Annotated in this window: 54 protein-coding genes and 1 tRNA gene (2 of these 55 cut by a window edge); 32 read left to right on the forward strand and 23 right to left on the reverse strand. The window is 50.9% G+C overall.

Going from position 1 to position 57,671, the window contains the following annotated elements; all coding sequences use genetic code 11:
• From B0D95_RS17260 to B0D95_RS17290, 7 genes are all read left to right on the forward strand, one after another.
• Positions 1-265: the 3' end of an amidase gene (locus tag B0D95_RS17260; RefSeq protein ID WP_078045058.1), read on the forward strand. Its footprint begins 917 nt before the window's first position; 265 of the gene's 1,182 nt are visible here — the last part of the coding sequence; the start codon falls outside the window, past its left edge; it ends in the stop codon at positions 263-265.
• Positions 262-1,872 (forward strand): gamma-glutamyltransferase family protein, encoded by a 1,611-nt coding sequence (locus B0D95_RS17265; RefSeq protein ID WP_078045059.1) that lies wholly within the window; start codon positions 262-264, stop codon positions 1,870-1,872. The genes B0D95_RS17260 and B0D95_RS17265 overlap by 4 nt, the downstream gene beginning before the upstream one ends.
• Complete coding sequence (locus tag B0D95_RS17270; protein WP_078045060.1) at positions 1,869-2,693, forward strand: sulfite exporter TauE/SafE family protein; 825 nt, start codon at positions 1,869-1,871, stop codon at positions 2,691-2,693. Before B0D95_RS17265 ends, B0D95_RS17270 begins: the two co-directional genes overlap by 4 nt.
• Positions 2,694-2,758: 65 nt before the next feature.
• Positions 2,759-4,015 (forward strand): alanine--glyoxylate aminotransferase family protein, encoded by a 1,257-nt coding sequence (locus tag B0D95_RS17275; protein ID WP_078045061.1) that lies wholly within the window; start codon positions 2,759-2,761, stop codon positions 4,013-4,015.
• Positions 4,016-4,042: 27 nt separating this feature from the next.
• A complete protein-coding gene (locus tag B0D95_RS17280) occupies positions 4,043-5,110 on the forward strand; it encodes an adenosine deaminase (protein WP_078045062.1) in 1,068 nt (355 codons plus the stop codon).
• 158 nt (positions 5,111-5,268) lie between these two features.
• Entirely contained in the window at positions 5,269-6,504 is a 1,236-nt protein-coding gene (locus B0D95_RS17285; protein ID WP_246841646.1) for an allantoate amidohydrolase, read from the forward strand.
• A gap of 61 nt (positions 6,505-6,565) precedes the next feature.
• A complete protein-coding gene (locus tag B0D95_RS17290) occupies positions 6,566-7,150 on the forward strand; it encodes a phosphoribosyltransferase (protein WP_078045063.1) in 585 nt (194 codons plus the stop codon).
• Here B0D95_RS17290 and B0D95_RS17295 read toward each other — a convergent pair.
• From B0D95_RS17295 to add, 6 genes are all read right to left on the reverse strand, one after another.
• Positions 7,147-8,100, reverse strand: coding sequence for a sensor domain-containing diguanylate cyclase (locus B0D95_RS17295; RefSeq protein WP_078045064.1), 954 nt, complete (start codon positions 8,098-8,100; stop codon positions 7,147-7,149). The two genes, B0D95_RS17290 and B0D95_RS17295, sit on opposite strands and share 4 nt — an antisense overlap.
• A gap of 94 nt (positions 8,101-8,194) precedes the next feature.
• Entirely contained in the window at positions 8,195-9,280 is a 1,086-nt protein-coding gene (locus tag B0D95_RS17300) for a nucleoside hydrolase (protein ID WP_168172475.1), read from the reverse strand.
• A 54-nt stretch (positions 9,281-9,334) separates the two neighbouring features.
• A complete protein-coding gene (locus tag B0D95_RS17305; RefSeq protein WP_078045066.1) occupies positions 9,335-10,420 on the reverse strand; it encodes a purine nucleoside permease in 1,086 nt (361 codons plus the stop codon).
• A gap of 142 nt (positions 10,421-10,562) precedes the next feature.
• Positions 10,563-11,606 carry a hypothetical protein gene (locus tag B0D95_RS17310; protein WP_078045067.1) on the reverse strand — a complete coding sequence of 348 codons (1,044 nt, stop codon included), beginning with the start codon at positions 11,604-11,606 and terminating at the stop codon, positions 10,563-10,565.
• 100 nt (positions 11,607-11,706) lie between these two features.
• Positions 11,707-12,552: a 5'-methylthioadenosine/S-adenosylhomocysteine nucleosidase gene (gene mtnN, locus B0D95_RS17315; protein ID WP_078045068.1), complete on the reverse strand. Its 846-nt coding sequence runs from the start codon at positions 12,550-12,552 to the stop codon at positions 11,707-11,709.
• A gap of 15 nt (positions 12,553-12,567) precedes the next feature.
• Positions 12,568-13,581, reverse strand: a complete 1,014-nt coding sequence (gene add, locus B0D95_RS17320) for an adenosine deaminase (RefSeq protein ID WP_078045069.1) — start codon at positions 13,579-13,581, stop codon at positions 12,568-12,570.
• A 463-nt stretch (positions 13,582-14,044) separates the two neighbouring features.
• On the opposite strand from add, the gene B0D95_RS17330 reads away from it, so the two are divergent.
• The 4 genes from B0D95_RS17330 (at position 14,045) to B0D95_RS17345 (ending at position 16,505) form a co-directional block, all read left to right on the forward strand.
• Positions 14,045-14,120, forward strand: a tRNA-Phe gene (locus tag B0D95_RS17330).
• 91 nt (positions 14,121-14,211) lie between these two features.
• Positions 14,212-14,700, forward strand: coding sequence for a DUF1456 family protein (locus tag B0D95_RS17335; protein WP_078045071.1), 489 nt, complete (start codon positions 14,212-14,214; stop codon positions 14,698-14,700).
• 53 nt (positions 14,701-14,753) lie between these two features.
• Positions 14,754-15,983 (forward strand): DUF418 domain-containing protein, encoded by a 1,230-nt coding sequence (locus B0D95_RS17340; protein WP_078045072.1) that lies wholly within the window; start codon positions 14,754-14,756, stop codon positions 15,981-15,983.
• Positions 15,984-16,088: 105 nt separating this feature from the next.
• On the forward strand, positions 16,089-16,505 hold the full coding sequence (locus B0D95_RS17345) for a PilZ domain-containing protein (RefSeq protein ID WP_078045073.1): 417 nt from the start codon (positions 16,089-16,091) through the stop codon (positions 16,503-16,505).
• A 76-nt stretch (positions 16,506-16,581) separates the two neighbouring features.
• Here the strand turns inward: B0D95_RS17345 and B0D95_RS17350 are convergent, their stop codons facing one another.
• The 3 genes from B0D95_RS17350 to B0D95_RS17360 form a co-directional block, all read right to left on the reverse strand.
• The gene (locus B0D95_RS17350; RefSeq protein ID WP_078045074.1) at positions 16,582-17,877 is read right to left on the reverse strand and encodes an MFS transporter; all 1,296 of its coding nucleotides are present in this window, start codon (positions 17,875-17,877) and stop codon (positions 16,582-16,584) included.
• Positions 17,878-18,141: 264 nt separating this feature from the next.
• The gene (gene ppa / locus B0D95_RS17355) at positions 18,142-18,672 is read right to left on the reverse strand and encodes an inorganic diphosphatase (protein ID WP_078045075.1); all 531 of its coding nucleotides are present in this window, start codon (positions 18,670-18,672) and stop codon (positions 18,142-18,144) included.
• Between the two features lie 75 nt (positions 18,673-18,747).
• The gene (locus B0D95_RS17360) at positions 18,748-19,575 is read right to left on the reverse strand and encodes an FHA domain-containing protein (protein ID WP_078045076.1); all 828 of its coding nucleotides are present in this window, start codon (positions 19,573-19,575) and stop codon (positions 18,748-18,750) included.
• Between the two features lie 137 nt (positions 19,576-19,712).
• On the opposite strand from B0D95_RS17360, the gene B0D95_RS17365 reads away from it, so the two are divergent.
• Both B0D95_RS17365 and B0D95_RS17370 read left to right on the forward strand, forming a co-directional pair.
• Positions 19,713-20,042: a SelT/SelW/SelH family protein gene (locus tag B0D95_RS17365; protein WP_078045077.1), complete on the forward strand. Its 330-nt coding sequence runs from the start codon at positions 19,713-19,715 to the stop codon at positions 20,040-20,042.
• A gap of 147 nt (positions 20,043-20,189) precedes the next feature.
• Complete coding sequence (locus tag B0D95_RS17370; RefSeq protein WP_078045815.1) at positions 20,190-22,772, forward strand: RND family transporter; 2,583 nt, start codon at positions 20,190-20,192, stop codon at positions 22,770-22,772.
• A gap of 108 nt (positions 22,773-22,880) precedes the next feature.
• Here B0D95_RS17370 and axe2C read toward each other — a convergent pair whose 3' ends face one another.
• The 5 genes from axe2C to leuS form a co-directional block, all read right to left on the reverse strand.
• The gene (gene axe2C, locus B0D95_RS17375) at positions 22,881-23,981 is read right to left on the reverse strand and encodes a bifunctional acetylxylan esterase/glucomannan deacetylase AxeC2 (RefSeq protein WP_078045078.1); all 1,101 of its coding nucleotides are present in this window, start codon (positions 23,979-23,981) and stop codon (positions 22,881-22,883) included.
• A 78-nt stretch (positions 23,982-24,059) separates the two neighbouring features.
• Positions 24,060-24,809, reverse strand: a complete 750-nt coding sequence (locus tag B0D95_RS17380; RefSeq protein ID WP_246841648.1) for a GDSL-type esterase/lipase family protein — start codon at positions 24,807-24,809, stop codon at positions 24,060-24,062.
• A 161-nt stretch (positions 24,810-24,970) separates the two neighbouring features.
• Positions 24,971-26,020, reverse strand: coding sequence for a DNA polymerase III subunit delta (gene holA, locus B0D95_RS17385; protein ID WP_078045079.1), 1,050 nt, complete (start codon positions 26,018-26,020; stop codon positions 24,971-24,973).
• A 2-nt stretch (positions 26,021-26,022) separates the two neighbouring features.
• Positions 26,023-26,559 (reverse strand): LPS assembly lipoprotein LptE, encoded by a 537-nt coding sequence (lptE, locus tag B0D95_RS17390; protein WP_078045080.1) that lies wholly within the window; start codon positions 26,557-26,559, stop codon positions 26,023-26,025.
• 70 nt (positions 26,560-26,629) lie between these two features.
• Positions 26,630-29,092: a leucine--tRNA ligase gene (gene leuS / locus B0D95_RS17395; RefSeq protein ID WP_078045081.1), complete on the reverse strand. Its 2,463-nt coding sequence runs from the start codon at positions 29,090-29,092 to the stop codon at positions 26,630-26,632.
• Positions 29,093-29,355: 263 nt separating this feature from the next.
• Here leuS and B0D95_RS17400 point away from each other — a divergent pair, with 263 nt between their 5' ends.
• The 7 genes from B0D95_RS17400 (at position 29,356) to proB (ending at position 36,380) form a co-directional block, all read left to right on the forward strand.
• A complete protein-coding gene (locus tag B0D95_RS17400) occupies positions 29,356-29,706 on the forward strand; it encodes a hypothetical protein (RefSeq protein ID WP_078045082.1) in 351 nt (116 codons plus the stop codon).
• A 159-nt stretch (positions 29,707-29,865) separates the two neighbouring features.
• On the forward strand, positions 29,866-30,804 hold the full coding sequence (locus B0D95_RS17405; RefSeq protein ID WP_078045083.1) for an alpha/beta hydrolase: 939 nt from the start codon (positions 29,866-29,868) through the stop codon (positions 30,802-30,804).
• A gap of 93 nt (positions 30,805-30,897) precedes the next feature.
• On the forward strand, positions 30,898-32,916 hold the full coding sequence (locus tag B0D95_RS17410) for a bifunctional diguanylate cyclase/phosphodiesterase (RefSeq protein ID WP_078045084.1): 2,019 nt from the start codon (positions 30,898-30,900) through the stop codon (positions 32,914-32,916).
• Between the two features lie 225 nt (positions 32,917-33,141).
• On the forward strand, positions 33,142-33,459 hold the full coding sequence (gene rplU, locus B0D95_RS17415) for a 50S ribosomal protein L21 (RefSeq protein WP_078045085.1): 318 nt from the start codon (positions 33,142-33,144) through the stop codon (positions 33,457-33,459).
• A gap of 16 nt (positions 33,460-33,475) precedes the next feature.
• The gene (gene rpmA / locus B0D95_RS17420) at positions 33,476-33,736 is read left to right on the forward strand and encodes a 50S ribosomal protein L27 (RefSeq protein WP_007640051.1); all 261 of its coding nucleotides are present in this window, start codon (positions 33,476-33,478) and stop codon (positions 33,734-33,736) included.
• Between the two features lie 172 nt (positions 33,737-33,908).
• On the forward strand, positions 33,909-35,111 hold the full coding sequence (cgtA, locus tag B0D95_RS17425; RefSeq protein ID WP_078045086.1) for an Obg family GTPase CgtA: 1,203 nt from the start codon (positions 33,909-33,911) through the stop codon (positions 35,109-35,111).
• Between the two features lie 144 nt (positions 35,112-35,255).
• The gene (gene proB / locus B0D95_RS17430; protein WP_078045087.1) at positions 35,256-36,380 is read left to right on the forward strand and encodes a glutamate 5-kinase; all 1,125 of its coding nucleotides are present in this window, start codon (positions 35,256-35,258) and stop codon (positions 36,378-36,380) included.
• Positions 36,381-36,459: 79 nt separating this feature from the next.
• On the opposite strand, the gene B0D95_RS17435 is transcribed toward proB, so the two are convergent.
• The 3 genes from B0D95_RS17435 to B0D95_RS17445 form a co-directional block, all read right to left on the reverse strand.
• A complete protein-coding gene (locus B0D95_RS17435; RefSeq protein WP_078045088.1) occupies positions 36,460-37,056 on the reverse strand; it encodes a cohesin domain-containing protein in 597 nt (198 codons plus the stop codon).
• Positions 37,057-37,119: 63 nt separating this feature from the next.
• On the reverse strand, positions 37,120-39,636 hold the full coding sequence (locus B0D95_RS17440) for an ExeM/NucH family extracellular endonuclease (RefSeq protein ID WP_078045089.1): 2,517 nt from the start codon (positions 39,634-39,636) through the stop codon (positions 37,120-37,122).
• A gap of 109 nt (positions 39,637-39,745) precedes the next feature.
• Positions 39,746-40,264 carry a MarR family winged helix-turn-helix transcriptional regulator gene (locus B0D95_RS17445; RefSeq protein WP_078045817.1) on the reverse strand — a complete coding sequence of 173 codons (519 nt, stop codon included), beginning with the start codon at positions 40,262-40,264 and terminating at the stop codon, positions 39,746-39,748.
• A gap of 352 nt (positions 40,265-40,616) precedes the next feature.
• Here B0D95_RS17445 and ectA point away from each other — a divergent pair, with 352 nt between their 5' ends.
• From ectA to B0D95_RS17505, 12 genes are all read left to right on the forward strand, one after another.
• On the forward strand, positions 40,617-41,207 hold the full coding sequence (ectA, locus tag B0D95_RS17450) for a diaminobutyrate acetyltransferase (protein WP_078045090.1): 591 nt from the start codon (positions 40,617-40,619) through the stop codon (positions 41,205-41,207).
• Positions 41,208-41,380: 173 nt separating this feature from the next.
• A complete protein-coding gene (ectB, locus tag B0D95_RS17455; RefSeq protein WP_078045091.1) occupies positions 41,381-42,655 on the forward strand; it encodes a diaminobutyrate--2-oxoglutarate transaminase in 1,275 nt (424 codons plus the stop codon).
• 43 nt (positions 42,656-42,698) lie between these two features.
• The gene (locus B0D95_RS17460) at positions 42,699-43,094 is read left to right on the forward strand and encodes an ectoine synthase (RefSeq protein WP_078045092.1); all 396 of its coding nucleotides are present in this window, start codon (positions 42,699-42,701) and stop codon (positions 43,092-43,094) included.
• A complete protein-coding gene (locus B0D95_RS17465; protein WP_078045093.1) occupies positions 43,091-44,032 on the forward strand; it encodes a CDC27 family protein in 942 nt (313 codons plus the stop codon). The genes B0D95_RS17460 and B0D95_RS17465 overlap by 4 nt, the downstream gene beginning before the upstream one ends.
• Positions 44,033-44,064: 32 nt before the next feature.
• Positions 44,065-45,474 carry a sodium/proline symporter gene (locus B0D95_RS17470; protein WP_078045094.1) on the forward strand — a complete coding sequence of 470 codons (1,410 nt, stop codon included), beginning with the start codon at positions 44,065-44,067 and terminating at the stop codon, positions 45,472-45,474.
• Positions 45,475-45,563: 89 nt separating this feature from the next.
• A complete protein-coding gene (locus B0D95_RS17475; RefSeq protein WP_078045818.1) occupies positions 45,564-47,879 on the forward strand; it encodes a TonB-dependent receptor in 2,316 nt (771 codons plus the stop codon).
• Between the two features lie 4 nt (positions 47,880-47,883).
• Positions 47,884-49,200, forward strand: coding sequence for a PepSY domain-containing protein (locus tag B0D95_RS17480; RefSeq protein ID WP_078045095.1), 1,317 nt, complete (start codon positions 47,884-47,886; stop codon positions 49,198-49,200).
• Positions 49,201-49,273: 73 nt separating this feature from the next.
• The gene (locus B0D95_RS17485) at positions 49,274-49,738 is read left to right on the forward strand and encodes a DUF2721 domain-containing protein (protein WP_210403642.1); all 465 of its coding nucleotides are present in this window, start codon (positions 49,274-49,276) and stop codon (positions 49,736-49,738) included.
• 114 nt (positions 49,739-49,852) lie between these two features.
• A complete protein-coding gene (locus B0D95_RS17490) occupies positions 49,853-50,185 on the forward strand; it encodes a hypothetical protein (protein ID WP_078045097.1) in 333 nt (110 codons plus the stop codon).
• A 42-nt stretch (positions 50,186-50,227) separates the two neighbouring features.
• Positions 50,228-50,536: a transposase gene (locus tag B0D95_RS17495; protein ID WP_210403643.1), complete on the forward strand. Its 309-nt coding sequence runs from the start codon at positions 50,228-50,230 to the stop codon at positions 50,534-50,536.
• Complete coding sequence (locus B0D95_RS17500; RefSeq protein ID WP_149867945.1) at positions 50,533-51,399, forward strand: IS3 family transposase; 867 nt, start codon at positions 50,533-50,535, stop codon at positions 51,397-51,399. The genes B0D95_RS17495 and B0D95_RS17500 overlap by 4 nt, the downstream gene beginning before the upstream one ends.
• Positions 51,400-51,441: 42 nt before the next feature.
• On the forward strand, positions 51,442-51,885 hold the full coding sequence (locus B0D95_RS17505; protein ID WP_078045098.1) for a hypothetical protein: 444 nt from the start codon (positions 51,442-51,444) through the stop codon (positions 51,883-51,885).
• A gap of 200 nt (positions 51,886-52,085) precedes the next feature.
• Here the strand turns inward: B0D95_RS17505 and B0D95_RS17510 are convergent, their stop codons facing one another.
• From B0D95_RS17510 to B0D95_RS17535, 6 genes are all read right to left on the reverse strand, one after another.
• The gene (locus B0D95_RS17510) at positions 52,086-52,763 is read right to left on the reverse strand and encodes a GAD-like domain-containing protein (RefSeq protein ID WP_078045099.1); all 678 of its coding nucleotides are present in this window, start codon (positions 52,761-52,763) and stop codon (positions 52,086-52,088) included.
• Positions 52,764-52,884: 121 nt separating this feature from the next.
• Positions 52,885-53,547 (reverse strand): GAD-like domain-containing protein, encoded by a 663-nt coding sequence (locus tag B0D95_RS17515; RefSeq protein ID WP_078045100.1) that lies wholly within the window; start codon positions 53,545-53,547, stop codon positions 52,885-52,887.
• Positions 53,548-53,561: 14 nt separating this feature from the next.
• Positions 53,562-55,070: a polymorphic toxin type 15 domain-containing protein gene (locus B0D95_RS20890; protein WP_246841649.1), complete on the reverse strand. Its 1,509-nt coding sequence runs from the start codon at positions 55,068-55,070 to the stop codon at positions 53,562-53,564.
• Positions 55,067-56,137 (reverse strand): beta-ketoacyl synthase N-terminal-like domain-containing protein, encoded by a 1,071-nt coding sequence (locus B0D95_RS17525; protein ID WP_078045101.1) that lies wholly within the window; start codon positions 56,135-56,137, stop codon positions 55,067-55,069. The genes B0D95_RS20890 and B0D95_RS17525 overlap by 4 nt, the downstream gene beginning before the upstream one ends.
• Positions 56,138-56,226: 89 nt before the next feature.
• A complete protein-coding gene (locus tag B0D95_RS17530) occupies positions 56,227-57,246 on the reverse strand; it encodes a cytochrome d ubiquinol oxidase subunit II (protein WP_078045102.1) in 1,020 nt (339 codons plus the stop codon).
• A 14-nt stretch (positions 57,247-57,260) separates the two neighbouring features.
• Positions 57,261-57,671, reverse strand: the 3' end of a protein-coding gene (locus B0D95_RS17535; protein ID WP_078045103.1) for a cytochrome ubiquinol oxidase subunit I. Its footprint extends 951 nt past the window's final position; the window shows 411 of its 1,362 coding nt (coding positions 952-1,362); its start codon lies beyond the right edge, outside the window; the stop codon is at positions 57,261-57,263.

The following is a 57,671-nucleotide window of genomic DNA, read 5'->3' on the forward strand; positions in this document are numbered from 1 at the left end:
GTTTAGCGATGTGGATCTTATCCTGCTGCCCACCACACCTGGCCCATCGCCCCTGTTGGGTGCCGACAGCCAGTGGATGGACATGTATCGCTCCCAATTAATGGGCCTGACGGCCGCAGCCGGTTTGGCCGGTTTATCGCAAGTGCATTTACCTGTCTTGCGCGATGAGCAGGGCGCGCCTTACGGGGTATCCCTTTTGGGCCGGCGCGGTGATGACAAAGCCCTGCTGCAATTGGCCATGGATTTGTGTGGTGACAGGCTATGACCCAGGCTGTTAGCAACCGGCACGCCATCGCCTTTAGTGCACCCCATGCCCAAGCGGCCAACATCGGTTTGGACGTGCTGCGCGAGGGCGGCAGTGCGGTGGATGCCATGATCGCCGCCGCCGCTGCCATCACCGTGCTTTACCCCCATATGAACAGTTTGGCGGGCGACGGTTTTTGGTTGATCCATAAACCGGGCGAAGCCCCGCGCGCCATAGATGCCTGCGGCTGTGCGGCGCAATTGGCGAGTATCGATTGGTACAACAGCAAAGGTTTTAACCAAATTCCCAGTCGTGGTGCACTCGCCACCGTCACTATGGGCGGCACCTTGGCCGGGTGGCAAAAGGCGCGCGACATAGCCGCTGAATCCGCACCGCTATTACCCTTGACGCGCTTGCTGGCACCAGCGATAGCGCTGGCCAACAACGGCATTCGTGTTACCCACAGCCTCGAAGCGGCCAGCCGCAAAGTGCAGGCGGAGTTGGCCGGGCAAGCAGAATACCGGCGGGTATTTATGCCCACTGGTCGCCCCTTGGTGGAGGGAGAAACATTCACAAATCCCGATCTGGCCGTCACCTTGAACAGGCTTGCCACACAGGGGCTGGATTCTGCCTATCGCGGCGAACTCGCCGCGCACATCGCCCGTGAATTGGAGCAACTGGGTAGCCCGTTGCGTTTGGCCGACTTACAAAACTACACCGCGCAGGAAGTAAAACCGCTCGTCGTACAAACTCGCCTTGGCCAGTGTTTTAACTTGCCCGCACCCACCCAGGGCGTGGCGTCGCTACTGATTTTGGCCATTTACGACCGCCTGTTTAACCCCGAGTGGGATGAAGCCGCGCGGGTGCATGGTTTGATTGAGGCCACCAAACTCGCATTTTTAGTGCGCGATCGCGAAGTTGCCGACCCGCGTCGCCTGAGCGAGCGCTGGGCGGATCTGCTCAGCGACGGGCATATCGACCAGCTCGCTGCGGTGATCACCGAGCAGGCCTTGCCCTGGCCGCAAGTCGCCGAACCGGGCGATACCGTGTGGATGGGCTGTGTGGACGGCAGCGGCACCATGGTCAGTTTTATCCAAAGTATTTACTGGGAATTTGGTGCGGGCGTGGTTGTCCCCGGCACCGGGCTGGTGTGGAACAATCGCGGTGTGAGCTTCAGCCTGGACGCCACCCATCGCAATGCGCTGGCGCCCGGCTACAAACCTTTTCACACCCTCAACCCGGCGTTTGCACTGCTGAGCGATGGCCGTCGTATCAGCTACGGCACCATGGGCGGAGAAGGACAACCGCAAACTCAGGCAGCGTTGTTCAGTCGCTACCTTTATGATGGGCGCACACTCAGCGAGGCCATCAGTCGTGGCCGCTGGCTGTTGGGGCGCACCTGGGGCGACAACAATCACGATTTAAAAATGGAGCAAGATCTAGTGGATTTACTTGGTAGCAATTTACGCGCACGCGGGCACGCCCTTAAGGCGGTTCCGGCGCACAGCGAAATCATGGGCCATGCCGGTGCGGTGGTCAGTGGCGGTGACGGCAGTGCACTGGCTGCAAGCGACCCGCGCAGCGATGGTGCGGGTTTGGTCGATATCATGATGGAGTGCGGTCAATGAATGAATTTTTAAGCCAATGGCTGCCCACCATGATTGCCATGGTGATCACCGGTGCCTTTGCCGGCATCCTCGCCGGCCTGCTCGGTGTGGGCGGCGGCATTGTCATAGTGCCAGTGCTCTATTTTGTATTGCAGTCCTTTGGGGTTGGCCCTGCGACCGCCATGCTGGTCGCCACCGGCACCTCGCTGCTGGTTATTGTGCCCACCAGTATTTCCTCCATGCGCGCCCATCACAAACGCGGCAATGTGGATTGGGCGCTCATCAAACGCTGGTGGCCGTTTATGGTGGTGGGTGTCATTGCGGGCAGCACCTTTGCGCTGCACGCCAAAGGCGAAGTTACCAGCGCGATTTTTGGCGTGGTGGCGTTGTTAGTCGCCGCCAACATGTTGTTTCGCGCCAAGGCCGCGCCCATCGCCCAGCAATTGCCGGGTATGGCAGGGCAGGGCGCCATGGCCAGCGGTATAGGGTTTTTCTCGGTGATGATGGGGGTGGGTGGTGGCACCATTGGTGTACCGCTGCTCAACGCCTGTAACTACCCACCGCATCGCGCGGTAGGCACCGCTTCCTTCTTTGGCCTGTTAATTTCCGTGCCCGGTGCGTTGGCCATGCTGCTGGCGCAAACCCCGGCAGATGCCCCGCAAGGCATGATCGGCATGGTCAACCTGCCCGGGTTTTTATTGATTGTTCCGCTCACCGTATTACTCGCACCGGTTGGTGCCTGGATCGGCTCCAAGTTGGACGCGGTGATGTTGAAACGGGTATTCGCCGTTTTCCTGTGCATCAGCGGTGGGCGTATGTTGATGCAGGTATTGGGGTCGTAAAAAGAATATTCACGAGCGATTCGTGTTGATGTGTTTTGTTGTTAGCCGTTGTCAGGAGTTATGAAATGCCCGATCAGTACAGTGTTAGCCCATCGCTACTGCGACCTTTTTCACCGCCGCCCCGATTATTAATGGGGCCGGGGCCCATCACTGTTGATCCGCGTGTACTGCGCGCCATGTCCGCGCAACTTGTCGGCCAATATGATCCGGCCATGACGCAATGCATGAATGAAACCATGGCGCTGTATCGCGGCGTATTCAAAACGGCTAATCAGTGGACATTATTAATTGATGGCACCTCGCGCGCCGGTATCGAAGCGGTATTAATTTCACTGTTGGAACCGGGCGATAAAATTCTGGTGCCGGTGTTTGGTCGCTTTGGTCATTTGCTGTGTGAAATTGCCGAGCGCTGCGGCGCCGAGGTGCACAAAATCCACAAAGAGTGGGGCGAAGTATTTACGCCTGACGAAATCGAAACAGCGATTAAACATGTACAGCCCAAAATGCTCGCCATAGTGCAGGGCGATACCTCCACCACCATGTTGCAACCGCTGGATTATCTCGGCGAAATTTGTGCGCGCCACGGTGTTTTATTTTATTCCGATGGCACTGCCTCCATTGGCGGCAATCCATTTGAAACTGACAAATGGCAACTGGATGCTGTCTCGGTCGGGTTACAAAAATGTTTGTGCGGTCCTTCGGGCAGCGCGCCTATTACGCTCAGCGAAAAAGCCGTTGCTGCGATTCGCACGCGCCGCCATATCGAAGCTGGTATTCGTACCGAAAATCATGTCGAAGGCAGCGGTCGGCGTATCGCCTCCAATTATTTTGATTTAGGCATGATTATGGATTACTGGGGCGAAGAACGCCTTAACCACCACACTGAAGCCACCACCATGCTCTATGGCGCCCGTGAATGCGCGCGCATTTTGTTGGAAGAAGGTGTTGAAAACGCTATCGAACGCCACCGCATTCACGGCAAAGCCATGGCGCAGGGTTTGGCGGCGATGAATTTAAAATTGTTCGGCGATCAAGCCAACAAAATGCACAACGTGGTGGGTGTTTATATTCCCCAAGGCGTTGCCGGTGAAACGGTGCGCAGCAGTATGCTCAATGATTTTGGAATTGAAATTGGCACGTCATTTGGCCCATTGCACGGCAAAATCTGGCGCATTGGCACCATGGGTTACAACGCACGCAAAGATGCGGTGCTGCAAACCTTAACGGCACTTGAAGCGGTGTTGCGCCGCGCCGGGCATTCGCAAACCGCCAACGCGGGTGTGGATGCCGCCATGACCATTTATGCACAAGAAGGCTATTAACAGGCTGACCTGTTCAGGAGAACACCCATGATTCCCTCGGTAATCGCCCCGGATTTTTCCGGGCTACCTAAACTTGAAGAACTTGCGTCGCGTGAGTTTTTGGCTGGCTTGCCCAAGGCCGAATTGCACATGCATCTCGACGGCGCCTTATCGCCCGCCATGATGTTTTCCCTCGCCCAGCGCAATCAGGTGAAGTTACCCTACACCAGTGTGGAAGAAATTGAAGCGGCCTATCAATTCAAAAATCTGCAAAGCTTTTTGGATTTGTTATACCAAGGCGCCTCGGTTCTCAAACACGAACAGGATTTTTACGACCTGGCGCGGGATTATTTTGCCAAATGCAAAGCCGATAATATTCTGCATACCGAATTGTCCTTTGACCCGCAAACCCATACGGATCGTGGCATCCCCTTTGACACTGTGATCAGCGGCATTTTGCGCGCGATGGATGATGCCAAAACAGAATGGGGCATCAGCTCAAAACTGGTCATGGATTTTCTGCGGCATTTAAGTGCCGAGAGTGCGATGAAAACCCTGGAAGAATCATTGCCCTGGAAAGACAAGATTATCGCCGTTGGCTTGGACAGTTCCGAACTTGGTCATCCGCCCAGTAAATTCACCGAGGTTTTCGCCCGCGCCCGCGCCGAAGGTTATCGCGTAGTCGCCCACGCCGGTGAAGAAGGCCCGCCTGCGTATATTTGGGAGGCGATTGATCTATTAAAAGTCGAGCGCATTGATCACGGCGTACGCGCCGACGAAGATCCACAACTGCTGGATTATTTGCAAAAAACACAAATCCCGCTCACGGTATGCCCGCTCTCCAATGTGCGTTTGTGTGTGTTCGACAAAATGGCTGAGCACAATTTATTTACCTTAATGGATGCCGGCTTGCGGGTCATGATCAACTCCGATGATCCCACCTACTTTGGTGGCTACCTCAACGACAATTATTTTGCCCTCGCCGATGCCTTTCCCTTAACGCGCAAACAGGCGCTATTGCTTGCACACAATAGTTTCACTTCCAGTTTTATTAACGATGTTGAAAAACAGGACTTTATCGATCAGCTGAAAAACTATGCTAATAGTTTTCATTAAGAAAAAAGAAATACAACTTTAAGCAAGGGTGGTGTTATGTGCTCGGAGACCGCCGGAGCCAAGGATGGCGACGACGAGCCCCCAGGGAAGGGTTTACGGCGAGTCTCCGGGTGCATAACACCAGTCGCAGCGCCACAATCCCGATTGAGAAAAGCATCTTGAACGAAATCAGCACCGAAGCACTAGCAGAAAAAGTCATGCACTGGTGCGATCAACTCGCCGCCATCAGCTCGCACCCGGAAAATATCAGCCGATTTTATTTAACGCCAGAGCACAAACGGTGCAACGAATTGGTTGCACAATGGATGCAAGACGCAGGCATGGAGACCTGGGTTGATGCGGCGGGAAATCTTTGTGGTCGTTACGATGGAAAAAATCCTTGCGCAAAAACCTTAATACTTGCTTCGCATTTGGATTCAATTCCCAACGCTGGCGCCTATGACGGGATTCTCGGTGTACTGGTTGCAATCGCTGTCGTGGAGCAGTTCTACCAAAACGATATTACACTGCCCTATGCCATCGATATTATTGGCTTTGGTGATGAAGAAGGCACACGTTTCGGCAGCACCTTATTAGGCAGCCGCGCCGTCGCAGGCACCTGGAATCCCGAGTGGTGGGAGTTAAAAGATCGCAACGGAATCAGTTTAAAACAAGCCTTTATCGATTTTGGTTTGGACCCCGACAATATTCACAGCGCTGCACGCAACCCCGACGACTTACTCGCCTACCTTGAAGTCCATATTGAGCAGGGGCCGGTCTTGGAAAATGAAAACCTGGCGCTCGGTATTGTCACTGCCATCGCCGGTGCGCGTCGTTTTTCGATTGACATAGAAGGCTACGCCGGACACGCCGGGACAGTGCCTATGCCCATGCGCAAAGATGCACTGGTCGGCGCTGCACTGGGTGTTGTGCTGGTAGAAAATATCGCCAACGAATTCGATGTTGTTGCTACTGTCGGAAAAATTGAATGCGGCCCCGGCGCCGTCAATGTCATTCCCGGTCACGCCACATTTACCATTGATATTCGTTCCGGTGATGATCAGCTGCGTGATCAAGCCTTTGCAAAAATCCAGCATGAACTGGATATGATTTGCCTGAATAGAAACCTTGTGGCGCGCTGGACCGAAATTCACAACGCACCAGCAGTAGTCTGCGCGGATTGGATACAAGCATTACAAGCGTCAGTATTGCGCGATATGAATTTACATCCTTACACATTAATGAGCGGCGCCGGTCACGATGCCATGGCCATGGCCGATATTTGTGATGTGGCCATGTACTTTGTGCGCTGCAAAGGGGGGGTGAGTCACCACCCGGATGAATCAGTCACTGTGGATGATGTTGCTCTGGCGATTGATGCGCTCAGCAATACATTACAAAAACTGGCGCAATAATATTTTCTCGCCATAACAATGATTGAATAAAACGATGGGCTAACCGCTATAGGTAAACGCAATGGATAAACACTTTATTACCGCCAATGAACTCTTGTTGGATTCATTCAAATTGGGCGAGCAAATCTACCAGCGCGGTTTTCGTCCGCATTTTATTGTGGGTGTGTGGCGCGGCGGCTCACCCGTGGGCATTGCGGTACAAGAATATTTGGAGTGTGTTGGTGTGCCGACCGATCACATCGCCATTCGCACCTCGTCCTATTACGGCATCGACAAACAAAGCAAAGACATTCGTGTACACGGGTTGGATTACATCGTCAAAAATGTGGATGCGGATCAGGAATTATTAATTGTGGATGATGTGTTCGACTCGGGGCGTTCTATTCAAGCCATCATCAGCGAAATAAAACGCAAGTCCCGTCGCAATACCCCAAATACCATCAAAATTGCCTGCCCCTGGTATAAGCCCTCGCGCAACGTCACCGATTTAAAACCGGATTTTTACGTCCACGCCACCGACCGCTGGCTAGTGTTCCCTCACGAACTTTGCGGATTAACCCCGCAGGAAATTTTGCAAGGCAAAGGCAGCGAAATTGCCGATACCATTGCACGGGCAACGGATACCAAACAGTTTAAGGACGTTTAATTGGCGAGCGTTTTTTCATTATCCTGAGCCACAATACAATTACGCCCGTTTTGTTTTGCCTGATAAAGGCGGCGATCCACGGTGTTAATAAAATCCAGCAGGTTTTCACTTTGCCCCGGTGTAATCGTACCTACTCCGAGGCTGATGCTCAGCAGTTGGCTGATAGGGGATTTTTCGTGTGCGATTTGTAATTTGAAAATCGCTTTGCGGCAGCGCTCGGCGACGGCAGCGGCAGCTTCCTCATTGCTCTCGGGCAATATCAGGACAAATTCTTCACCGCCAAAGCGCGCGACAAAATCCCTGGCGCGCGTGGCAGATTCACTCAGTGCCTGGCTTACGCGTTTCAAGCAGTCATCGCCTTGTAAATGGCCATAGTGATCGTTGTATTGTTTGAAATAGTCGATATCGACCATGATCAGCGACAAGGGGTGGCGATGGCGTTTGGCATTGAGCCATTCCACGTCCATCACTGAATCAAACATGCGCCGGTTGGCAACGCCGGTCAGGCCGTCTTTGAAGGATAATTTTTCCAGTTCTTTTTGCAGGTCAATCAGTTTTTGTTCGGTTTGTTTGCGCTCGCTGATATCAAACATAAAACCAATCAGCGATTCCACTTCGCCCGCCGGGTTGCGCACCACATGCACCACATCGCGAATCCACACGAAGCGGCCATCTTTGGTGAGCGCGCGGTAGTCAGCTTCGTGATCCACTCCGGCTTGGGATTGGCTTACGCAAAAGTTGACCACGCGCTCCCGGTCTTCTTCGTGCATACGCGCTGCCCAGTCCTGTACGCCGACCCAACTGCTCGGTTCCCAACCCAATAGCTGTTCTATTTGCGGGCCAATATAGGAGAAGGTCAGAGTATTCCAATCAATTTTCCAGGGGATGGCCTTGGTGGATTCCAGCAGGGTTTTGTAAACACTCGGGTCGTCGTCCAAGCGGCGGTTCATGGCGTATTTCTCGTGGCGGCTAAATCAACCAATATACGCCTGAAGGAACCTCGCCGCTAATAGAAATCAGCAATGTCACGGCTTTCCTTGCCGGTTATTGGTTCAGCGTGTCGCGGAAGGTTTTGAAAATCCGTGCCGGTTCAGTGGTGCGGCAGACGGTGATGGACGGATAGGTTTTATCCTTTACCAGAGTGCCCGCCGTTTTTGCCTCCAGGTGATTGCGTTTTTTTCCGTCCCAGCGTGTATCCGGCATGCTGTTGTCGGTGGTTTGTTGCCAGGGGGTACTAGTGGTTTGATAGTCCACGCGCAGCGATTGCCTGTCGCCGTGGCACAGCGCTGGCTCCATAGCAATCATGACGGCAAGGGTGTCCCAAAAATAATACTCATTGCTGGCAATAAACCAGTCATTTTTATCCAGCACGGCATCCCAAAATGCGGCTGAGTCTGTTGCAACGGCTTGTTTGAAATCGGCTGCGACCTGAGTGGTTACACGCACGGAATTGGTTACATCCAGGCCGACTAATACCATCGGCAGACCGGCGGCGAACACTTTATCGGCGGCGAGTGGGTCGACAAAAATATTCCATTCCGCCGTGGTGTTGGGGTGACCTTTGGTAAACAGCGGCACAATAATATTGCCCGGTGCATCTACCGTTCCGCCCATAATTACCAGTTGATCAATCTTGCTTTTGTCATTGGGATAACGCTCCAACCATTGGGCGATATTGGTCAGCGGGCCGGTGGCGATCAGCGTGACAGGCTCTTTTGCTGAGGCCAGCGCCGTGTGGATTATGTCGGCGGCGTGTTGGTCGCTGGCGACGCGCGCGCTGGGTTTCAGGGGCACGCCGGAGAGGGTGTCGGAATCTTTGCGCCAGGCTTCAGGAAACACAAAATAACCATCGAGTGGATAGTCGTCGCCACAGGCAACGGGAATGTGTTTATTCAACTTGCCGGATAAATCGATCAGCGCATTGGTGTTATCCAGGCCGGGTTTGCAGTGCGATTCGCCGCTTGCAGAAATGGTCACGGCAATTACATCCGCCTTGGGGTGATGCAATAAATACAGCAGGGCTGCCCAGTCATCAATCGCCATATCGTTATCAAAAATAAGGGGCTTGGCATAGCTGCCCCAACTGGCACTGACAAAAAGCATGGCGAGCAAAAAATGTTTCATCATCATAATCATCGCGAATAAAAAAACGGCACTCGTCAGGCGAGTGCCGTGTACGTGAGGTTATTTCACTGAGGGTGTGGTGTGTTGATAGTTGTCCCAACCGCGCAGCAGTTCTTGCACTACGCGATTGCCCAAACCATAGGCGGCTTCAATCGCGGGCAAACCTTTATCCGGGTAGGGCGCGGTGGTGCTCCAGGCAGCGGTTTTACCCGGTGGCGGGAAGCTGAAATTACTCACGGTGCGCAATACCAATACGCGCTCGGTATCCACCAATTTTGCTTTCGCCAAACGATGCAGCGCAGTGAGGCTGCCGTTATCTTCCATATTGGTGGTCATAAAATTGCTGTCTTTGCCGGCATGCAAATGCATCCAGTCATTGGCCCAAGTATTTAATAATTCGCCGTGCCAGTAAGTGCTGGAGCCGATAGTGTCGCCAATGGTGACAAAGGGTGCGCGCAGCGCGTTGGGAAAGCCTTGGTATTGTTCGCGAAATTGTTTCATCGCGGGTGTGTCGGCAACCGGGTGATCTTTGGTGAGTTGGTAAGCCCAATCAACCAGTGTCGGATTCAAGTGGTACACAATGGTATCCACAGTCCAACCGGTGGATTCCTGATTGGGTTCTTTAGCGCCCAGCGGGATCAATCCGTATTTCCAATCTTTGGGAATTTCGCGGCCATCGATTTCATACAATAAATCGCCATCCACCACGTGTTTTGCCCATACGCCGGTGCCCAGTGATACGTCTAATGGGTCGCCACCACCAATGCCGGCAATGACCCAATAGGCTTTGGATAAATCAAAGCGCGGGTCGGTGCCCAGCGCCATAATCGATGCGGTAGCGTTGGTAACGCCCCCTCCGGTGCATATCGCCAGTATGCCTGCCTCATTCATGTGCAAATCATAGGCGCCGAGTGGAAAGGGAAATTGTTTGTTCAGCTTCTGGCGTTCAATCCAGAGTTGATATTCACCCGCTTCATCCCCGGTGACATCGCCATTTTCAAACATGCTCACTACAACCACTTTCACTGGAATCGCTGCATTTTTTGCGGGTGTAGCCGCATTAGCGCCGGTTGCGAACAGCATAGTGGCGATGATGAGCAATGCTCGCCCCGGAAAATTAAATAACCACTTTTGTAAAACCAACATACATAACCTCGATAAAAAGCCATCAAAAAAATAACTGCAAGGCTTCGGTACATACCGCAGCCTGCAGATGTTGGTAATAATGCAAATTGCTGACCAATCGGACAGATAAAAAGAAAAGAATTGTTAGTGGGTTAAATGGAACCTATTTGTAACCACCACGTAAATAGCGGTGAAATGCCAGGTTCACCCAAATCGCCTCAGGTGTTACCGACCATGCCGGGTTGAGTTGTTGAATCGCCTTTACCAGCGCGGGCGCCTGTGCCGGGAGTGCTAACAGCAGTGCCGTTTCCTTGCCATTGCTTACAGCAATTTGCGTCGCGCTGGCAAAACCTTCTGCGGCCGTGTGGCTGCGATAAAAGGGTTGCCACCAGGCGCCGCGAATTAAACCGGTTTGATTCGCACTTTCTTTTTTGGCGTAGCGATCAATCGCGGCAACAAAACGGGTTTTGTCGGCTGCAGAGGGAAATTCAAAATGCAAATCGTATTCGCTGGCTTCAACCAGTCGACGCTGATTACCCAACTCAATCAGTGATTGGCTCAGTGTGCCCCAGTCATCGCGGTATAAAAATGCCGATGTTTTGCGCGAAAGCCCAACGCGCGCCTGCAAACCTTCACTGGCCAAGAGTGCCAGTAATTGCTGCGCATGTTGTATATCGCTGTGCCCATAAATCAAGTGGCGTTCAGTGGCAAATAAGGGCCAGGGCGTGGTGACCAGGTTATAACCGGTAGCAATTCCCTGCGCGATTAGCTGGCGCAATTCCAGTGCAAAGGATGAGGGTGCTACGGCACTGCTGTTGTACCACTGGGTCGCAATACGTTGATACAGCGATGCTTCATTCAGCTGCCCCAAATACGCCGAATCGTGGCGTGAGTAGTGGACGATAAAATCGCGCAGCGCTTGCTCACCATCATTAAGCGGTGCACCAATCAATTCCAACACTGCGGCTGCTTGTAATTCCGGCAGTGACAGTTGTTCTTCATTTGCCAGCGAGCTGATTGCCAAGGCTTTGGTGCGACTAAAGGTTGTTGCCAGTTCGCTGTAGCCCAACTGCGTTACTGCCTGTTGGTAGAGCTTGCTACTTGTCGCTTTATCGACAGGTGCTTTTGCATAACTGCCCATTGCCCATAACGCGGCACTCATCAACAGGCAGCGAGTGAGAAGTTTGTGGTATTGGTGTAAAAACATAAAAATCCTGCGTTATCAAATGGTCATAAAAAAGCCCGCAAAAGCGGGCAAACTACTACAGAGGAGAACAACATGAAAAAGGTAAAACAACAGGGTTCAGTTACAAAAATTTCAGCAAGTGCAATGAAAATTTTGCCGCTTCGCGCGCGGCAATCGGGCCGAGACGAAGGTAATCATCATTGGGCGCCTCTTGGGCAACATTGCTACCGGAACGCACAATCAAATAAGGGACTCCCAGGGTTTGGCAGACATGACCCAGTGGTGCAGATTCCATTTCCATAATGTCAGTTTTAAATCTGTTGCGCAGTGAATCAATACGCGCCTGGGTAACACCAAATAAATCAGATGATGCCACAACACCGTAGCGCACCTTGTTTTTGTAAGTGCTGCCATTGGCGGTAACGGTTTGCGCTTCATAGCTATCCATCGCCTGCTGTGCAATAGCCAAAAGAGATGGCGTTGGTTTAAATTCATTTTCAACTTCTTTGCCATCATCCGGACTATTCATGGGGCGATAGACCATGTCATTTTTAGTAAGGCTGCCGTAATCATGCTCATAAGTGTGGGTAGCAACAATCACATCGCCAGTACGCAATTGTTGGTTAATGCGTGCCCCCGTACCTGTCATCAATACCAAACGCGGTTTGAATTCTTTAATAAACAAAGTGGTGGTCATGCCGGTATAGGTTTTGCCAATACCAGTGATGGCAATTACCACCGGTTTACCATGCAATTTCCCTTGCCAATAAGGAATTCCCCACAGGGATTTTTTCTCTGGATTTTCCAGCGCATTGGTGAGCACAGGAATTTCCTGGGGAACCGCGCCCAGAATAACAATGGTATCTGTTGCCTCATAATAAGCAGGTTTTTCTTGTGCAAAACTATTGCTGGTTATGGCGCAGCAGAGGGCGATAAAACCCAGCGCGCGAACAAAAATGGTCATCATATTTCTCTCAATAAATTAATGTGTTAAGGCGGAAGCCAAATAATGGTTTAACCGGGTGAGGTAAGTATTTTTCTCTTGTTCTGGCAGCCATGCCACGCGAAAGGCATTGCCAACCAGCGTGGCAATTTCCTCATTACTGAAGTTGCCTTCACGCTGTAACTCAACCAAATTTTCATTCAGGTAAGCGCGAAAATAGGCTGGATCATCAGAGTTAATGGTGGCGAGCATGCCTTTGTCGAGCATGCGACGAATCTCGGCAGAGGTCAGCGACTGCACGACAAAACGGTTGGATACAGGGCACACTGTCAACCCCAGGCCGCGGGCTTTTATCGCGTCGCAGAGCGCATCGCTTTCCAGCGAATTAACACCGTGATCAATACGATCAACTTCTATGTCATCCAGACACTGGCCGATATGCAGTAAGGTGTTCTGTTGATTCACATCGCAGTGCATGGTGAGTTTTAAGCCCATCTCCCGCGCTTTTTTAAACACCGCTGCAAACTTGACTGGCGGGTTATTTTTTTCATCGGAATCCAGGCCAACACCCACCAACCATGCGCGATAGGGTTCTGCCATCAACAAGTGTTCCATGGCCGACTCCGCGCTCATATCGCGCAGGAAACACATAATCAATTGGCTTTTAACGCCGAGCTTTGATTCGGCATCTTCCTGGGCGGCGCGAATCCCGCGAATCACTACACCAAAATCGACCCCTCGACTGGTGTGCGCTTGCGGGTCAAAAAATAATTCTGCATAAACGGTATTTTGGCTATAAGCCTTGCTCAGGTAATTCCAGGTGAGCTGATAAAAATCAGCCTCATCCTGCAGGACTTTCATCGCCCCATAATAAATCGTTAAAAAAGAGGGCAGGTCATAAAAGTCATAGGCAGCGACCAATTCCTCTGGTGTCGCATAGCCCAGTTCAACATTATTTTTGCGCGCCAGAGCAAAGCTCAACTCTGGCTCAAGGGTTCCCTCAAGGTGCACATGTAACTCGGCTTTAGGCATATTTTCGATAAAGGTTTGCATCGGCGACTCCACTGCATAAACTGCAATCAATCAAGGTTGTCTGTATATCTCTCATCGCTACAGCAAGTTCTGTTCCTGATTTACACCAACCCTTTAATTTACTGACCAAAAGGACAGGAAATTAAAAATCCTGACCAAATGGTGCTGCAACTGTGCACCACTTTGTCTCTTGCAATGAGCCTGCTGCGCAAATAGTGTTCATTTTTGTCGGCACTTGCTCTGCGTGGCTCACTGCAAAAAATGCAGCCCACTGTGTTTTGCCGGGGGTATGCAATGCCTCGCGCAAGGAGCAAAAAGCAGAGGGGATGGCGATGGTGGCGAATAGCAAAAACTGCCCGAATTACAGGCTTGATTGAAAAATAATCACCCAGATTGAAAGGCAATTATTTTTAATAATGGCTATTGACTCAGTCCGCCCGAGCGGGTTTAATGTGCGCCTCTTGCAGCACAGCGCAAGCGACACGCCCAGATAGCTCAGTCGGTAGAGCAGTGGATTGAAAATCCTCGTGTCCCTGGTTCGATTCCGGGTCTGGGCACCATATTTAAAACCCGAAGTTCGCAAGAGCTTCGGGTTTTTTATTATGCTTTTCTTTTTCTGTCGTTTGCGCACCAACTTCCGGGTGTAATCTCATGACCAACAACGATATTTTGCGTCGCTTGCGTTTTATTTTTGATTTCAGCGATTCCCAGATGATGGCGTTATTTGCCTCTGGCGGCTTTAATGCGTCGCGCGAGTTGGTGAGCAATTGGTTGAAGACAGATGACAAGCCGGATTTTAAAGCCTTGCGCGATGTGCATTTGGCGATTTTCTTAAACGGTTTGATCAATAAAAAGCGCGGTAAGCGCGAGGGGGAACAGCCGGAACTGGAGAAAAAGCTCAATAACAATATTATCTTTCGCAAATTAAAAATTGCGCTGGATTATAAAGATGAGCAGATATTGGAAACCATGGTCCTGGCGGGTTTTCCGCTGAGTAAACATGAGTTGAGCGCATTTTTCCGCAAGCCTGGCCATCAGAATTATCGCGAGTGTCAATCGCAGGTCTTGCGTAACTTTTTAAAAGGGTTGCAAGTTAAATTGCGTGGTGCGGCGGTTGATGTGAGCGAAACCGGCGCGTGATAGTGCTGTTGTAATGGAATCCGCCCGGACGGCGGTAGTAACAGGAGGATGTTGTGTTGAATGTCGACTCTACCGGGTCAGTGATTGATCGCCCTGAGCCTGCACCGGCGCAAGTGCGGGCACCCGCCTTGGATGTGTTGCGCGGTGTGGCGGTGCTGGGCATTTTGCTGGTCAATATTTATTCCTTTGCCTTGCCGGAAGTGATGCGTCTTGAGCCTGCATTGTTGCCGCACTACAGTGCCGTTGAGCAGTTTTGTTGGTATCTCATTTATTGTTTTGTCGATTCAAAATTCATTGCCCTGTTGAGCCTGGCCTTTGGAGCCAGTCTGTGGTTATTTGCGGCAGATAAACAATCACTCCCCGAGTCCGAACTCAATCATTTGCAGTGGCGTCGCAGCATGTCGTTATTGCTGTTCGGTGCCGCCCATGCCTATTTGTTGTGGGATGGTGATGTGCTGGTGACCTATGCGCTGTTCAGTTTTGTAGTGTGGCGTTGGCGGCAGAGGAGTGATCGCCAATTAATACTGGCGGCGATCATTGCGTTTGCGCTTCAGGTCCTACTCTATGGCGGGATGTTTTGGTTGCCGGCCGAGGTTTGGCAAGAGCTGAGCTATCTGTTTGATGAGGCGGCCTTGGCGGAGGAGGTTGCGCATTACCAGCAAGGCTGGTGGGAGCAGGCGCCGCGCCGGTTTTCCGATGCGCTAGGCATGCAGCTGATTAGCCTGTTTGGCGGTTGGTTTTCCTGCTCGATGATGTTGCTCGGGGTGGTGCTGGTGCGACGCGGTTATTTTTCAGCGCAACCACCCGAAGAGGCGACACCCGTGTTGATCTTAGCCCTGTTGGTCGGCGCCTTCCTGATGTTGGCGGCGCTGCTGAGCAATCGTGTTCAGGGCTTTTCATCCCAGTATGCGCTGACCCTGGGGATGCAACTGCATATGTTTGCCAGTGGTGTGTTGTCCATTGCTTATGGGTTGCTGATTGCGCGCTGGGCGCGTTCGACGGTAGCTGTAGCGGGGCGTGTGGTGTTGGCGGCAGTCGGGCGAATGGCCTTGAGCATTTACATCATGCAGACCCTGATTTTTACCGGCATTTTCTACGGATATGGCCTTGGTTGGTACGGCCAATTAGCGCTGTCGTCGCTGTTGCTGTTAGTTGCATTTGTCTGGGTGTTCCTGTGTGCTTTTGCGGTGCTGTGGCTGCGCTATTTTTACGTTGGGCCGCTGGAGTGGTTGTGGCGCTGCTTCGTGTATCAGCGGGTGCAACCATTTCGACGCGCCTGCTAGCTTTGGTTCTAAGGCGAGGGTTCTCTCATGAAAATCCTGTCCTAGCGCGTTGCTTTGCTGGATTACACTTTAAAGGTGTCCGAGAACTCCTCCGGTGAATGGCTCATGCGCACATTTATTCGACATCCCACATCAATTCCTATTCAGGTCTGCGCCGGGGGCGATGAAAGCGCTCGCGTGCGGGTGCGCAACCTCAGCGCTGGCGGTTTGTGTTTTATTACCGACAAGCCGGTCAAGGTGGGGACACGGGTGGAATTTGATATTCCCATTACCAGTCCCGATTACCACGGCAGTGGTGTTATTGTGTGGCGGCGCGAGCAGGGACCGGATAGTTATGAGGTGGGCGTTCGTTTCACCAGTGATGATGAGTTTTTCCGCACGCGCATGGTGGAGCAGGTCTGCCAGATTGAGGATTATCGCCAGCGCTTAGCCCTTAAGGGGCGCAACCTGACCAGTGAGGAAGCGGCGTTGGAGTGGATTGCGCGCTATTCGGCGCAGTTTGACCAGCCGGGCATTCACTGATCATTTCACCGTAAGCAGAACCCCATAAAAAAACCGGCGCTGGCCGGTTTTTTTATGGGCATTTGTGGCTGCCGTATCAATCGTGTTTGTGATGGAACGGGGCAAACCAACAAATGAGGAATGATGGAATTGTCGCTGCCATCACAAAGATAAAATAACCTACATAGCCCATCGCCTGTTGCAGCACGCCGCTGACCATGCCCGTGAGCATCATACACAGCCCCATAAGCGCGGTACCAAAGGCGTAGTGAGTGGTGGCGTATTTGCCCGGTGCCAATTGCTGCATCAGGTAAATCATGAAGCCCACAGAGCCAATACCAAAAAAGAATTGCTCGATAACAACGCCCGCGCTAATCAGCAAGTGGCTTTCAGGCTGGTAAAACGCCATCAGCAAAAAGGTGATGTTGGGAATATTGACGCAGAAGCAGAGTGGGAAAAGGGCTTTTTGCAGACCTTTTTTGGCGACATAGGCGCCGCCAATCAGCGAGCCAATCAGCAGTGCAATCAGGCCAAATGTGCCGTAGATAATGCCGAATTCCTGATTGGTTAAGGCGAGCCCGCCATTTTCGACAGAGTCCTTCATAAACAGCATGCTGGGTGCATTCAAAAAGCCGAAGCTGATGCGGAACAGCAGGGCAAAGCCAATCATCAGCCAAATGCCTTGTTTCTGGAAAAAGGTAACAAAGGCATCGATCAGGGTTTTGATGGCTTCGGCCGGGGTTTTGGGGGTGTTTTCAGCGCGCGCACCATCGGGCATGACGCGCCAGTGCCAAGCGGCCATCAACAGCATGAGTACGCCGAGCAAGCCGAAGACGATCTGCCAGGATTTGATCCATTCCGGGCCGGATACATGAGGGTCAAGGCCAAAATAATGTTCGTGCAGGACGCCGCTGAGCACGACCATCACGCTCATCATCGCCAGCTTGCCCAGGTTCCAGCTCAGGCTTTGCCAGCCGCAGTAAAGTGCTTGTGACTTGGAATCCAGCGCCGTGACATAAACCCCGTCGGTGGTGATGTCTTGTGAGGAGCCAATAAATGAAAGTACCCAGAAAAACAGCAGCATCAGGGTGATGTAATTGGGCAGGTTCATCACCAGTGCGACACCGATAAAGCCTACCCCCAGCAATACCTGGCAGAGCAGTACAAAAAACTTTTTGGTTTTGTACATTTCCAGAAAGGCGGCAAAAAAGGGTTTGATGGTATAGGCAAGACCCAGGGCGCTGGCATAGGCCGCGGCGCTGGCGTTATCCATGCCGAGGTTGCTGAACATTACTACCGCCGCGGCGGTGAGCATGTTGTAGGTCAGTGCCATCGTAAAATAGCCGGAGGGCACCCAGAGTAAGGGGTGTTTGGTCGCAGGGGCAGAACTCATAGGAAAATTCCTGATGTTTTTGCTGTTATTGTCTGTGATAACAACCGCCTTTTGCTGTGTAAGGCTTATTGGGTGTTACTCACTGCCTCTGGTTTTATTGTTAGCGGCTTAATCCTTGCCGTGTGCAGTCTTTCATCGCGCTCTTGGAACAGAGGCCACGCGGGGTGACCTCTGTGATCTCTCTCACCTGATCAAGCGGTTGATGCTGCTAGGTGTTACATTTTTAAGACGATTTTTTTAGGCTGATCGATGGATCAGTCAGGCTTATTTGCCTGCTTTGTAAGTCTCGGCAGCTTTCAGGATTTCAGCGCGTGCTTCTTCCAGGTCGCCCCAGCCCGCTACTTTTACCCACTTGCCTTTTTCGAGGTCTTTGTAGTGTTCAAAGAAGTGCTCGATTTGCTTCAGGGTGATTTCCGGCAAGTCTTGCAGGGTTTTCACATTGCTGTAAATAGTGGTGAGCTTATCGTGCGGTACGGCGACGATTTTGGCATCTTCACCGGCTTCGTCGGTCATTTTCAGCACGCCCAGCGGGCGGCAGCGAATTACTGAACCGGCTTGCACTGGCTGTGGGAATACTACGAGTACGTCGGCCGCATCGCCATCGCCACACAAGGTGTTAGGGATGTAGCCGTAGTTGCAAGGGTAGTACATGGCGGTGCTGACCAAGCGATCAACAAACAGCGCATTGCTGTCTTTGTCGATCTCGTACTTGATACCGGAATTCATAGGGATTTCGATAACTACGTTAAAGTCATCGGGCAGGCTTTTGCCCGCAGGGACAAGTTCAAAACTCATGGTGCGTTCCTGACGTCGATTGATAAAAAACTCACGGGTGAATAAAGCATTCGTTGTCTTGATAGGCGGCGGATTCTACCACAACACAAAGATGACGATAGCGATTGCAACAGCGGCCGCTGCCATCAGTACCATCCAGGCCTGCCGTCTCCCCGTGTGATCGACCGGCTCGATGCGGTTGCCGGGTGATGTGGGGCGGGTTTTCCAGCGTTTGGGTTCACTGCTGGGCAGTTTGCGCTCGACGGGTTTCAGGGCGTCGATGGGTTTGCGCAAGCGGGTTTTGGTCTCTTCCAGATCTGGCGCCACAATGCGAAAGGTATAGACATCCAGACGCAAGCGATCGCCATTGTTGGCGGTGGCATTGTCGATTCGCAGTTCATTAAGGAAAGTGCCGTTGGCCGAGCCAAGGTCTTTGATACGCAGGTGGTTGCCTTCGATGCTGATTTCGGTGTGACGGCGTGAGAGGTGAGTGCCGGGGATAACAATATCGCACTGGCTGCCGCGCCCAATCACCATGCTGCGCTCCGGCAGCAGGATAAACTGTTTACCCGCGAGCCAACTGCTGTCAGACACCAGGCGCCAGGGCAATGCATAGGCATCTTTGGGGCGATCGGCGAGGCTGCGGGGGTCGAGAACGATGATTTCGCTGCGCCCGAGTTTGATAATATCGCCGGGTAAAATTTCGCGTTGGGTGATGCGCTGGCCATTCACAAAGCAACCCTGCTGGCTATTGTTGTCCTTGAGGTAGTACTTATTGTTTTCCTGCAGGATTTTGGCGTGGTATTTGTCGACCTCCGGGTCATCCATCACCAGATGGTTATCGCTGGCGCTACCTAAGGCGAATAGCTTCTCAACGACCCACACCGGAGGCTGGCGATTATCCTTGAAATGGAGTTTAAGCATCGAGGGTTCCGTTTTGTCGCCTTATTCATCCTTTTTAAGCAAGAATGTGTCAGGATTTTGTCTATTTTGACGCCGGTGGGTGATCTGAATGACATTACCACCGAATTCTATTAACTCAATACCCAAAGGGCAAACTTATGACTGATATTGCAGCCTCATCCACGCCTGAACCGACGATTCCGGTAGCAGGCAACCGGGTGGTGATCCATTACTGCAACCTGTGTCGCTGGATGCTGCGCTCCGCCTGGCTGGCGCAGGAACTGCTCAGCACCTTCGACGGCGAGCTGGATGAGGTGGCGCTGCACCCGGGAACCGGTGGCGTATTCCATGTGTGGCTTAACGGTGAGCTGGTGTGGGACCGGGTACGCGATGGCGGTTTTCCCGAGGCCAAGGAACTAAAGCAGCGTGTGCGCGATCTACTTTGTCCTGATCGCTCCCTTGGGCACAGCGACGGCCATAAAAAATGACTGACTTTTGTAATAAATCCCCTTGGTAAAAAACGCTTGATGGCCTTTTTACTGTTTTAGCCGGGGGTGGCTGGCATAATGGCGCCACCCTGTGGCTGGCAGCACTGGTCACCCTTCCTGAAGGATTCAACTCCACCGGACTATTTCATGCAGACATTGTTACGTTTTCACTGGTATCTCAATCGTTTCTATCGCGCACTGGTTATCAATCGTCCTTATCACGTATTTACCGGCTTGGTGGTGTTGACCATAGTGGCTGCCTTTGGCATGACCAATTTCAAACTGGATGCCTCGGCCGATTCGCTGACACTGGAGAACGATACATCCATCGATTATTTGCGTGAAATTTCCAAGCGCTACCAAAGTGGCGATTTCCTGGTGCTGACCTACACACCCAAAGCGGATATTTTTTCGGACGAGTCCATCAATACCCTGAAGCAATTGCACGATGAACTGGCCAGTGTCGATGGCGTGGCCAGTGTCTACTCCATGATTGATGTGCCGCTGCTATACAGCCCCATGCGCTCACTGGCGGAGCAAAAAGAATCGACCCGCACCCTGCTGACACCGGGCGTGGACCGCGCCATGGTGAAGCAGGAGTTTTTAACCAGTCCTATCTACCGCGACATGTTGCTCAGTCCCGATGGCACTACCTCGGCAATCCTGCTCAACCTCAAGGTCAATAACCAATACATCGAAATGGCGCGTCACCGCGATGCGCTGCGCTTGAAGGCAAAAAATGAAACGCTGAGCGCGGCAGAAGCGCGCGAGTTAGCGCGTGTGTCGGCGGAGTTTTTGGACTACCGCACCGCCACTGCCGCACAGGATGCGGCCCGTGTGGAAATCGTGCGCGGCATAGTGGCGAAATATCAGGATCGCGCGCAAATATTCCTCGGCGGCGTGAGCATGATCACCACCGATATGATTTCCTACATCAAAAGTGATTTGGTGGTATTCGGTGCGGCACTGCTGGCGTTCATGATATTTATGTTGGCATTCCTCTTCCGCCAGTGGCGATTCGTGGTGCTGCCACTGACTGCGTGTTTAATGTCGGTCACCCTGATGCTCGGTTGGTTGAGCTGGATTGATTGGCGCCTCACGGTGATTTCATCTAACTTTGTAGCATTGCTATTAATCATGGTGTTTGCTTTCACGATTTATGTGGTGGTGCGCTATCGCGAATTGCACGCGATTGATCCGGATCTGGAACAGTCGGATCTGGTGATGCAAACCGTGCGCGATATGGCGATTCCCTGTTTCTATTCTGCACTGACCACCATAGTCGCCTTTATGTCGTTGGTGATGAGTGGCATTCGCCCTGTCATCGATTTTGGTTGGATGATGACCATCGGCCTGGTAGTGGGTTTTATTCTGGTGTTTGTGGTGTTGCCGGCGGGATTAATGATTCTGCCCAAGGGCGAGCCTAAAGATCGCGGCGATAATTCCGCGGCACTCACCGTGCGTTTTTCCAAATTGGCCGAATTTCACGGCGGCAAAATACTGTGGGTTTCTCTGTTGGCCGTTGTGCTGAGTGTATGGGGAATCAGTAAACTCGAAGTGGAAAACCGCTTCGTAGACTATTTCAAAAGCGACAGTGAAATTCACCAGGGCTTGAGTGTTATTGATCGCCAACTGGGTGGTACTGTCACCTTGGATATTATTCTCGATGCCGATAAAAACACGATTGATATTGCAGAGACCTCATCAGCAGATGACGAAGATCCCTTTGCGGAAGTACAGGGCGATGACGTAGCTGCAGAAGCCTTTGATGAAGACGATCCCTTCGCCGATATGGGTGAAGATGATGCCTTTGCCGATGGCACCACAACAGCCAAGGCACCGCCCAGTTATTGGTTTAGTGTTGCCGGGTTGGATCAAATTAAAAAATTACACACCTTCCTCGAGTCACTGCCGGAAGTGGGCAAGGTGCAGTCACTGGCCACTGTCTACCAATTGGCGCACGACATTAATAAAGGCAAGCTCAATGACTTTGAGCTGAATGTGCTGCGCAGCATGTTGTCCGATGACATTAAGGATTTCCTTATCAACCCTTATTTGGTGGATGACGTACAGCAAACGCGCATCACCTTGCGTGTTATTGAAACCACGCCGGATTTAAAGCGCGCCGAGTTGGTTGAGCGCATTCGCAACTATGCGTTAACGGAAGGTGGGTTTAAACCGGAGCAGGTACACTTCACCGGCATGTTGGTGCTGTATAACAATATGCTGCAAAGTTTATTTGCCTCGCAAATTTCTACCATCGGTGTGGTGTTTGTATCCATTATGTTGATGATGATGGTGCTCTTCCGCTCATTCAAAATTGCCTTCATCGCTATTCTGCCCAACATCATCGCCGCAAGTACTGTGTTGGGCGCAATGGGGTTGGTCGGTATTCCATTGGATATGATGACTACCACTATCGCCGCGATTGTGGTGGGCGTGGGGGTGGATCAGGCGATTCAGTACTTCTATCGCTTCCGCACGGAATTTTCGTATGATCAAAATTATGTTGAGGCCATGCACCGCTCGCATGCATCCATTGGGCGCGCTATGTATTACACATCAGTGACGATTGTGGTCGGCTTCTCGATTCTGATGTTGTCGGAGTTTATTCCCTCGATTTATTTTGGTTTGCTCACCGCATTTGCGATGTTGATGGCCGTCATTGGCTCACTCACGCTGCTGCCTAAACTGATCCTAATGCTAAAACCTTTCGGGCCGGGTAAATAGTGAATGCATTAACTGCAAACAAATAAAAAGGGGGCGCGAATTTCGCGCCCCCTTTTTATTTGGTGTGTGTGTTTTCATTCATGTTGTATTTTTTGTCGTCAAAGATTACTACCAATGCATCAGCGCTTTTAGTTGTGGCGCTAAATCTTTTGCCATAGCGGCGTGTTGTGCTTTGGTGGGGTGAGCATCCTGAACATCGCCCGGATAGTGATTGGAGATCAGTTGATGCACTCGTGCATTGTTTACCCGCGAAATGGTTTCCCGCAGGTAGTCGATGAGTGCAGCTTTTTTCTCACCATTCAAAATAGCGCCATCAGTCAGTGCGATTTGTGCGTGAGGGTGATTGTGCAATAGCGTGTTAATCAGTGCGACATAAGCTGTCACATACGCTTCTCGCGCTGGAATTCCCTGACTGAAATCATTAGTGCCTATGGCGATGACAATCAGATCCGGCTGATAACTCTTGTGGTCCCAGCGCACAGCAGTGTTGTTCTCGCCAAGGGCGAATTCATAAAAGTCCGGCAGATTGGCGTCGTCCGTTTTGCCGTTCCAGCTGCGCACTAAACCGCGCCCGCCCCAGCACACCAGGTGCACTTGCGCGTTTAGCGCGTTGGCCGTGAGCATGCCGTAGGATTCCCGCGCATTCCACCAGTGAGTATTTTTTTCTTCGCCGGGCACGCGGTCTATGGCCTCGCCGCAGGTCACGGAATCACCCATTACTAATAATTTGCGTTGCGGTAGTGCGGGGGCAGGTAAAAATCTATCGCCCGTTAATGTCAGTTGTTTCAGGCTCACACTGCCGTGCCAATTTTCCGAGCGATGAATAATCTCCACCGTGTGCTTGCCGGATACAGGGAAATTAAATAATTCAACGGTTTGTTGCTGCTGGCCCAGTTTGACCTGGGTGATGTGTTGATGATCCACAACAATATCGATCCAGGAATTGCCCGAGGAGCTTTGCATATCAGCGGTGAGTGTACGGCCAATGACTTGGGTGCTGAAACTGACACCGGGAAAACCAAAACGATAACTCTGGTCGGCATCAATGTGCGTGCGCCCCATAATGCTGAGCGGCGCTTGGGTGGCTGGCAGGCTAATCACATTTGTGTCCTGTTGTGAATCTTGGGCGAATTGTTGGGAGTGGGTTGGTGTACAGCCATGGATGATCAGGGCGGCTAAAAAATAAAATAAGGCGTGAACGTATTTCATGGTGCTACCTGTCGCTGGTGATGCCAGTAGTCTGTGGGTAGTGGGTGTAGCGCTTGCCCACAGGCAAGCGCACCGGATTTATTGCAGCAAGTGTTTGATGTCTGGCAGCATGGCATCCGCCCAGACTTGATAACCTTTAGGGGTTGGATGCAGAAAATCTGCCATTATCTCTGTGGAGATGCTGCCGTCTTTTTGCAGCAGGGGCGCGCCGTAGTTTTTAAAGAAAATCCGTTTGTCGTCACCCAGCTTGGCGATAATAGCGTTAACTTTTTTTACCTTGGCGCGCTCGGTTGCGTCAGCCTTTTCTTTAAACGGCAATACACCATTCAGCAAAATTTTGCTGTTGGGCCAGGCCAGTTGCAGTTGCGTGACAACCGCTGTGACACTCGCGGCAACTTGCTCCGGTGTTTCGTTGTAGAGTGCAAAGTTGTTCACGCCAATTAACAAGACAATCAGTTTGGGCTGCAGTTGTCCTATGGCGCCATGTTGTAAACGCCAGAGCACATTGGCCGTACCATCGCCACCAATACCAAAGTTGGCGGCATTTAAGGGTTTGAAATGTTTTTCCCAAAGTTGCCAATCCCAGCCAGCGGTAATGGAATCGCCAACAAAGAGCACATCTACCTGATCGTGTTCGGCGATTAACACATCTTCGGCGTGCATCCTGTCCCAGGTGGCAACGGTCATCCACGGATAGTCCATTGTGCGCTTGGCGGGAATGGTGCCCCCAGAGGGCGACTCCGGTGAGAGTGCATGACTCAGGTGGCAAATGGCGCCCAGTGCAAGAGCACAGGCAATACGAGGTAATGAAAAAGAGCGTGAATGCATAACAAAAAATTCCTGCAGTAGAGTTAAACATCACCATCATCGTTGTTGCTTGATGTGGCATAGGTAACGCAGGCTGTGTGTTTTTATGAAGATCGCGCTTGCTGCGCGTTTTATTGTGAACATTTGTCAATCAATCTTATCGAGAGCGACAAACGTTTTTTTTAATTTCTCAAGCTTAGTCGTTCATTGTGCATATTCAAACTTTGCACGCCAGCAATATTTAATATCAGATCCAGCAATTCATCCCAAGGCTCGGCGTTGCGCATGCCTTTTACGGCTTTGTCGATACCATTGGCTTTGCGCAACAATTGTTGCAACTGCGCGGGTTTTAAGCGGCGCAGCGCACTCTGGATTAAGGGCTGCCGCTTGTCCCATACCCCGGCTTGTTTTGCGGCCCATTCAAAATGTTTGCCCTGTGCTACCGCTTGGGATATTTGAATCAAGGCGCGAATTTCGCGAGTGATGGCCCACAGCACATTAATCGGCTCGGTGCCTTCGGTTTTTAAGCCTTGCAGCGTGCGTACCGCGGCGCGTGCATCGCCGTGCAGGGCTTTGTCTGTCAAGCCAAATACATCGTAACGTGCGCTGTCGGCCACAACGGAAGCCATCAATTCATAGCTGATGCGATTGTCAGTGGCGAGTAATTTTAATTTTTCAATTTCCTGCGCGGCGGCGAGCAGGTTGCCTTCAATACGTGAGGCGAGTAAATCAATTGCATCGCTGTCGGCGTGTAAGCCGGATTGCTGCAAGCGCACGCCAATCCAGCGCGGTAATTGTGCAGGTGTTACAGGCCAGACTTGAATGTGTTGGCCGGCATCTTCAATCGCTTTAAACCATTTACTTTTTTGCGTGGCGCCATCGAGTTTTTCGGTGACGATCAGCAATAAATTATCCGGCGCGGGCGATTGCGCGTACTCCTGCAGAATCTTGCCGCCCTTGTCGCCTGGCTTACCGGTTGGCATGCGCACTTCGATAATTTTTTTCTCGGCAAAAAGCGAGAGGCTGTTGGCGGCGGCGAGCAATTGCCCCCAATCAAAACTGGTATCGACGTGGTACAGCTCGCGCTCGCTGAAACCATTTTTGCGCGCGGCGGCGCGAATCTGGTCGCAGCACTCCTGAATTAATAGCGGCTCATCACCGGACACCAAATAAATGGATGCCAATTGCTTGGTGAGTGCAGCCGATAATTGTTCAGGGCGCAGTTTAGGCATAGTTATTGAGCAGCGGGTGCAGGTGATACAGCCGGTGCTTTGTGCGCGAGGCTTTTGGTGCGACGCAGAATGGACTGCGCCAACTCGCGACGCATTTCCTGCAATATTAACTCTTCTTCCTGCGCGGCACTGTTGGCGTTGTTGACGTTGTAGTCATAACTGCGTGACAGGCTCGCTCTGGTGTTGCGTGGGGTAATGACGCCATTGTCATTGCTGACACTGTAGTCAATGCTCAGGATAATTTCGTAGGCGCTGGTCAAGGCATCGCTACCCACACCGGCGGTACGCTTATCCATTTTTTCCTGCCCGAGCATCAAACGCAGTGAATTGGCTGTCGCACTTTTTTGTTCGTTGATCCGGTAGGCGGGCAGCGCCTGACGAACGGCGTCCATCAGCGGTGTATGATCATCGTCGGTCACAATCACCAAATCCAGTGGTGCGGTCATGGCCAGCTTATCGCCACCGGCACTGGAGCCGCGCAAGTGCCAACCGCAAGCGGAGAGAGTGAGCATTAATAAACCGGCGATAACTTTTTTCATAACAATCTCTTTAGTGCCCCCTTTGAAAAAGGGGGCTAGGGGGATTCGCTTTTAGGAGTTAATTCCCTGTTTAATTAGCAACGATGTTGACTAATTTATTGGGCACCACAATCACTTTGCGTACGGTAATGCCTTCCAGGAATTTTTGTACGTTTTCCTGTGCAAGTGCCAGCGCTTCCAATTGTTCCTTGGGTGAGTCGATGGCCGCATCCAATTTGCCGCGCAGTTTGCCGTTCACTTGAATGACCACTTCCACGGTTGAGCGAGTTAATGCGCTTTCGTCGAGTGTTGGCCACTTTTCATTGAGCGGAATACTCTTGTGCCCGAGTGCTTGCCAGAGCGAATGGCTGATGTGCGGAACAATCGGCGCGAGCAACAAAATTGCTGTTTCCAACGCTTCGCGTTCAACCGCTAAGCCGAGTGGATTGGCGCGGTCGGCGAGTTTGCTGGTCTCGTTAAGCAATTCCATGGTCGCGGCAATCGCGGTGTTAAAGGTTTGGCGACGGCCATAGTCATCGCTGACTTTTTGGATAGTCTCGTGGGTTTTGCGACGCAAATCTTTCTGTGCTTGCGGCAAATCAGCGACTACTAATTTGCCCGGTGTGCCGGCATTAATGTGACCTTCCACCGCTTTCCACAAGCGACGCAAGAAACGGTTTGCACCTTCCACGCCTGAATCGCTCCATTCCATGCTTTGCTCTGGTGGCGCGGCAAACATGGAGAAGAGGCGAACAGTATCGGCGCCGTATTGGTTGATCAGCTCTTCCGGGTCAACGGTGTTGCCCTTGGACTTACTCATCTTGGTGCCGTCTTTCAACACCATACCTTGGCAGAGCAAGCGCTCGAAAGGTTCATCGCAGCTCACCAAGCCTTCGTCGCGCATCAACTTGTGGAAGAAGCGCGAGTAGAGCAAATGGAGAATAGCGTGTTCGATACCGCCGACGTATTGATCAACCGGTAGCCAGTAATCAGCGGCGGCTTTGTCGAGCATGCCACCTTCGAAGTTCGGGCAGGTGTAGCGCGCGTAGTACCAACTGGATTCCATAAAGGTATCGAAGGTATCCGTCTCGCGCTCAACCGCTTGGCCATCCAATTCGGCTTTGCGCCATTCAGGATCGGCTTTGATCGGTGAGTGAACGCCGTTCATCACCACATCTTCCGGCAACAATACCGGGAGTTTGTGTGCGGGTACGGGAATCTCGCCGCCGTTGGGCAAGTTGAACATGGGGATAGGTGCGCCCCAGTAACGCTGGCGGGATACACCCCAATCGCGCAGGCGATAGTTGGTTTTCACCTGGCCTTTGTTGGCCATTTCCAGGGTGCTGGCGATGGCATCAAAGGCGGCGTTGAAATCCAGGCCGTCGTATTCACCGGAATTGACCAGTACACCTTTTTCGGTGAAGGCGGCTTTGGTCAGATCAATCGCTTCGCCATTTTGGGGCGCAATCACTTGGGAAATCGGTAAATCGTACTTCTTGGCAAATTCATAGTCGCGCTGGTCGTGTGCGGGTACAGCCATCACCGCACCTGAGCCGTAATCCATCAATACATAGTTGGCGATCCACACTGAAACCGGTTCGCCGGTGATCGGGTGCAGGGCTTTAATGCCGGTATCGATACCGCGTTTTTCCATGGTCGCCATATCGGCTTCCGCGACGGATTGCACTTTGCATTCAGCGATAAATTGCGCGAGCGCTGGATTATTTTCAGCGAGGATCTTGGCAATAGGGTGTTCGGCCGCGAGGCTCACATAAGTCACGCCCATGATGGTATCGGGGCGGGTGGTGTAAATATCAAAACCAGTAAATTCGCCTACGGGCGATGCCAAATCAAAATGCATATCCAGACCGCGACTCTTGCCGATCCAGTTGCGCTGCATGGTTTTGACTTGCTCAGGCCAGTTGGGCAGTTTGTCCAGATCGGCCAACAATTCTTCAGCGTAGGCGGTGATTTTAATAAACCACTGCGGGATTTCTTTGCGCTCAACCAATGCGCCTGAGCGCCAGCCGCGGCCGTCGATGACTTGTTCGTTGGCGAGTACAGTGTGATCCACCGGGTCCCAGTTCACGGTTGCCATGCGCTTATAAACCAGACCTTTTTCGTACAAGCGGGTAAAGAACCACTGCTCCCATTTGTAGTATTCGGGTTTACAGGTGGTCAGTTCGCGCGACCAGTCAAAGCCAAAGCCGAGTTGTTTTAACTGGCTGCGCATATGGTCGGTGTTGGAGTAGGTCCAGGCAGCGGGTGCAGTGTTGCGCTGCAGCGCGGCGTTTTCCGCGGGTAGGCCGAAGGCGTCCCAACCCATTGGATGCAATACGTTTTTACCCTGCATGCGCTGGTAGCGCGCGATCACATCGGTGATGGTGTAGTTGCGCACGTGCCCCATGTGTAGCTTGCCGCTCGGGTAGGGGAACATCGCCAGGCAGTAGAATTTTTCTTTGCTGGTATCTTCAACAACGTTGAAACTCTGATGTTCTTCCCAGTACTGCTGGGCTTGGGCTTCAACTTCTGCGGGGTTGTATTGATCTTGCATGGGGCGCTCTTGCATTTGGATCTAAGGCCTATCTGAAGTGAGATTTTGGAAAGGCAGTGATTATAGAGGGATGGCACTGAAAAGGGGTAATAATCGCGCGTAGCATTTCCGTGTCGGGCGCCCTTGTGAATGAGGGCTATACTGATGTCGCTGTACTATAGATTTTTCGAGGTTTAGATTTATCAGAGTTTGAAAAGGCGGGTAGTGAGGCGGTATACCTGTGTGGATTAATAATCTTGACACCTGAGCAGGAGTTATTTGCCATGAAGCCGACGGACAACCCAACAAACAAAGTCGCTGATAATCCCTATCACGTCAGCCATGCCGATTTGCCCTTTAGCCCGGAAGAAACCGGTGCCTTGGGGGCGCTCAAGCAAGAGGTGGACGAGCTGGTCAAGCTTGAGCTTACTGCCGAGCAGATGCTGGGGCAGGAGGTGGATTTGGCTAAAGCCTATATTCAGGAGGATGCCCATAGCATCTGGTCGGACTTGAAGTTGGGGCTCTATGAGTGGGAGTTGATTACGGGCGACTGGCTATTGCGCGCTGCTGACCCGACCCGCGTGGATTGGCAATTGCACCACTGGTGGGGCGACGACGAAACCCATCTGCATTAATCGTTATTGTGGCATCTGCTACAACATTTGCCGCAACTGCTATTATCCCTATCGCCCGGCAGTGTACCGGGCGATGTTATCTATAAGGGGCGTTTCCCCGCCATCGGCAGTGGCCAAACTGGTCATCACAATCACCTGAGTCTGTGACGGAATTATTTTATGCCTGCTTTTGGTCGCCTTTTTTATCGCGCACTGCTGTGTGCCTGTTTATTGTTTTGTGTTGGAGTTAATGCCCAAGTGTCTGCTGATCAACCCGAGACCCATCGCCCGGTGGGTATATTTTATCTGTGGAATGAAAAACCGCTGGTCAGCCCCGATCGCGAGCATGTGAAAGACCAGCGGGTATACGCGGTCGATAACGCCTCCATGACGCCCTATTGGCCAGAGGCCGGCAAGGCTAATGGCGCCGCGGTAGTGGTATTTCCAGGGGGCGGTTATGTGCGGCTGGCCATCAACCACGAGGGGCATGACATTGCCAAATGGTTTGCCGCGCGCGGTGTGGCGGCGTTTGTGGTCAAGTACCGAATGCAGGAGCATGGCTTTCCGGCACCTTTGCTCGATGGCTTGCGCGCCGTGCGTCAGGTGCGTCAACACGCGCAGGCCTGGGGGATTGATCCCGCCAAAGTGGGGGTGATTGGGTTTTCGGCGGGTGGTCATCTGGCGGCCAGTGTCGCCACCCGCTTTGACTTTGCGGCCGATAGCCATGACCCGCTGGCTGCTATCAGTGCGCGCCCTGATTTTGCCATTTTGGGATACCCCGTCATCACCCTGGAAGGCGCCGATGCCCATGCCGGTTCGCGCCGGGCGCTATTGGGTGAAAACCCTGATCCACAACTGGTGCGTGACAACTCTTTACAATTTCAAGTCAGCGATCAGATCCCACCTGTGTTTATGTTACATGGGGTTGGCGATCAGGCGGTGCCTGTCGGCAATAGCCTGGCCTTTTTTAACGAGGTGCAAAAGCACAACAAGCAGTCTGAATTGCATATCTACAACTCCGCAATTCATGGCGTGGGCATGATTCAAGGGCAGGGCAGTATTTCGCTCTGGCCTGAAGCCTTGAATGCCTGGCTGCAGCAGTTGGGCATTATTCACTAGCACCGTTTTGGTTGTGTGAGGAACAGATGGTGGTGTTGCCGGTCATAGCCAGCTTGGTCACCCTATCTGTTTCTGCCGTATTTAGGAGATGTTATGGCACCCCACTCGTTGTCGCCGGTTTCTGACCTGCAGGGGGAGGTTCAACTAGCTCGCGAAAAGGCACAGGTGATGTATCGCCAGTTGCCCAACGTGTTGATTTTTACCTTTGCGGCCGCTGCTGCGCTCATTCTCTATTACCGCGAGGTGCAGCAGTTGTGGGTGTGGTGGGTTGTTATGCAGGTGATCACCCTGGCGCGGCTGGCCTCGTTGATTGTCTGGCGGCGGTACTGGTCAACATCGACCGCACCTGCCCATGCCGAGCAAGCCATTCGCCTGTTTATTGGTTTCTCGCTGTTGACTGGTGCCTTGTGGGCAGTGTTTTCCATTACCTTCTTCGGTATTTCCAATGGCTCGCAACGGTTGGTGATTGCGATGGTCATGGCGACCGTTGCCGCCGGCAGTGTGAATGTGCTCGCCTTGGTGCCTTGGGCCAGCCGGTTATTTATTGCCCTTCTGATTGTCCCCTTGATTGTGTTGTTTGCCACCACTGGCGATATGGATGACCTGGTCATTGCCGGGTTGGGCCTGGTGCTATTCATGGGGTTGAGCGGTTTTGCCCGGGTCGCCAACGAAAGTGCGGCCCAACTGCTTGTTATGGCGCGGCAGCGCGAGCAGCGTTTGGCCAAAGCCGCCAGTGAGTGTGATGCGTTAATGCGCGATAAAACGTCATTGGAATCGCGGTTGGCAGAAAAAATCGAAACGCTGGAATTTGAAATCGCATTGCGTGAACGTTATGCCAGCGAGCTGTCGCGCATCGCCGCACTGGATTCCATGACCGGATTGCTCAATCGCAGTGCCTTTGAGCGCGAGTTGCGGCGCCAGCAGTTGCCCGTGGGCACTGCATTGCAACAGGCGCCCCTGGTGATTTTTGTGCTGGAAGTCCTGCGCTTTGATGTGTGGGAACTGCAAGGGGTGAGTGTCAGTGAGCAAATTCTGGTGGCCATCGCCCAGCGCCTGCGTGATCACTGTGGCGAACAGGCGTTAATAGCCCGCTGGGGTGGAGCGGAGTTTGCGCTTGCCCTGCGCAGCGATAATCGGGATTGGCCGCAATACGGCGCCACCCTGCGCGCCTTACTGCAAGAGAGTATCGAAACTGATACCGGCCCGCTGCATTTGGATGTCATGGTGGGGGTCGCCCAGTTCAATGCCGAAGAGCGCGATCTGGAAGCACTTATTTACAGGGCATCGGTCGCCAAGCACAGCCTGCGTCAGCAGGAAGTTGGTGGTGTAAAAGTGTTTGATGATGCGTTGGATGTGGTCATTCGCCAGCGCCAGACACTGCGCCGTGCATTACATGCCTCGCTGGAGACCGATGACCTGAAGCTGGTTTTCCAGCCTATAGAGCCCTGTGAGGCGGGTGTGCCGCGCAAAATGGAGGCACTGCTGCGTTGGAATGAGCCTGAGCTGGGGGCTGTCTCGCCCGCCTTATTTATTCCTGTCGCCGAAGAGAGTGGCCTGATTGTGCCCTTGGGGCGCTGGGTATTGCGTGAAGCCTGTCGCGCGGCCATGAGCTGGCCATATGGCACGGTGGTGAGTGTGAATGTCTCGGTGCAGCAAATCTTGAGCGGGGATCTCCTGCAGGATGTACAGGATGCCCTGGCTTATTCCGGCCTTGCTGCGCAACGACTGGAGATCGAAATTACCGAGAGTGTGTTCTCCCGTGATCTCGATCTGGTCTGTCAGGTGCTGGCCGCCCTGCGCGCGCAGGGCATCAGTCTGGCGATTGATGATTTCGGTACTGGTTATTCATCGCTAGCCTATCTGCGGCAACTGCCGGTGGATGTCATTAAAATAGACCGCTGCTTTATCACCGACCTGGATCAGGGTGCCCGTAAGCTGCTGCTGGCGATGGTCAGTATGGCGCGTGGGCTGGGGTTTCGTATTGTCGTGGAAGGTGTGGAAACGGCAGAGCAGCAGAATCTGCTGGCAGCCATGGGGGTCGATTACCTGCAAGGCTATTTTATTGCTCGACCTATGGCTGCGAGCGACGTGGCCGCATGGCTGGCACGCTAAGCGAGACCAGCCTTCATCGGTGCGTCGGTACCTTATAGTGGCGTGCGATGCCGCTCTGGATTGGGCTGGCGTGACGAATAAATGACCAAATCACTGCTTGCAGTGACTGACGTCATTGGCATACAATCGCCGCCCCTGAAATCAGGTATACGACGCTAGTCCCAAACGCCAAGGCATGTCGCCCGGCTACTTCGTGTCGTCCAAGCGTTGTTTTTGGAGCAAAGAATGAGCGCATATGCAATTTTTGAAAGCGGTGGCAAGCAACATCGCGTAGTTGTGGGTGAAACCCTCAAACTCGAAAAAATCGATTTCGCTACCGGTGGCGTTGTTGAATTCAACAAAGTTTACCTGGTTGCCAACGGTGCAGACGTCAAGATTGGCGCTCCTGTTGTTGAAGGCGCAACTGTAACTGCTGAAGTAGTTACCCATGGCCGTGCTGACAAAGTGAAGATCATCAAATTCCGTCGTCGTAAGCACCACATGAAGCGTCAAGGTCATCGTCAGTGGTTCACTGAAGTGAAAATCACTGCTATCAAAGGTTAATTGAGGAGGCTATAAAATGGCTCACAAGAAAGGGGTTGGTAGTTCTCGTAACGGTCGCGATTCAGAAGCGAAACGCCTTGGTGTTAAAGCCTACGGTGGCGAGTTGATTTCTGGTGGCAGTATTATTGTTCGTCAACGCGGAACCAAGTTCCACGCTGGCGTAAACGTAGGTCTGGGTAAAGACCATACTCTGTTCGCGAAAGTGGACGGTACCGTTAAGTTCGAAATTAAAGGCGCTTTTGGCCGTCAATACGTAAGCATCATTCCTGCTGCTTAATATTGCGCTAAAAACATAGCCAAGCTTGCTGCTTGCAGTGGGCAAATGAAGAACAATAAAAAAGCCCTGTCGTTAACGATAGGGCTTTTTTATATTCAGAACGGGCTTCTGAATAGCGTTATTGAATGTTGTTTTTGAATGATTTTTTGTTTTTATTCCTGTGGAGTGATTTGTGAAATTTGTTGATGAAGCCCCTATTCATGTCGAAGCCGGTAATGGTGGCAACGGTTTCATGAGCTTCCGCCGGGAAAAATTTATTTCCAAAGGCGGCCCGGACGGCGGCGACGGCGGCGACGGCGGCAGTGTGTATCTGGTGGCTGATGAAAACCTGAATACCCTGATTGACTATCGTTTCGTGCCCAAGTATCGCGCTGAGAATGGCCAGAAGGGCGGCAGTAAAGATTGCACCGGAGCCAAGGGCGCTGACTTGTTTCTGCCTGTGCCTGTGGGCACTACAGTCATTGATACCGATACCGAAGAGGTCTTTGGCGATTTGACCGAACACGGTCAAAAATTAAAAGTGGCGCAGGGTGGTTTCCACGGTTTGGGTAATACCCGCTTTAAAACCAGTACCAACCGCACACCGCGCAAAACATCGCCTGGCACTGAAGGCGAAATGCGCAACCTGAAACTCGAATTAAAAGTATTGGCTGACGTGGGCATGCTCGGTTTGCCCAATGCCGGTAAATCCAGCTTTATCCGCGCGGTGAGTTCCGCCAAGCCAAAAGTAGCAGATTATCCCTTCACCACGCTCGTGCCTAATCTCGGCGTGGTAAAAGTGCAACAGCACCGCAGTTTTGTGATTGCCGATATTCCCGGTGTCATCGAAGGTGCGGCGGAAGGCGCTGGTTTGGGGGTGCGATTCCTCAAGCATTTAACCCGCTGCCGCTACCTGATGCACATGGTGGATATGGCGCCTGTGGATGAATCCAATCCTGCTGACAATGTGCGTATCATCGCCAACGAATTGGAAAAGTTCAGCCCGACACTCGCCAAGCGCGAACGTTGGTTGTTGCTGAATAAAATTGATTTGTTGCCGCCCGATGAAGTGGAAGCGCGCTGTCAGGCCGTGATTGATGAATTGCAGTGGACTGGTCCGGTTTATCGCATTTCGGCCTTGAACCGCGAAGGTACAGTGCCGCTGGTCGGCAAGCTTATGGATAACCTTGAAGCGGTATGGGAAGAGGAAAAAACCAACCCTGAAGCGCGTGAACGCGAAGCGGAATTGCAAAACCAAATGGCGCAAGAAGCGCGTGATCGCATTGAAGAGCTGCGTGAGTTGCAGCGCGAAGCGCGCCGTGCACGCGGTGATGATGACGATGATAATTTCAATGAAGATGACTACGACGTAGAAGTTATTTACGTCGGTCACTAAGGTAATATGCACTAATCACTGGCGATTAGTTTGATTGGAAAAATAGTGTAACCTCACGCCCGGATCCCGCGCCGGGCGTGTTGCATTTTGAGCCGGGCATTTTGTATAAAAATTTAACGAATTCTTCTTGAGCACATCTCCCTCATGAGCAAAAGAAACATCATTCCCCAAGCGAAACGCTGGGTAGTCAAAATTGGCAGTGCCTTGTTAACCAATGACGGAAAAGGCTTGGATGCCGATGCTATCGCCGGTTGGGTGCAGCAAATGGCAGAGCTGCGTTTGCGCGGTATTGAATTGGTGCTGGTATCCTCCGGTGCGGTTGCTGCTGGCATGCGTCGTTTGGGTTGGGCGGCGCGCCCGACAGAAATTCACCAGTTGCAAGCTGCCGCGGCAGTGGGGCAAATGAGTTTGATCCAAACCTATGAAGTGGAATTCCAGCGCTACGGTTTGCTCACCGCACAAGTGCTGCTCGACCACGACGATTTGTCATCCCGCCAGCGCTATTTAAATGCGCGCTCCACCTTGAAAACCCTGGTGGGATTAAATGTGGTACCGGTGATTAATGAAAACGACACAGTGGTCACTGATGAAATCCGGTTTGGCGATAACGATACCCTAGGTGCTTTGGTTGCCAACTTGATTGAAGCGGATATGTTGGTGATTCTCACCGATCAAAAAGGCATGTATGACAGCGACCCGCGCCACAATCCTGATGCGCAGTTGCTCAGTGAAATTGCCGCTGACGATCCTCGCCTGGAGCAAATGGCGGGCGGTACTGGCGGTGCCTTGGGGCGCGGCGGCATGATCACCAAAGTGCGCGCGGCACGTGTTGCAGCGCGCTCTGGTGCAGATACCGTGATTGTGGGCGGGCGCATTGAAAACGCACTGCTGCGCATTGCGGCCGGTGAAAACCTTGGTACCTTTTTATGGGCCGAGCAGCAGCCGCAAGCAGCGCGTAAGCGTTGGATCTCCGGTCAATTGCAAACCCGTGGTGTGGTTGTGCTGGATGAAGGTGCTGCACGTGTTGTGCGCGAGCAAGGCAAAAGTATTTTGCCTGTGGGTGTTAAAGCAGTGCGTGGTGATTTCACACGCGGTGATATGGTGATTTGTGAAGACCTGAACGGCAAAGAAATTGCGCGCGGTTTAATTAATTATCACGCTGATGAAGCGCGCAAAATTATTGGCAAGCCTAGCAGCCAGATTGCCGATATCCTCGGCTATCGCGACGATAACGAATTAATTCACCGGGACAATTTGGTGTTGAGTTAAGGTTATCTCTTGTGCAATAAAAAGCCCGTTCATCTTTTGATGTGCGGGCTTTTTATTGTTGATTTTTTTTTGCGGGTTTTTATGTTGGTGAGTGCGGTAATTTCGTGCGTAAAACCAGCATGGCTAGTACGCCAATTAATAACAGCAGGCTTGATGGTTCTGGTACTGACGCGCCGTTGACATTAATGTTTACGCCATTAATAGAATCGAGAAATAAGTCATTTCCAGAGGCATCACCCAGAGTATTAGCGGTTAGTGAAAAATCGCCACTGCCGATGGCAATAGCATTGAGTAATACGCTAAACAAGGTGAATTCACTTTGTTGTAGTAGTTCTAGTGTTGGCATGTCATCAAACGATAGCTCAAACAGGTTTAACCAGCCGATGCCGCTGCTGGTGTCCTGCAGGCTGCCAGAGCCAGACAGATCCAATTGATTGCCTTGTGAATCGCCCCAGATGATGGTGTTGATGCTGAAAAGGCTTGCGTCGTAATTGAAGTTTACATCGTAAGCGCCCAGCGCTAGTTCGCCATCAAGTCCACTAATGCGTACTTGCACCTCAACATTTTCACCAATATTAATGGCGGCGTGGTCAGCAATTAAATCAATGTTAATTGCATTGGCGTTAAGTGAAAAGCTCAAGCCCAGTGTGAGTAAGCCTGCTAATAAATTCTTCATAAAAAACTCCTGTTAAACATAAATGGCCTTCATAAGTGAAGGCCTTGTTGGTTGCATGATTATTTACAGTGAATTGATTGCGCAGCCAGGGCGAATGCATTGCAAGGTAAGTGCGCGGGCATCATTAATGTTTATAGCACCATCGCCGTTTACGTCGCGTTGGTCGAATGCCGTTGGTGTGGCTCCGCGTGCGGCGGTAACGAGTTGGACATCGTTTTTATCCACATCACCATCGCCATCCAAATCAATGATTAAATTGAGCGACACAACTAACGGGTCATGATCGGATGAGCGATAGGCATCGGGGCTATAAAAACTTATGTTTTGCGCATCGGATTTAAATTCAGTGTTGTAATCCAGGCTGATGGGTTCATCGGCGTTGATGTGCCAATCGGAGGTGTACAACACTTGCGGCGTGAGTGAACCGCTTGCGAGGCTGTGATCCAGATAACCAGCTTGACCATCAAATACATAAGAGTAAGCCGTGTCGCCACCGAATTTATGTATCAAATTGGTGTAGCCTGCATTGATGATGTGAGTGATGGGGTCTTCTTTTGCGTATGCATTTAAATCGCCAATGATCAGGTAGTCGCGATCATTCACACCGGTTGGGTGAGTGCTTAACCAATTCACTAAGGCATTAGCGGCTTGGGTGCGCGTGATATTGCAATTACCTTGGCCATCGCCAATGTCGGTATCACCCACATCATTGCAATCCGAACCTTTGGATTTGAAATGATTAACAACAGCCGTTGCTATTGCACGATTGCCATTGACCCGGAAACTTTGCGCGAGCGCAGGGCGGTTTTTGGTATCGATAAACTGTGGGTTGACACTGGAGTCGAGGATCGCGGTCTTGCCGATGGCTGTTGCCTTGTCGCTGCGATAAATAAATCCAACGGCAATTGCGTCGGTGCCGATTTTATTTGTGCCGGGGTTAATGAATTTCCATGCGCTGGTGCCGGTTGCAGAATTCATTGCGGCGGCTAACTCGGCAATTGCACTGGTGTTGCTGTAACCATCGTTTTCGATTTCAATCAAACCAATTACGTCAGCATTCAAACCAACCAGTGCGCTCACTATTTTTTCTTTTTGTCGTGCGAACTCTGCTGGATTGTTTGCGCCCCGTGCAGTTGGGAAACCACCGCCAGTGCCATCGCCGTTGAAAAAGTTCAGCACGTTAAAGCTGGCGATTTTTAAATTCGCGGCCGAATCGATTTCCGGTGCGAGCGGTCGTGCATTGGTGTGAACAAAGTGTGGTGTGCTGGTGGGCAATATGCGATACATGCCAAAATCGTAAGTGATTACGCCTTGCAAATTCGCTACTGTATCGCCGCTGCGTAAGGTGTTCTCAGCGGATAAGCCGGGAGCAGGGAAAATAACCGGATCAGGGTTTTGCAGATTGCTGCCATCATCCATCATCAACTTATTCAAATTGTTTTGCGCTTGCAGTGCATTAGCCGCGGCGCCGGGTTCGACCACATTGGTTGGTTGCTGCAGGCGGCCATTGGCCAGCAACACTTGTCCGTATCGGCCCAATTGATAGGTTTCATTGACCGTAAGGGTTTGTGCAATCGCCACAGACATGCCTTCGATATTTTCAAATGCATTCAGTGATACGACGGGCAATGAAATGGTCGCCGGTGTTGGAAGCGGTTGATTGCTCGCACACAGAGTAACGGTAGTGTTGTTGAGTTGGGTTAATTCGAATGTTTCGGCAACTGTCCCGTTCACGCGTACGCGATCACCGACAGCAACCGGTGTAGTGCTGGCGATATAAATGCCTTCTGATGTCGCAGGGTTACTATCGCTGTCGGCATCTTCTTCCTGAATAAAAAATCCGCCCAATTGATTGGCATTTTGGAAATCAGCGACCACGATTGCTTCGAGACTGACGTGATTGCCAAGGAGCGGACTTGCAGCGCCAGTGCCTTGAACGCTTGCGATCCTGGTGGCAGTTTCACCGCAGTGACCGACAGTGCCGCCACCATTGTTGCCACCGCCGTTGCTGCTGCCTTGATAGGTGCCAAGGTGATCAAGGGTGTCTTGCGCGTAACCTTCCCACTCAGCGGCAGGGTTAAAGTTGTCGTTGATGATGGTGTCGCCAGTAGTGATAGCTGTTTTGCGGCGCAGGGTATTGTCAGCGGTGCTGGTAAAACCCGATCCCCATTCGCTGCCAGGATCAACGCCGACCTGGCCGATGCTATCCAATACAGTATCGCCATGTTTTAACACAATCGCATCGTCACCATTAAACCAGCCTGAGCTGCTGGTTTGATTGGCCTTGGCCAAAATCGTGGTATTGGCACTGCCGTGTGCAAGCACAAATACACCGTTTGCGGGAATGTTGCCGGTGAGGTTTATCGTCAGGCTGGCAGCAGTATTGCCGTTGAAGTGCATCTCCACTTTATGGCCTGTTAGATCAACGCTGCTGGCGCTGCTGTTGTAAATTTCCAGTGCTTTGTTGTTGCTACTGCCTTCAATATATTCAGAAAAGTAGAGGTCAGCCGCTGCCGGCAGTGCGCTTAAGCTCGCAATGACGGCTGCGAGCATTAACGGTTGGTGAGTTTTGGATTTCATAGTGCGCTCCCTGATAAACCTGATGGTTTGATGATCGAGGAACGCAGCTTAGGTGGATTTTGTTACGGAGCTGTGGCGGGATTTTGTCGTTTGCGTGATGTTTTTGTGACTACTCTTTGTGATCGTCAGTTTTCCCCGCGCTGGTTTCGCTGGCTTCTACTCTATCCAGCGAGCCTATATCCAAAAAAGGCGATGCATCGATTGCTTCGGCATCCATCATTTCTGCTACGCGTTGCAATGACGCGATAATCATGTGCTGCTCCCAAGTGTGCAGTTGATCGAACTTGCGCACAAAGCTGTCTTGTAATGGTGTAGGGGCTGTGTCCAGCAGGGCGTTACCGCTGGCGGTGAGCTGTGGGTGGATTTTGCGTTTATCGGTCTGTGAGCGCACTCGCGCAATTAAATCGCGGCTCTCCAGGCGATCCATGATGCTGGTGACGGTTGCCTGACTCAGGCTCATGGCGTCGGCCAGCTCTTTGACTGTGCCGCCTTGTTGGCTGCGAATCAGTTGCAGCAAGCGCAGTTGCGGACCGGTGACACTGGCGGTTTTCACCAGTTGGCGCGAGTGTAGGTCAATGGCGCGAATGACGCGGCGCAGTGACGTAAGTACCTGATCTATCTGGTTCATGTGATGTGTCATGGGTAATCCGTACGAGTGACTTGGCAGCATGCCTGTAGTTGCGTGGCTTGTCACTATTGCGGCAAGGCGTTGGGTGTGTCACAAAATTATCACTGGACCTGAAGGGATAAATTTTGTACCATTAAAAAATATACTTCGTACACTAAGTATATTTTAGCTTAATTAAATTCGTGATTTATTGAATAAAAAGCTATAAAAAGCGTTTATTCAATAGGTAATGAGCTTAGTTTACTTCTTAAAGCCTTTTGTTCTATTACCTTTTATTTGATTGAAAGGGCTTTCAACTGATTAGTGTTGTAATAATATTGCCGCTATCAAAGACGCACTATGGAGGTTTTTTATGAACGCCAGAAACGATCTTTTATGGGACACCCTGGAGCTGCGCCATCCCCTGCCTACCGATGGTTATGCGCTCAACCAACTGGTTGCTGCCAGCCCACCGCTCGATACCAATTCCGTTTACTGTAATTTGCTGCAATGCCAGCACTTTGCGGATACCTCTGTTGCCGCGTTGATTAAGGGGGAATTGGTTGGTTTTATTTCGGCCTATTGCCCACCGAATGACAGCGAAACCCTGTTTGTCTGGCAGGTGGTGGTGAGTGAGGCCTTGCGCGGCTCAGGTTTGGGCAAGCGCATGCTGACGTGGTTGATTGATCAGCCAGGTACGGAAAAGGCCCAGCGCCTGACCACCAGTATTACCCCCGGTAATCGCGCGTCCTGGTCACTGTTTGAAAGTTTTGCCCGCGACTGCGGTGCTATCCCCGTAAAAAGTATGTTGTTTGATCGCCATCGCCATTTTGCAGGTGAGCACGACGACGAATACCTCCTGCAAATTGCCCCTCTGCCCAATCGTCCGGATAAACCAATCAATCATCATCTGGATGACTTGCGCGCGGGGTTACGTTTTTCCAATCGTCGCTGGTTGGACTGACATCCATAGCGGCAGTGTGCTGGCGATAAACCACCAGCGCAGTCTGCATACCTGACCCCTAGAGGAATTGCCCCCTCCTGCATGGCGATAGTTTCTATCGCCAAGGGGTTCTTTTATCTCAAATTTCGCTATTTGCATTAACACAAATAATATTCACCAAGAGGATGACGACTATGAAAGTTTTTCAAGAAATGGAATCGGAAGTTCGCTCTTACTCACGTGCATTTCCTGTGGTGTTTCATCAAGCGCGCGGCAGTTATTTATACGATGAGCAAGGCAAGGCTTATCTGGATTTTCTGGCGGGCGCCGGTTCGCTCAATTATGGGCACAACAACCCACTGATAAAAAAAGCCCTGATGGATTACATAGAGCAAGACGGTATTGCCCACGGTTTGGATATGCACACCCACGCCAAGGCGAATTTTTTAACCAGCCTGCGCGATATTATTCTGGCACCGCGCGGTTTGGATTATCGCGTGCAATTCACCGGGCCGACGGGCGCCAATGCGGTTGAAGCGGCCTTAAAAATTGCGCGCAAAGTCAAAGGTCGCAGTGGCGTAATTGCCTTTACCAATGGCTTTCACGGCGTGTCGCTGGGCGCGGTAGCGGCAACGGGCAACCAACACCATCGCGGTGGTGCCGGTGTGCCGTTGAATAATATCGAGCGCATGCCATTTTGCGGTTATCACGGCCGCGATGCAGACACGTTAAAAATGATGGACAAGTTGCTCGCTGATCCTTCCAGTGGTGTGGATATTCCGGCAGCTGTGATTGTTGAAGTGGTGCAGGGTGAGGGCGGTTTAAATGTGGCTGCCGATTCCTGGTTGCAGGGCTTGCAAAAATTGTGTCGCAAACACGACATGTTGTTAATTGTCGATGATATTCAAGCCGGTTGTGGCCGCACCGGCAGCTTCTTCAGTTTTGAAAGCAGTGGCATCAAGCCGGATATTATTACCTTGTCAAAATCCCTCAGCGGTTTTGGTTTGCCCTTGTCGGTCGTGTTGCTGAATCCCGCACTGGATCGCTGGTTGCCAGGTGAACATAACGGCACGTTTCGCGGCAACAATCACGCCTTTATTACCGCGACCGCCGCGCTGGAACTCTATTGGCGCGATCAACATTTTGTGCAGGAAATTGCGCAAAAGTCACACATAGTGCAGCAGCAATTAAAAGTCATGCTCGATGCCTATCAACCCCTGGCGCTGCGTTTAAAAGGTCGCGGTTTGATGCAGGGAATTGAATGCGCCAATGGTGCTATTGCCGACTCGGTGTGTCGCAATGCCTTTGAGCGCGGCTTGGTGATTGAGACTGCCGGTAATCAGGGCCAAGTGGTGAAAGTGTTTTGTCCGCTCACCATTAGCGAAGAAGATTTACGCAAAGGCCTGCAAGTATTAACCCTGAGTTTTGCTGCCACTATGACGGAATACGCTGCACGTAAAACGGCATAATTTTTTACGCTGTATAGATTATTGAATTAACAAAGAGGTATTTATGATTGTTAGAAAATTATCCGATGCAGGTACACAAGGTCGCACAGTCAGTGCTGAAGGCTGGGAAAGTCATCGCTTATTGCTCAAAAGTGATGGTGCCGGTTTTTCATTTCATATCACCCGTATTTTTAAAGACGCGGTGTTGCCTATGCACTATCAAAACCATATTGAATCCGTGTATTGCATTAGCGGGTTTGGTGAAATAAAAGATGTCGCCAACGGTGCGGTGCACAGCATTGAACCAGGGACGATTTATATTCTTGATAAGCACGACAAACATATTTTGCGTGCCTTTGAGGAAATGGAATTGGCTTGTGTGTTCAACCCGCCATTAATCGGCCGTGAAGTTCACAATGCTGAAGGTGCCTATGCACTGACTGCGGAAGCTATCGCATGAGGCAAGACTCCGCGTTTAAACGCGCCTTTATCCTGCTATTAATTGTGCTCTTGCCGCTGTTAGTTGCAGCGGGCATCCAGGCGCAAACCCTGCCGGAAGATGGTGCGCGCGAGTCAGGTGCCAAGCAGGCTGAAGACACTGTAGCGCGGTTGGATGCGCCGCTCTACAGTGCGTTTACCGAGCGTTATATTCTGGATGAATTAAAAGCCCTGCGTACCGATATGGCGGCGCAACGTGTGGAATTTATTCAGCAAATTACTGATCGCCAAATTGAAGCGGTCGATCGCAGTGTGAGTTACGCCACCAATACGGTTTCCAATTTTTTCTACATCATTGCCGCTGTTAGTTCTGTGTTGGTGATAGTCGGTTGGACATCCATCCGCGAGATGAAAGAAAAAATGGGCACCTTGGCCGATAAAGAGCTGCGCAAATTAATCGGCGCCTATGAAGACCGGCTGCGTGAAATTGAACAGCAGTTGCGTGAAAAATCAACTTACATCGATGAAAACCGCGAAGCGATTGAGCGCACCAAAGAAATTCATGCGCTCTGGTTGCGCGCCGCGCAAGAGTCAGCGCCTGCTAATAAAATCGCAGTTTACGATCAAATCCTCGCACTCAACCCCCGCGATTGTGAAGCGCTTACCTACAAGGCCGATGCGGCGCTGGAATCCAACGAGCCCCAGTGGGCAATTAACTTGTGCCAAAGCGCCTTGCAGTTGGATGCATCCAATGCCCATGCGTTTTATCAGTTGGCCTGCGCCCATGCCGCGCTTTCCCATTTTGATGATGCGATTAATTTTTTAACCAAAGCATTAATCAATGGCGATGCGCGCCTGGATGATTTTGCCAAAGACCCGGCGTTACAACCTCTGCATCATTTGCCTGCGTTTGAGCAGTTGCTGCTGGATGCGCATCAAACCAAGGGTGAGCACGCGTAAACACCAATACGACCTGTAATCCGGACCTTGTTATGTTGATGAGTTTTGTTGTTTGTCTTGTGCTTTTTTTGGTGATTGGTTTGGCATCGGCACGGGTGCGCAAAAACAATGCGCAGGATTATTATCTCGCCAGTCACAGTGTGCCGCCCTGGTTGGTGGGTTTGTCGGCAGTGGCGACCAATAACAGCGGCTATATGTTTATCGGGGTTATTGGTTACACCTACGCTGTGGGTCTGTCGGCCAGTTTATTGATGATCGGCTGGATTATTGGGGATTTTCTCGCGTCCTTGTGGGTGCATCAGCGGCTGCGGGCGCAGGCGTTTAATCACGGCGAGACCAGTTACGTGGGAGTGCTCGCCAGTTGGGCTGGTTTTCCGGGGCGTCGCTTTCGCATCATCGCCGCGGTTATCGGGCTGATTTTTTTATTGTCCTACGCCGGTGCGCAATTGGTGGCGGGCAGTAAGGCGCTGCAGGTATTGCTGGATTGGCCCGCGTGGCTTGGGGCTGTAATCGGTGCTGTGTTGGTGATGTTGTATTGCATTGCCGGGGGGATTCGCGCCTCTATCTGGACTGATGCAGCGCAATCGTTGGTGATGATTTTGGCCATGGGGTTAATGCTGTTTGTTGCAGTGCAATCTCTGGGCGGGATATCTGCCAGTGTGGCTGCCATGAATGATATTCCCGGTTTCCTGTCCTTTGCACCGGCATCGGTAGTCTTACCCGGTGCAGCGGGAGTCGGCATCTTTTTTGTGGGGTGGCTGCTCGCCGGTTTTTCGGTGATCGCCCAGCCGCACATTATGGTGCGGTTTATTTCACTGAATGCTACGCAGGGTTTCGTGCAAACGCGCTTGTGGTATTACGCCTGGTTTGTGGTGTTTTACTGCATGGCAACTGCAGTGGGTATGCTGGCGCGAATTTATCTACCTGAATCAACAAGTTTTGATGCCGAGCTGGCGCTGCCGCAAATGGCCGTGGAGTTGTTGCCGCCGATATTGGTTGGGCTGGTACTTGCCGGGATTTTTGCCGCGACTATTTCCACCGCCGATTCATTGTTATTGAGCTGCTCGTCCTTTATCTCGCAGGACTTGGCGCCGCGTCTGTTTGTAGCGCAAAACAGCAACAATATTATCGGTATTAAAATTGCCACCCTGTTGGCCACCTGTGTGGCATTGGGCTGGGCGCTACTGAATCAGCAGTCGGTTTTTGCGTTGGTGGTCTTGTCCTGGGCGATGCTTTCAGCAGCGTTTGTGCCACTGATTTTATTACTCATCTTCGGTAAAAATATATCGCAAACAGCAGCCTTGTGGTTGATGGGGCTGGGTTGTGGCACTGTGTTGGTGTTGCACTGGTGCGGTATCGGCGGTGATTTATATTTGGGTTTACCAGCGCTATTGGTTTCCCTGCTGGCCTACGGCCTTATTTCCTACCTGCGACGCCGCTGATTCCCCTGCGACAATTTGTCACTGTTGCATTGGCGCCAAAAACATTAGTGTGCCCCTGTTAAAAATCATAAGTAACAGGGGCTGCTGTGGTGACATTTGCAAGACAATCGGTCGCGTTGATCAGCTTGGCGGTGGCTGCCGCTAGCGTTCATGCGCATGAATCGACATTGAATAAAAAACGCACTTCCAATCCGCAGGTGGAAGAGGTGCGGGTTTGGGGTGAGGCGCGGGACGCGAGTCACGCCGGTTATACCAACCCCACCAGTGTGCTGACCCAGGAAGACATGGTCAGTATCAATGCGACAACAACAGAAGACCTGGTCAAGTTTGAACCCAGCCTGGTGATTCGCAAACGCTATATTGGCGACTCCAACGGCACACTGGGGCTGCGTGGTTCCAATATGTTTGCCACCCCGCGCTCCATGGTATTTGCCGACGGTGTGCCGCTGCATTATTTGCTGCAAACCCGTTGGAATGGTGCTCCGCGCTGGACCATGGTGAGCGCGAGTGAAATTGCGCAGGTGGAAATTCTTTACGGCCCTTTCTCTGCCGAGTACAGCGGCAACGCCATGGGCGGTGTGGTGCTTATCGAAACCGCGCTGCCGCAAACCCGTAAAGTACATGTGGATCTGGATTACTTCTCCCAGGATTTCTCTGCCTACGGTTTTTCAGATCGCCTCACCGGCACCAAAAGCTTTTTCTCCTATGGCGATAAGCTGGGCGATTTAAGCGTTTATTTCTCCTACAACCATCTGGAAAACGAAAGCCAGCCCCAGTCGTTTTATTACGACTATCGCGCTGCTCCGGCCAATGGTTTTACGCCCGTCACCGGCGCGGTTGTGCAGCGCGATGTCTCTGGTAAGCCCGCCTATTACTACGGCGATACCGGCGTAGAACAAGCGACCACCGATAATTTCAAACTCAAACTCGGTTACGACTTTAGCGACGATTGGTCGGCATTGCTGAATCTCGCCTATGAAGATCGCAATACCCTGCGCGACGCCGCCAACACCTATGTGCGCGATGCCGATGGCAATAAAGTCTGGGCGGGTAATCTGGTGCAAGACGGCATCGGCATGAATATCGCGGCCGGGCGTTTGGGTAACAGCGATTTGGAGCGCAAGAGTTTATCCACTGGTTTGCGTGTGAAAGGCAAGCTGAATGATCAGTTAAGCCTTGAAACCAACCTCAGCGATTTCCGTATTCTCAAAGACAACACCCTCAGCTCCAGCCGCAACCCGCAAGATCCCTTGTTCAATAACACCGGCTTAACCACCGATTATGACGATACCGGTTGGCAAACACTGGATGCCAAATTGGTGTTGGAAGATGTTGGCCTGGACGGCATGCAGTGGATTGGCGGCCTGCGCCATGAAGCTTATCGCCTCAATCTGGATCAATATAATTCCGCCAACTGGTTGCAGGGTGACAATGCGGGCTACACCAGCCGCAGTGGTGGCGAAACCAGTATCGATGCTGCTTTTGTGCAATTAAATTGGGATATTGCCGAGCGTTGGGATCTAGCGCTGGGTGGCCGCTACGAACAATGGGAAAGTAAAAATGGCTACTTTAGCCGTCGCAATCCGCAGACCAGTCAGTTTGAATTGATGGATGTGGATGACGTAAGTCGCCATCAATTTTCACCCAAATTTTCACTCGGTTATGTTCCCGCCGATGAATGGCTGGTGCGTTACTCCGCTGCGCGCGCCTACCGTTTCCCCATAGTGGAAGAACTGTTTTCCCAAAGCCAATCCTATTCCAGTTCCAATGTGCCGCGCCCGGATTTAAAACCGGAAAATGGCCTGCATCATAATTTGATGTTAGAAAAACAATTTGAAAGTGGTTATGCGCGTATCAATGTGTTTAGCGAAACTATAGAAGATGCTATCGAATCACAAAACAATTATGCCACGCTGGTTAACACCTTTTCCTCGGTCGATGAAGTGCAAACCGATGGTGTTGAATTTATCCTCAACTATTCCGGTTTGTTAGTACCCGAGTTGGATGCACGCTTTAATGTCACTTACACCAAGTCAATCATTGAAGATAACAGCACCGCCGAAGGCCCCAACCCTGCAACAACGATTGAGGGCAATGACTATCCGCGCATGCCGCGCTGGCGCAGCAATTTATTGCTCACTTATCACCTGAGTGACAAATGGGATCTCAGCGGCAATTTACAATATGCTGATAAAAGTTATGGCCGTTTGCAAAACGATGATATCGCCGAAGGTGTCATGGGCGCGCAGGATGGCTACACCCGCGTGGGCTTGAAAACCACTTACGATCTCAGCGAGCAAATTGAAGTCGGGCTCGGCGTGGATAACCTCACCGATGAGCAGAGTTTTGTCGCGCACCCATGGCCGGGCCGCACAATGTATTTAAGCCTTTCTTACGATATGTAACATTATGAATAACACTCTGTCGGCAACCAATAACAACAAAGCGCTCTATCGCACTCTATGGCGCTGGCATTTTTATGCCGGCGTTTTTTCCATTCCGTTTGTGATTTTATTATCGCTCACTGGTGCGATTTATTTATTCAAGCCTTATTACGAGCACTGGCAAGAACGTGATTATCGCGGACTGCAAGTCATGGGCGAAGCACTTGCGCCTAATGATCAAATCAACGCCGCACTGGCGGCGGTCGATGGCGGAAAATTACTGAGCTATCGCTTGCCGCAAGCCGCCGATGAAGCCGTATTAATTAGTGTGCAGGCAGATACTGTCTGGCGGGTATTTGTAAATCCTTATACGGGCGAGGTGCTTACAAAATTCCGCAGCGACGAACAACTGATGAATATTGTTAAAACCATTCACGGTGAATTGCTGCTGGGTAATGTGGGATCAATATTGGTTGAGCTGGCGGCTTGCTGGGCGATTGTATTAATCATCACCGGTTTATATTTGTGGTGGCCACGCAATGCGCGCGGCATGGCAGGCGTTATTTACCCGCGCCTGCGTGAGGGCAGCAGAACATTTTGGCGCGACATCCACGCTGTTACCGGCATTTGGATTTCTGTCTTTGCATTATTTTTATTAGTCTCCGGTTTACCCTGGGCGCTAGTGTGGGGCAGTGCACTCAAAGAAGTGCGTGCAATAGATTTCTCCCAAATTGTACAGGCGGAACAACAGCAGGATTGGACACAAACCAGCCATCAAGAACATCAAAGCTGGCGCGCGCAAGCCAGCGATGTATTTAATTTAACGCCCGAGGTTCTGGCCGCCGCACAACAATTGCAGTTGCCATCGCCCGTTGAACTCAGCGTTGCCAACAGTCACCACAATAGCTGGAAAGTCTCCTCACAAACCCCCAATCGCCCACAGCGATCTGACGTATGGCTTAATGGCGACGGCAGCATTGAAAAGCGGAGCGGTTTTGCCGAGAAAAAATTTCTGGATCGCACCATCGGCATCGGCATCGCTGCTCACGAAGGCTACTTATTCGGCTGGTTTAATTTAGTGCTCGGTGTACTCACCTGCCTCGGTTTAATCCTCATCAGCGTCAGCGGTTTTATCCTATGGCGCAAACGCAAACCGGAAGCCGTACTGGGCGCACCACCACCCATGCCTACGCGTGTTGGTTTTGGGGTAGTAGCAATCACTCTTGGCCTTGCAATTTTTCTGCCGCTACTGGCGATTTCGTTGGTTGCGCTTTTGGTTATTGAATTTTTTGTGCTACGCCGGTTAAAAGGCGTCAACCGGTGGTTGGGTTTGGGGCGGTAATATTTTTCTGATTGACTAGTTTGTCTTGTCCTTATCATACTCTGTGACGTAATGAATCATGTGAGTCCAAAAAATGACCTCCTCTCCAGAACTGGTAATGAGTTTCGGCGATGTTGCCCACGCCATTCAGCTTGCGCTTGCGCCCGTTTTTTTGCTCACCGGTATTGCCGGTTTGCTAAATGTAATGGCCAGTCGCCTTGCGCGGATTATTGATCGCGGTCGCAGCCTTACCGAGCAGGAGCTGCCATCGCATTTGCAAAATTCGGATGCGCTCCACAAAGAGTTGCACCGCCTGGAGCGTCGCCGCCACTATGCCAGCTTGGCTATTACGGCCTGTACTTGTTCTGCATTGCTGGTGTGTATGGTGGTGGCGTTTATTTTTTTGCAGGTTTTGTTGCAAGTGGAATTCAAATGGGTGATTAGCTCACTCTTTACGGCATCAACCCTGACTCTGATCGTAGGGCTTGCGTATTTTTTGCGCGAGGTGCATTTAGCAACACGCACGGTGCGGATTCAAGTTATCGTCAGGAAAGAATAAATTTCTAACCTATTAACTCGGTGGTTAAGAAATCATCTTTTACGCTGTTATTATATCGCTGATATTTTTGTGGTGATATTTTTGGTTGGTATTTAACCAAAAAAGGATAACAACATGGACTCTGCGAAAATATCTTCTACTGCTATAGCCAATAAAATAGAAAATAACCCATTCAGCGCGCGGCCTATTTACGGAAATTTCTCATTGCTGTTGTTGGGAGTGATTTTTATCACAATGCTCCCGCACTATTTCAAATTGTATTCTGCTCCTGCGAATGTGCCTGTTGCCTTTGTTGTACATGGCATTGTTTATTTTGCGTGGTTTGTATTGTTTGCAGTTCAGTCGAATCTGATTGCGTTAAAAAAATCAGCGATCCATAAAAAACTAGGCTATTTCAGTTTGATTTTGCTTGCGGCGTTAATCATCCGAGTTGCCCACCAATTGTAGACACCCTGTATAGTTAGAAAACCCTATATGGAGGTGCTCACTATGGCACGTAAAAAAACACAAGCTTATACCGAAGAGTTTCGCCGCGAAGCCGTTAAGCGCGCAGAGCAGGAGGGCAATACCACTGCTTCAGTAGCGCGGGATCTCGGTATTAGTGCACAGCAAATTTACAACTGGCGCCGTCAGTTTACCCGTCTTTCTGAAAAGCAATTCAATTCGGTGGCGGGGGTCGATTATTCAAAAAATGAAAGTGATGAGCTGCGTCAATTAAAGCGAAGAAATGCAGAGCTTGAAAAAGAGTTGGCCTTCTTAAAAAAGGCAGCTGCGTACTTTGCGAACCAGCACGAGTGAAGTACGCATTAATTCGTGAGCATCTGGAGGCATTTTCGGTAACGCTAATGTGCCGTGTATTGTCCGTTTCTCGCAGTGGCTTTTATCGCTGGGCTGTTCGGGAAAAGAGCCAGCGGCAGCAGAAGCGGGAGTGCCGCGAGCGTCAGATTATGGACACCTATGCGACTTACAAAGCACGCTATGGTGCGCCGCGCATCGCCAAAGAGTTGCAGGCCATAGGTTATCCTTGTTCAGTGAACTTTGTTGCCAATGTGCTGAAACTACAGGGTTTAAAGGCCCACAACGGTAAGGCGTTTAATTATGGAAGCCATGCCTTGACGATGCACAACGTGTCAGAGAATCTACTCTGGCGTCGCTTTGGCGCGAACAAACCTAATGAGAAGTGGACAACGGATATTACGTATATCTGGGTTGAAAAGCAGTGGCTCTATTTGGCGGCGGTAATGGATCTATATTCGCGCAGTATTGTCGGTTGGTCGCTGGATACCGGTATGACAGAGGCGCTGGTCACCAATGCATTACGCATGGCGTTTGAACGTCGGGAAACTCAACCTGGACTAATCATCCACTCTGATCGAGGTGTTCAATATCGGGCGCAAAAATATATTGATTTTATGGTGCGTCATGGAGCCACTCCGAGTATGAGTAGGAAAGGCAACTGTTGGGATAATGCGCCGATGGAATCCTTCTTTAGTCGCTTGAAAGTAGAGTTGATTTATACCCAGCAATTTCACTCGATTGATGAGGCTAAATCCAGTATCTTTGAATACATTGAAGTGTTCTACAATCGCTTGCGCCGACATTCCAGTATTGGTTATGTGGCACCCGCTGAGTTTGAACGAAGGGCAGCGCTAGCTGCATAGTTAGAGTGTCTACTTTTTGTGGGTAGGACCATCATTAGTGGTATGCAAATACTCTATGGCGCGATGAGTAGCTATGATCCGAATTGGGATGCTGGATTTTTGTATTCACGAATTAATTTGATATGGGGCGTTTTACATACATTTATCAGTTTTATCATTTTGTGTGGGTTGGGTTTGTTATATCGAAAGCAAATGCATCTGCATAAACGCTTTATGCTAATGGCAGCATTAACCATGATTCCTGCCTCTGTTACCCGCATTGCCTTCCTTGGCATTATCCCTATAGATGGTACTCTCTTAACGTTATTGACAACCTATATATTATGGTTAACTCCGGTAGTGATGGATCGTTTGATTTTTAAAGCGGTACATCCAGTTTTTAAATGGGGTGTCCCTGTTTATATAGTGACTCAAGTAATCTGCATAGGATTTATGCCGTCAACCGGAATCGGTCGTGCTATTGCGTTTCCTTTTGCGCTTCAATAATTTCCCTAAATTTCTAAATATCGAGCCAAGGCTTTTTAGTTTTCCGGCGTGGCGGATTTTGCTGGCACCTTGGGCGATGTTGCCTATGCCGTCGGTGAATTTATCGTCGGCAATGAAGGCGGTGATTTCGTTGGCTTCAGCGAATAATTCTTTGGGGTGCTGCAATCCTTCGCAGGATGGGGGGGGCTTAGATTTTTCTACTATTTCCCAAATGCTTTTTTGGCTAAGCTTTTAATGTCCATAATTTCACGTTGTCCCATGTTAGCCAGAATTTCTGATTGGATAAAAAAGTCTACCTTGCTAAGTGTTTTTATCGTTTGTTTGCCGCCGAGAAATGGTGCAGGCTCAAAGGCAAACATTTCATTTTCTTTTAATGGGCCAAACTTTGTAATTGCTTGTTCAAAAATTGGCTCATCGGTGTCAATATCTTCTAAATCAACGTTTTCTGGCGAGATGACACCAAAAAAACCTTTTAGTGAAACATCCTCTCCTTCGGATAGAATACGTTTTTCATCGCTACGCTTAAAAAAAAGTTGTGAGTCAATTATGTCTATTCTCCAGCTCTGCCCTGTTTTCTTTCCCCATAGTAGCAATGAGCCGAAACCAGTTATAGCTATAACATGAAAGCTGTCGAGGTCTAGTACTCCTGTGCCTTTAAGCCAAGTATTCATCGATTCATGATAGTCACTAGGGTTGACAATCCAAAAGAGCCCATCTTTAAAACGGCAAAATCCGTACTCTTGCCAATATTCTAATAATCGATTGGGTAAAACACCTTTGTACGCGCCAAGAGTTGAGTTGTCGACAGCAATAGAATTTTGTGGTTCGCCAAATTGTTCTAAAAACCATTCGAATCTATCATCTAATTGAAAAGTCATGATTAATCCTTCACAAGATTGGTACTTAGTGCCTAGGTCAAGAACACTGGCATTTGCATATTGTTGTGGATGTGAATAAAAAATGCCCACTCTGTGGTGGGCATTTTTTAGCTGCTATTTACTAATTTGATCCAAATAACTCGCCTGCACTAGGTAGTACAACTGGAGTATCCAAATCACAGAGAATAGAGAGCTGTTCTAATATTTTTACCTTTTTGATGTTGTTGATGTCGGCTATACCACCCAATGCTAGTGCAGGTGAAAATGTATACATTTCATCATGCTCTAGCATTCCGTACTTTTTTAGGCAGCGCTGAAACAGTGGCTTATTGTTTTTATCATAGTAGTCAACTCTCTTTTTACTTTTAAACATAAAAAAAACTCCAACTGCTTTATCTATTTCTTCTGCGCTGAGTGTTTTTTTTGCTGCTTCACCAGGAATAATGTTGTTTAGGTGTGGATCAATAATTGTTGTTGAGTCACTTTGACTTCCTCGAATATATAATTCGCCAAAAGCTGATCTTGCAATTGCGTAAAAATTTTCTCTTCCCCACATTGGAGTTTTTTGTAGCCACTTATCGACAATGTTTTGATAGTCTTGTGGATTTACTATCCAGAATAGCCCTTCTGCAAAACCAGAAAATCCATATTCAACCCAGTAATTTTTCAGTTTATTGGGTATTTTTTCGTGAAAGTGCTTTAGCGTTTCTTCGTTGACCGGAATGGAGGAGGTGATTGGAGAAAATCCCTCCTCATTCAAAAATTCATTAAAATATTCATCCATATTTATACCCTCTTTTACGGACAGCGATGCATGTTAACATTCATTTTGTAATCCCCTTGGCCATTTGCGATTGCCTCTGCTGCTGCTTTGTCTAACTCAGTGACACGACTTTTCCATTGAGCGCCGATAGATTGGTTGACGCTTCCATCACCAAAGTCAGCAATAATGTCTTTGCCGCCTGCAATCATATCTGGATTATGTAATGCATTAAGTGTCTTCATCTTATCATCTGCCATACTCTTAGCTTCTGATTTTGATTTGGCAGCACCACTTTTGAAATAATTTTCGGCCAGTTCTTCGGCATACGCCTCTCTTTTGGCTGCTGTACTAGCTCTTTTTCCTGTGTATGCTTTCCTTCCTTCTAGATATTCCTTTGCTGTCATATTATTCAAGCCATCTTGCTGGCCTTTCAGTTGGCGGTCATATTCTGCCGGGGTTCCTTTGGCATTCTTCTTAAAGCAAGGCACATCTGTTTCTTTTAATTTTTTTGCCGGAACAACAGAAGGTTTTTTACCCTCCGGCAATTCCGTCTTAACTGGTTTTTTCGTATCAACATTAACACGAACTTTTTTGCGCAATTTTTTGCGCTTCAATAATTTCCCTAAACTTCTAAATATCGAGCCAAGGCTTTTTAGTTTTCCGGCATGGCGGATTTTACTGGCGCCTTGGGCGACGTTGCCTACGCCGCCGGTGAACATGAGGAGTAGTGCGGTGAGGACGATTTCAAATACGCCGCCACCGGCGAACTCTGCCCATTCGATGCTGGATTGCGCACCGGCGTAATCTTTACCAAATTGGGTGAGCATGTCGAGCGATTCTTTGTCGTCGGCGATGAAGGCGGTGATTTCGTAAGCTTCGGCAAAGAGTTCTTTGAGGCGCTGCAATCCTTCCGATGATAGGTGTTTGGCGTCTATGCCCAGAATGCGGGCGATGTCTTTTATCTCTTCATCTTGCAGGTTTTTGGCAAGGCTTTGCTTCCATTGTGCGGAGGTGAGTGTGCCATCGTAATAGCTTTTGTAGCCTGCGTGCAGCAGGTTGTTGAGCCGTTCCAGTGGGTTCAGGTATTGGGCGACTTCGGCGGTTTTGACTACGACATCCTTAGCGAAGGTGACAAGGCCTACTGCGCCATTCCAAAAGCCTTTGGCATAGGCCCAGTAATGGCTGCCCGCCTGTTGCAGTGCATTTTGTTGTGCGAGTTCTTTTTCATGTTTGGCGGCTTCGGTTTTTTGTTCGGCGACTATCGTATCTAACACGGCTTTGATATTGGCGCGGGTTTGTTTGAGTTCGTCTTCTATGTCGTCCGATACCAATTCAAATTCGACCGAGCCGGGTGGCAAATTGCTGAGGCAGGCCTGGCCTTGGTCGTTGAGTTTGCCGGCCCAGGTCATGCCTTCGCTGTCGGTGGCGAGAAAGCTGCCTTTTACCGGTTTGCCATTGGCGTATTTGTATTCCACCTGTACCCAGTGTGGTCTGTCCGGGTCGGTGATGCTGGTGACGGCTATGCCTTCGCCTAGTTGGGTCATACTGAGATCCTTTCTGGTATTACACCGATAGCGGCGCGATAGGCGCTATCGGAGGAGGTGCACACAAGGGCATTGGTGGGTGTTGATGATGTAAGGCAGTTTAAGGCGGCAAGTGCAATGAGGGCGCCGCCGGTGGCTGCACCCAGATCGCCGTAACAATCAGCGGGGTGCTCGTGTTTGAAATGAGCGAGCCTGTGGCTTGAGCGGGTCATGGCGACGCCAAATTCTTTTGCCCAGTAGTGCTCGCCATTCATGCTGCTGAACACGGTGCTGATGGATGCTGGTTCCGACAAGTGGGACAGCGCGGCTTTTACCGCTGTGTCCAGTCCGTTGCCTTGATAGGGCTGTTCGCTGTAAATATGCCCCGGCTCCTCGCCGAAACCTAGCTGGCTCAGGGTAATGCGATACCCATTCTCGTTCATGGCCAGTGCGGGATTGGTGGTCAGTAATAAAAAAGCGATGCCTTCGCCGGGCACAAAGGTATCAGCCATACCCTGAGGACTTTCGGATTTAAGGCGGCCATCGCGATCCAATAAGTGCAGCCAGTGAGTGTGTTGGCAGCAATCGACACCGCCGACCAGCACTTGCTCGACATGCCCAGCTTCCAGGTAATGCTGCGCTAATTTGATTGCTTCCAGCATGCCGGTGCGCCCGGTGCAGAGGATGCGGCTGGCACTGTAGGCTATGGGAAGCGCCGCTTGTTTGCGCAGCAGGGAGAGGAATTGGGTGGGCAGTTGGTTGTCCAGGCCTGGATAGTTTTCCGGTCCTGCCATAATCAATGGGATCGGCTCGCCTTGGTGTCCTGCAAGTATATCGAGCGCGCCAGTGCTGGCCATTTGTAACAGGCGTTCGTCGCGAAAGCTCAGGTCCGTGTCTTCCAGATCTTCAGCCAAGGGCAGCAGTGCGCCGTCGGGTATCAGGGACAGTGTGATTTGGTGATGATCAGGGGTGTGATAATTCGCCGACTGATAAGTGTTAATGCCTGCGCGATAGGCGTAAAAATTACTGAGGGAATTGGGGCCGGCAGCGGTAATAAGGTGGGTTTTGGCAATATAGGTGGTGCGCACGCGACTAATCTCCCTGTTAGGTCGCGGTGGATGCTAGCGATTCCTTTCGCGTAAAAAAACCTACTGGCGCAAACTTTTTGTGATCGCTATCAATAATATTTCAACTGCGTCGCCTTACCCCAAAAGACCTTATAGGAAAAAATGGTGTAAATAATAATGGTGGGTAATACCACTACGATGCCGTACAAAATAAACATGAGTGATTCCGGGGCGCTCGCGGCTTGCCAGATGTCGAGCTGACCGGGTACTACATAGGGGAAGAAGCTGTAAGCCAAGCCGATAAAACTCAGCAGGAAAATCATGCAGGCGGACGCGAAGGGAATCCAGCAGCCGAAGTCGTTGGGGTAGGGGAATAGTTTTAAATAGCGCTCTACGATAAACAGCAGTAAAAAACAAAATACTGGAATAGTGAGCAGCACAATAAAGAGTGGGCTGCCAAACCATTTGGTAAAAATGGTTTCGCTTACCAGCGGGTTGACTATAGAGACAGCAATAATCCCTAGAGCCATTAACCAACCGCAGCGGCGTGCCCACACGGCGGCGCGCTGTTGTAATTCACCTTCGGTTTTCATCACCAGCCACGCGGCGCCGATAAAACTGTAACCCGCTGTCACACAAATGGCGCTGAGCGCGGCAAAGAAAATGGCGGCAACACTTTGTTCAAAGCCCATCACATACATACCCAGCATATAGCCTTGCGATAATGTTGCGAGCAGTGAGCCGGTTTTGAATATTTTGTCCCATAGTTCTTTGTGATCGGCTGGCGCCTTGGCGCGGAAGTCAAAGGCAACACCGCGCAAAATTAATCCGGCGAGCATCACGGTGATGGGTAAATACAAATGAAATAAAATCAAGCTGTGTGCACTGGGGAAGGCGATTAACAAAATGCCTATACCAAGCACCAGCCAGGTTTCATTCGCGTCCCAAAAGGGGCCAATGCTGGCGATCATAGTGTCGCGCTGCTGTTCATTGTTGTTGGGCAATAAAATACCAACGCCCAGGTCGTAGCCATCCAGAATTGCGTAGATGAAAAAGGCGAGCGCCATAAGGCCGATAAAAATAACGGGCAGCCAAAAGGCTTGTCCGGTGAGTTGGCTAATGTCTGTCATGTATCGCTCCCCTTTTAGTGTGCGTTCTGCGCGCTGATTAATTTTTCTTGCAGTGTTTCTACCTCTTCCGGGCGATCCACCAACACCGATTTTCTCGCCATAAGAAACAGGGTGCGTACATAAGCAAATAACAAAACAACATAGAGTGTGAGATAAACCGTCAGGGATATTCCCACATTGGTGGCCGGTGTTTTGGTGACGGCATCGGCGGTGGCTAATACGCCGGTGACTAACCAGGGTTGACGACCAATTTCAGTCACATACCAACCGGCGAGTGTGGCAATCCAACCGGAGAAAGTCATGCCTACAAATACTTTTAGCAGCAGCGGTGGAATTTCCTGTTTGCGCCAATAGCACCAGCAGCCCCACCAGGATACCAATAACATCAAGGTGCCAATACCTACCATAATGCGGAAGCCATAAAA

Source organism: Cellvibrio sp. PSBB023 (assembly GCF_002007605.1).
In the GTDB taxonomy this organism is placed as follows: domain Bacteria; phylum Pseudomonadota; class Gammaproteobacteria; order Pseudomonadales; family Cellvibrionaceae; genus Cellvibrio.

Excerpts from the sequence above, each read along its gene's own strand:
- B0D95_RS17265 (WP_078045059.1), top strand. The coding sequence starts at position 262 with ATGACCCAGGCTGTTAGCAACCGGCACGCCATCGCCTTTAGTGCACCC.
- B0D95_RS17270 (WP_078045060.1), top strand. The coding sequence starts at position 1,869 with ATGAATGAATTTTTAAGCCAATGGCTGCCCACCATGATTGCCATGGTG.
- B0D95_RS17275 (WP_078045061.1), top strand. The coding sequence starts at position 2,759 with ATGCCCGATCAGTACAGTGTTAGCCCATCGCTACTGCGACCTTTTTCA.
- B0D95_RS17280 (WP_078045062.1), top strand. The coding sequence starts at position 4,043 with ATGATTCCCTCGGTAATCGCCCCGGATTTTTCCGGGCTACCTAAACTT.
- B0D95_RS17290 (WP_078045063.1), top strand. The coding sequence starts at position 6,566 with ATGGATAAACACTTTATTACCGCCAATGAACTCTTGTTGGATTCATTC.
- B0D95_RS17295 (WP_078045064.1), bottom strand. The coding sequence starts at position 8,100 with ATGAACCGCCGCTTGGACGACGACCCGAGTGTTTACAAAACCCTGCTG.
- B0D95_RS17300 (WP_168172475.1), bottom strand. The coding sequence starts at position 9,280 with ATGATGATGAAACATTTTTTGCTCGCCATGCTTTTTGTCAGTGCCAGT.
- B0D95_RS17305 (WP_078045066.1), bottom strand. The coding sequence starts at position 10,420 with ATGTTGGTTTTACAAAAGTGGTTATTTAATTTTCCGGGGCGAGCATTG.
- B0D95_RS17310 (WP_078045067.1), bottom strand. The coding sequence starts at position 11,606 with ATGTTTTTACACCAATACCACAAACTTCTCACTCGCTGCCTGTTGATG.
- mtnN (WP_078045068.1), bottom strand. The coding sequence starts at position 12,552 with ATGATGACCATTTTTGTTCGCGCGCTGGGTTTTATCGCCCTCTGCTGC.
- add (WP_078045069.1), bottom strand. The coding sequence starts at position 13,581 with ATGCAAACCTTTATCGAAAATATGCCTAAAGCCGAGTTACATGTGCAC.
- B0D95_RS17335 (WP_078045071.1), top strand. The coding sequence starts at position 14,212 with ATGACCAACAACGATATTTTGCGTCGCTTGCGTTTTATTTTTGATTTC.
- B0D95_RS17345 (WP_078045073.1), top strand. The coding sequence starts at position 16,089 with ATGCGCACATTTATTCGACATCCCACATCAATTCCTATTCAGGTCTGC.
- B0D95_RS17350 (WP_078045074.1), bottom strand. The coding sequence starts at position 17,877 with ATGAGTTCTGCCCCTGCGACCAAACACCCCTTACTCTGGGTGCCCTCC.
- ppa (WP_078045075.1), bottom strand. The coding sequence starts at position 18,672 with ATGAGTTTTGAACTTGTCCCTGCGGGCAAAAGCCTGCCCGATGACTTT.
- B0D95_RS17360 (WP_078045076.1), bottom strand. The coding sequence starts at position 19,575 with ATGCTTAAACTCCATTTCAAGGATAATCGCCAGCCTCCGGTGTGGGTC.
- B0D95_RS17365 (WP_078045077.1), top strand. The coding sequence starts at position 19,713 with ATGACTGATATTGCAGCCTCATCCACGCCTGAACCGACGATTCCGGTA.
- B0D95_RS17370 (WP_078045815.1), top strand. The coding sequence starts at position 20,190 with ATGCAGACATTGTTACGTTTTCACTGGTATCTCAATCGTTTCTATCGC.
- axe2C (WP_078045078.1), bottom strand. The coding sequence starts at position 23,981 with ATGAAATACGTTCACGCCTTATTTTATTTTTTAGCCGCCCTGATCATC.
- B0D95_RS17380 (WP_246841648.1), bottom strand. The coding sequence starts at position 24,809 with ATGCATTCACGCTCTTTTTCATTACCTCGTATTGCCTGTGCTCTTGCA.
- holA (WP_078045079.1), bottom strand. The coding sequence starts at position 26,020 with ATGCCTAAACTGCGCCCTGAACAATTATCGGCTGCACTCACCAAGCAA.
- lptE (WP_078045080.1), bottom strand. The coding sequence starts at position 26,559 with ATGAAAAAAGTTATCGCCGGTTTATTAATGCTCACTCTCTCCGCTTGC.
- leuS (WP_078045081.1), bottom strand. The coding sequence starts at position 29,092 with ATGCAAGATCAATACAACCCCGCAGAAGTTGAAGCCCAAGCCCAGCAG.
- B0D95_RS17400 (WP_078045082.1), top strand. The coding sequence starts at position 29,356 with ATGAAGCCGACGGACAACCCAACAAACAAAGTCGCTGATAATCCCTAT.
- B0D95_RS17405 (WP_078045083.1), top strand. The coding sequence starts at position 29,866 with ATGCCTGCTTTTGGTCGCCTTTTTTATCGCGCACTGCTGTGTGCCTGT.
- B0D95_RS17410 (WP_078045084.1), top strand. The coding sequence starts at position 30,898 with ATGGCACCCCACTCGTTGTCGCCGGTTTCTGACCTGCAGGGGGAGGTT.
- rplU (WP_078045085.1), top strand. The coding sequence starts at position 33,142 with ATGAGCGCATATGCAATTTTTGAAAGCGGTGGCAAGCAACATCGCGTA.
- rpmA (WP_007640051.1), top strand. The coding sequence starts at position 33,476 with ATGGCTCACAAGAAAGGGGTTGGTAGTTCTCGTAACGGTCGCGATTCA.
- proB (WP_078045087.1), top strand. The coding sequence starts at position 35,256 with ATGAGCAAAAGAAACATCATTCCCCAAGCGAAACGCTGGGTAGTCAAA.
- B0D95_RS17435 (WP_078045088.1), bottom strand. The coding sequence starts at position 37,056 with ATGAAGAATTTATTAGCAGGCTTACTCACACTGGGCTTGAGCTTTTCA.
- B0D95_RS17440 (WP_078045089.1), bottom strand. The coding sequence starts at position 39,636 with ATGAAATCCAAAACTCACCAACCGTTAATGCTCGCAGCCGTCATTGCG.
- B0D95_RS17445 (WP_078045817.1), bottom strand. The coding sequence starts at position 40,264 with ATGAACCAGATAGATCAGGTACTTACGTCACTGCGCCGCGTCATTCGC.
- ectA (WP_078045090.1), top strand. The coding sequence starts at position 40,617 with ATGAACGCCAGAAACGATCTTTTATGGGACACCCTGGAGCTGCGCCAT.
- ectB (WP_078045091.1), top strand. The coding sequence starts at position 41,381 with ATGAAAGTTTTTCAAGAAATGGAATCGGAAGTTCGCTCTTACTCACGT.
- B0D95_RS17460 (WP_078045092.1), top strand. The coding sequence starts at position 42,699 with ATGATTGTTAGAAAATTATCCGATGCAGGTACACAAGGTCGCACAGTC.
- B0D95_RS17465 (WP_078045093.1), top strand. The coding sequence starts at position 43,091 with ATGAGGCAAGACTCCGCGTTTAAACGCGCCTTTATCCTGCTATTAATT.
- B0D95_RS17470 (WP_078045094.1), top strand. The coding sequence starts at position 44,065 with ATGTTGATGAGTTTTGTTGTTTGTCTTGTGCTTTTTTTGGTGATTGGT.
- B0D95_RS17480 (WP_078045095.1), top strand. The coding sequence starts at position 47,884 with ATGAATAACACTCTGTCGGCAACCAATAACAACAAAGCGCTCTATCGC.
- B0D95_RS17485 (WP_210403642.1), top strand. The coding sequence starts at position 49,274 with ATGACCTCCTCTCCAGAACTGGTAATGAGTTTCGGCGATGTTGCCCAC.
- B0D95_RS17490 (WP_078045097.1), top strand. The coding sequence starts at position 49,853 with ATGGACTCTGCGAAAATATCTTCTACTGCTATAGCCAATAAAATAGAA.
- B0D95_RS17495 (WP_210403643.1), top strand. The coding sequence starts at position 50,228 with ATGGCACGTAAAAAAACACAAGCTTATACCGAAGAGTTTCGCCGCGAA.
- B0D95_RS17505 (WP_078045098.1), top strand. The coding sequence starts at position 51,442 with ATGCAAATACTCTATGGCGCGATGAGTAGCTATGATCCGAATTGGGAT.
- B0D95_RS17510 (WP_078045099.1), bottom strand. The coding sequence starts at position 52,763 with ATGACTTTTCAATTAGATGATAGATTCGAATGGTTTTTAGAACAATTT.
- B0D95_RS17515 (WP_078045100.1), bottom strand. The coding sequence starts at position 53,547 with ATGGATGAATATTTTAATGAATTTTTGAATGAGGAGGGATTTTCTCCA.
- B0D95_RS20890 (WP_246841649.1), bottom strand. The coding sequence starts at position 55,070 with ATGACCCAACTAGGCGAAGGCATAGCCGTCACCAGCATCACCGACCCG.
- B0D95_RS17530 (WP_078045102.1), bottom strand. The coding sequence starts at position 57,246 with ATGACAGACATTAGCCAACTCACCGGACAAGCCTTTTGGCTGCCCGTT.